At 66.7% G+C, this 54,910-nt stretch carries 54 protein-coding genes and 1 riboswitch; of the genes, 22 read left to right on the top strand and 32 right to left on the bottom strand.

Features of this window, described 5'->3' with window-relative positions:
* Positions 1 to 43 precede the first annotated feature (43 nt).
* The 4 genes from AC5592_RS32515 (at position 44) to AC5592_RS32500 (ending at position 2,810) form a co-directional block, all read left to right on the top strand.
* Positions 44 to 202, top strand: a complete 159-nt coding sequence (locus tag AC5592_RS32515) for a hypothetical protein (RefSeq protein ID WP_371507560.1) — start codon at positions 44 to 46, stop codon at positions 200 to 202.
* A 233-nt stretch (positions 203 to 435) separates the two neighbouring features.
* Positions 436 to 645, top strand: a complete 210-nt coding sequence (locus AC5592_RS32510; RefSeq protein WP_157122376.1) for a transposase — start codon at positions 436 to 438, stop codon at positions 643 to 645.
* A gap of 323 nt (positions 646 to 968) precedes the next feature.
* The gene (locus AC5592_RS32505; RefSeq protein ID WP_063066380.1) at positions 969 to 1,214 is read left to right on the top strand and encodes a hypothetical protein; all 246 of its coding nucleotides are present in this window, start codon (positions 969 to 971) and stop codon (positions 1,212 to 1,214) included.
* Positions 1,215 to 1,235: 21 nt separating this feature from the next.
* Positions 1,236 to 2,810, top strand: a complete 1,575-nt coding sequence (locus tag AC5592_RS32500) for a HEAT repeat domain-containing protein (RefSeq protein ID WP_157122374.1) — start codon at positions 1,236 to 1,238, stop codon at positions 2,808 to 2,810.
* On the opposite strand, the gene AC5592_RS32495 is transcribed toward AC5592_RS32500, so the two are convergent.
* The 12 genes from AC5592_RS32495 to AC5592_RS32440 form a co-directional block, all read right to left on the bottom strand.
* The gene (locus tag AC5592_RS32495) at positions 2,803 to 3,207 is read right to left on the bottom strand and encodes an NUDIX hydrolase (RefSeq protein WP_198163995.1); all 405 of its coding nucleotides are present in this window, start codon (positions 3,205 to 3,207) and stop codon (positions 2,803 to 2,805) included. The genes AC5592_RS32500 and AC5592_RS32495 overlap by 8 nt on opposite strands.
* The gene (uppS, locus tag AC5592_RS32490; RefSeq protein WP_157122372.1) at positions 3,197 to 3,901 is read right to left on the bottom strand and encodes a polyprenyl diphosphate synthase; all 705 of its coding nucleotides are present in this window, start codon (positions 3,899 to 3,901) and stop codon (positions 3,197 to 3,199) included. The genes AC5592_RS32495 and uppS overlap by 11 nt, the downstream gene beginning before the upstream one ends.
* Positions 3,902 to 4,212: 311 nt before the next feature.
* Positions 4,213 to 4,476: a hypothetical protein gene (locus AC5592_RS32485; protein WP_198163994.1), complete on the bottom strand. Its 264-nt coding sequence runs from the start codon at positions 4,474 to 4,476 to the stop codon at positions 4,213 to 4,215.
* 24 nt (positions 4,477 to 4,500) lie between these two features.
* Positions 4,501 to 4,791 carry a DUF4192 family protein gene (locus AC5592_RS32480; protein ID WP_371507559.1) on the bottom strand — a complete coding sequence of 97 codons (291 nt, stop codon included), beginning with the start codon at positions 4,789 to 4,791 and terminating at the stop codon, positions 4,501 to 4,503.
* A gap of 83 nt (positions 4,792 to 4,874) precedes the next feature.
* The gene (locus AC5592_RS32475) at positions 4,875 to 5,255 is read right to left on the bottom strand and encodes a DUF2786 domain-containing protein (protein ID WP_232329655.1); all 381 of its coding nucleotides are present in this window, start codon (positions 5,253 to 5,255) and stop codon (positions 4,875 to 4,877) included.
* Complete coding sequence (locus AC5592_RS32470) at positions 5,185 to 5,865, bottom strand: hypothetical protein (protein WP_063066375.1); 681 nt, start codon at positions 5,863 to 5,865, stop codon at positions 5,185 to 5,187. Before AC5592_RS32470 ends, AC5592_RS32475 begins: the two co-directional genes overlap by 71 nt.
* Before the next feature lie 125 nt (positions 5,866 to 5,990).
* Positions 5,991 to 6,287, bottom strand: a complete 297-nt coding sequence (locus AC5592_RS32465; RefSeq protein ID WP_063066374.1) for a hypothetical protein — start codon at positions 6,285 to 6,287, stop codon at positions 5,991 to 5,993.
* A 50-nt stretch (positions 6,288 to 6,337) separates the two neighbouring features.
* Positions 6,338 to 7,096: a class II glutamine amidotransferase domain-containing protein gene (locus AC5592_RS32460; protein WP_063066373.1), complete on the bottom strand. Its 759-nt coding sequence runs from the start codon at positions 7,094 to 7,096 to the stop codon at positions 6,338 to 6,340.
* Entirely contained in the window at positions 7,084 to 8,304 is a 1,221-nt protein-coding gene (locus AC5592_RS32455; RefSeq protein ID WP_063066372.1) for a hypothetical protein, read from the bottom strand. Before AC5592_RS32455 ends, AC5592_RS32460 begins: the two co-directional genes overlap by 13 nt.
* Positions 8,305 to 8,446: 142 nt before the next feature.
* Positions 8,447 to 9,196 (bottom strand): class II glutamine amidotransferase, encoded by a 750-nt coding sequence (locus AC5592_RS32450; RefSeq protein WP_063066371.1) that lies wholly within the window; start codon positions 9,194 to 9,196, stop codon positions 8,447 to 8,449.
* A complete protein-coding gene (locus tag AC5592_RS32445; protein ID WP_232329653.1) occupies positions 9,184 to 10,152 on the bottom strand; it encodes a hypothetical protein in 969 nt (322 codons plus the stop codon). The genes AC5592_RS32450 and AC5592_RS32445 overlap by 13 nt, the downstream gene beginning before the upstream one ends.
* 723 nt (positions 10,153 to 10,875) lie before the next feature.
* Complete coding sequence (locus AC5592_RS32440) at positions 10,876 to 11,049, bottom strand: hypothetical protein (RefSeq protein ID WP_157122370.1); 174 nt, start codon at positions 11,047 to 11,049, stop codon at positions 10,876 to 10,878.
* A 264-nt stretch (positions 11,050 to 11,313) separates the two neighbouring features.
* Here AC5592_RS32440 and AC5592_RS32435 point away from each other — a divergent pair, with 264 nt between their 5' ends.
* Positions 11,314 to 11,718, top strand: a complete 405-nt coding sequence (locus tag AC5592_RS32435; protein ID WP_157122368.1) for a hypothetical protein — start codon at positions 11,314 to 11,316, stop codon at positions 11,716 to 11,718.
* 108 nt (positions 11,719 to 11,826) lie between these two features.
* On the opposite strand, the gene AC5592_RS32430 is transcribed toward AC5592_RS32435, so the two are convergent.
* A complete protein-coding gene (locus AC5592_RS32430; RefSeq protein WP_157122366.1) occupies positions 11,827 to 12,438 on the bottom strand; it encodes a hypothetical protein in 612 nt (203 codons plus the stop codon).
* An 886-nt stretch (positions 12,439 to 13,324) separates the two neighbouring features.
* Between AC5592_RS32430 and AC5592_RS32425 the strand changes: the two genes are divergently transcribed.
* Complete coding sequence (locus tag AC5592_RS32425) at positions 13,325 to 13,513, top strand: helix-turn-helix transcriptional regulator (RefSeq protein ID WP_063066369.1); 189 nt, start codon at positions 13,325 to 13,327, stop codon at positions 13,511 to 13,513.
* A 140-nt stretch (positions 13,514 to 13,653) separates the two neighbouring features.
* Positions 13,654 to 14,856 carry a tyrosine-type recombinase/integrase gene (locus AC5592_RS32420; protein WP_063066368.1) on the top strand — a complete coding sequence of 401 codons (1,203 nt, stop codon included), beginning with the start codon at positions 13,654 to 13,656 and terminating at the stop codon, positions 14,854 to 14,856.
* 28 nt (positions 14,857 to 14,884) lie between these two features.
* Here AC5592_RS32420 and AC5592_RS32415 read toward each other — a convergent pair whose 3' ends face one another.
* Together AC5592_RS32415 and AC5592_RS32410 are read right to left on the bottom strand one after the other, a co-directional pair.
* On the bottom strand, positions 14,885 to 16,006 hold the full coding sequence (locus tag AC5592_RS32415) for an acyl-CoA dehydrogenase family protein (protein ID WP_036502137.1): 1,122 nt from the start codon (positions 16,004 to 16,006) through the stop codon (positions 14,885 to 14,887).
* Between the two features lie 124 nt (positions 16,007 to 16,130).
* Positions 16,131 to 17,135, bottom strand: coding sequence for an AraC family transcriptional regulator (locus AC5592_RS32410; RefSeq protein ID WP_063066367.1), 1,005 nt, complete (start codon positions 17,133 to 17,135; stop codon positions 16,131 to 16,133).
* A gap of 150 nt (positions 17,136 to 17,285) precedes the next feature.
* Between AC5592_RS32410 and AC5592_RS32405 the strand changes: the two genes are divergently transcribed.
* Both AC5592_RS32405 and AC5592_RS32400 read left to right on the top strand, forming a co-directional pair.
* Positions 17,286 to 18,293, top strand: a complete 1,008-nt coding sequence (locus tag AC5592_RS32405; protein WP_063066366.1) for a zinc-binding alcohol dehydrogenase family protein — start codon at positions 17,286 to 17,288, stop codon at positions 18,291 to 18,293.
* An 86-nt stretch (positions 18,294 to 18,379) separates the two neighbouring features.
* Complete coding sequence (locus AC5592_RS32400) at positions 18,380 to 19,300, top strand: alpha/beta fold hydrolase (RefSeq protein WP_084507543.1); 921 nt, start codon at positions 18,380 to 18,382, stop codon at positions 19,298 to 19,300.
* Between the two features lie 5 nt (positions 19,301 to 19,305).
* Here AC5592_RS32400 and AC5592_RS32395 read toward each other — a convergent pair whose 3' ends face one another.
* The 5 genes from AC5592_RS32395 to AC5592_RS32375 all read right to left on the bottom strand — a co-directional run bounded on the left by AC5592_RS32395 (position 19,306) and on the right by AC5592_RS32375 (position 25,692).
* The gene (locus tag AC5592_RS32395; protein WP_063066365.1) at positions 19,306 to 20,706 is read right to left on the bottom strand and encodes a WS/DGAT/MGAT family O-acyltransferase; all 1,401 of its coding nucleotides are present in this window, start codon (positions 20,704 to 20,706) and stop codon (positions 19,306 to 19,308) included.
* A 56-nt stretch (positions 20,707 to 20,762) separates the two neighbouring features.
* Complete coding sequence (locus tag AC5592_RS32390; RefSeq protein ID WP_063066364.1) at positions 20,763 to 21,479, bottom strand: polysaccharide deacetylase family protein; 717 nt, start codon at positions 21,477 to 21,479, stop codon at positions 20,763 to 20,765.
* A 46-nt stretch (positions 21,480 to 21,525) separates the two neighbouring features.
* Complete coding sequence (locus tag AC5592_RS32385) at positions 21,526 to 23,541, bottom strand: SDR family oxidoreductase (RefSeq protein WP_063066363.1); 2,016 nt, start codon at positions 23,539 to 23,541, stop codon at positions 21,526 to 21,528.
* A gap of 317 nt (positions 23,542 to 23,858) precedes the next feature.
* Positions 23,859 to 24,539 (bottom strand): biliverdin-producing heme oxygenase, encoded by a 681-nt coding sequence (locus AC5592_RS32380; protein ID WP_051024555.1) that lies wholly within the window; start codon positions 24,537 to 24,539, stop codon positions 23,859 to 23,861.
* A gap of 403 nt (positions 24,540 to 24,942) precedes the next feature.
* Complete coding sequence (locus tag AC5592_RS32375; protein ID WP_036500931.1) at positions 24,943 to 25,692, bottom strand: helix-turn-helix domain-containing protein; 750 nt, start codon at positions 25,690 to 25,692, stop codon at positions 24,943 to 24,945.
* Positions 25,693 to 26,521: 829 nt separating this feature from the next.
* On the opposite strand from AC5592_RS32375, the gene asnB reads away from it, so the two are divergent.
* The 3 genes from asnB (at position 26,522) to AC5592_RS32360 (ending at position 30,634) form a co-directional block, all read left to right on the top strand.
* Positions 26,522 to 28,366: an asparagine synthase (glutamine-hydrolyzing) gene (gene asnB / locus AC5592_RS32370; protein ID WP_063066362.1), complete on the top strand. Its 1,845-nt coding sequence runs from the start codon at positions 26,522 to 26,524 to the stop codon at positions 28,364 to 28,366.
* A gap of 186 nt (positions 28,367 to 28,552) precedes the next feature.
* Entirely contained in the window at positions 28,553 to 29,788 is a 1,236-nt protein-coding gene (locus AC5592_RS32365) for a cytochrome P450 (RefSeq protein ID WP_063066361.1), read from the top strand.
* A gap of 126 nt (positions 29,789 to 29,914) precedes the next feature.
* Positions 29,915 to 30,634: a TetR/AcrR family transcriptional regulator gene (locus AC5592_RS32360; protein ID WP_063013819.1), complete on the top strand. Its 720-nt coding sequence runs from the start codon at positions 29,915 to 29,917 to the stop codon at positions 30,632 to 30,634.
* A 52-nt stretch (positions 30,635 to 30,686) separates the two neighbouring features.
* Here the strand turns inward: AC5592_RS32360 and AC5592_RS32355 are convergent, their stop codons facing one another.
* Positions 30,687 to 32,069 carry a threonine/serine exporter family protein gene (locus AC5592_RS32355; protein WP_036500979.1) on the bottom strand — a complete coding sequence of 461 codons (1,383 nt, stop codon included), beginning with the start codon at positions 32,067 to 32,069 and terminating at the stop codon, positions 30,687 to 30,689.
* A 201-nt stretch (positions 32,070 to 32,270) separates the two neighbouring features.
* On the opposite strand from AC5592_RS32355, the gene AC5592_RS32350 reads away from it, so the two are divergent.
* Positions 32,271 to 34,307 (top strand): acyl-CoA dehydrogenase family protein, encoded by a 2,037-nt coding sequence (locus AC5592_RS32350; protein ID WP_084507531.1) that lies wholly within the window; start codon positions 32,271 to 32,273, stop codon positions 34,305 to 34,307.
* Between the two features lie 65 nt (positions 34,308 to 34,372).
* Positions 34,373 to 35,095, top strand: a complete 723-nt coding sequence (locus AC5592_RS32345; protein WP_063820359.1) for a phosphatase PAP2 family protein — start codon at positions 34,373 to 34,375, stop codon at positions 35,093 to 35,095.
* Positions 35,096 to 35,107: 12 nt separating this feature from the next.
* Here the strand turns inward: AC5592_RS32345 and AC5592_RS32340 are convergent, their stop codons facing one another.
* Together AC5592_RS32340 and AC5592_RS32335 are read right to left on the bottom strand one after the other, a co-directional pair.
* The gene (locus AC5592_RS32340; RefSeq protein WP_036500938.1) at positions 35,108 to 36,001 is read right to left on the bottom strand and encodes a nuclease-related domain-containing protein; all 894 of its coding nucleotides are present in this window, start codon (positions 35,999 to 36,001) and stop codon (positions 35,108 to 35,110) included.
* A 90-nt stretch (positions 36,002 to 36,091) separates the two neighbouring features.
* On the bottom strand, positions 36,092 to 37,786 hold the full coding sequence (locus AC5592_RS32335) for a GMC oxidoreductase (protein WP_036500940.1): 1,695 nt from the start codon (positions 37,784 to 37,786) through the stop codon (positions 36,092 to 36,094).
* 272 nt (positions 37,787 to 38,058) lie between these two features.
* Between AC5592_RS32335 and AC5592_RS32330 the strand changes: the two genes are divergently transcribed.
* The 7 genes from AC5592_RS32330 (at position 38,059) to gcvP (ending at position 45,209) form a co-directional block, all read left to right on the top strand.
* Positions 38,059 to 38,628, top strand: a complete 570-nt coding sequence (locus AC5592_RS32330; protein ID WP_036500985.1) for a CDP-alcohol phosphatidyltransferase family protein — start codon at positions 38,059 to 38,061, stop codon at positions 38,626 to 38,628.
* 101 nt (positions 38,629 to 38,729) lie between these two features.
* Positions 38,730 to 39,128 carry a glycine cleavage system protein GcvH gene (gcvH, locus tag AC5592_RS32325; protein WP_036500942.1) on the top strand — a complete coding sequence of 133 codons (399 nt, stop codon included), beginning with the start codon at positions 38,730 to 38,732 and terminating at the stop codon, positions 39,126 to 39,128.
* 220 nt (positions 39,129 to 39,348) lie between these two features.
* A complete protein-coding gene (gene odhI / locus AC5592_RS32320) occupies positions 39,349 to 39,819 on the top strand; it encodes an oxoglutarate dehydrogenase inhibitor Odhl (protein WP_036500944.1) in 471 nt (156 codons plus the stop codon).
* Between the two features lie 55 nt (positions 39,820 to 39,874).
* On the top strand, positions 39,875 to 40,648 hold the full coding sequence (gene ftsR / locus AC5592_RS32315) for a transcriptional regulator FtsR (RefSeq protein ID WP_104363541.1): 774 nt from the start codon (positions 39,875 to 39,877) through the stop codon (positions 40,646 to 40,648).
* A 79-nt stretch (positions 40,649 to 40,727) separates the two neighbouring features.
* The gene (locus AC5592_RS32310) at positions 40,728 to 41,201 is read left to right on the top strand and encodes a bifunctional nuclease family protein (RefSeq protein ID WP_030517724.1); all 474 of its coding nucleotides are present in this window, start codon (positions 40,728 to 40,730) and stop codon (positions 41,199 to 41,201) included.
* A gap of 279 nt (positions 41,202 to 41,480) precedes the next feature.
* A complete protein-coding gene (locus AC5592_RS32305) occupies positions 41,481 to 42,071 on the top strand; it encodes a MerR family transcriptional regulator (protein ID WP_051024556.1) in 591 nt (196 codons plus the stop codon).
* 92 nt (positions 42,072 to 42,163) lie between these two features.
* Positions 42,164 to 42,258, top strand: a riboswitch (glycine riboswitch).
* A 137-nt stretch (positions 42,259 to 42,395) separates the two neighbouring features.
* Positions 42,396 to 45,209, top strand: a complete 2,814-nt coding sequence (gcvP, locus tag AC5592_RS32300) for an aminomethyl-transferring glycine dehydrogenase (protein ID WP_036500949.1) — start codon at positions 42,396 to 42,398, stop codon at positions 45,207 to 45,209.
* Positions 45,210 to 45,230: 21 nt separating this feature from the next.
* Here the strand turns inward: gcvP and AC5592_RS32295 are convergent, their stop codons facing one another.
* The 8 genes from AC5592_RS32295 to AC5592_RS32260 form a co-directional block, all read right to left on the bottom strand.
* Positions 45,231 to 45,758 carry a winged helix-turn-helix transcriptional regulator gene (locus tag AC5592_RS32295; protein WP_232329651.1) on the bottom strand — a complete coding sequence of 176 codons (528 nt, stop codon included), beginning with the start codon at positions 45,756 to 45,758 and terminating at the stop codon, positions 45,231 to 45,233.
* A 94-nt stretch (positions 45,759 to 45,852) separates the two neighbouring features.
* Positions 45,853 to 47,526 (bottom strand): VWA domain-containing protein, encoded by a 1,674-nt coding sequence (locus AC5592_RS32290; protein ID WP_198163992.1) that lies wholly within the window; start codon positions 47,524 to 47,526, stop codon positions 45,853 to 45,855.
* Positions 47,527 to 47,631: 105 nt separating this feature from the next.
* A complete protein-coding gene (locus AC5592_RS32285) occupies positions 47,632 to 47,892 on the bottom strand; it encodes a WhiB family transcriptional regulator (RefSeq protein ID WP_036500951.1) in 261 nt (86 codons plus the stop codon).
* Between the two features lie 69 nt (positions 47,893 to 47,961).
* Entirely contained in the window at positions 47,962 to 48,510 is a 549-nt protein-coding gene (locus AC5592_RS32280) for an HNH endonuclease (protein ID WP_063066360.1), read from the bottom strand.
* Between the two features lie 52 nt (positions 48,511 to 48,562).
* Positions 48,563 to 48,694, bottom strand: a complete 132-nt coding sequence (locus AC5592_RS32275) for a hypothetical protein (protein ID WP_269750230.1) — start codon at positions 48,692 to 48,694, stop codon at positions 48,563 to 48,565.
* Positions 48,695 to 48,932: 238 nt separating this feature from the next.
* Complete coding sequence (locus tag AC5592_RS32270) at positions 48,933 to 49,688, bottom strand: NAD(P)H-dependent oxidoreductase (RefSeq protein WP_063066381.1); 756 nt, start codon at positions 49,686 to 49,688, stop codon at positions 48,933 to 48,935.
* 176 nt (positions 49,689 to 49,864) lie between these two features.
* Positions 49,865 to 52,048, bottom strand: a complete 2,184-nt coding sequence (locus AC5592_RS32265) for a malate synthase G (RefSeq protein WP_036500952.1) — start codon at positions 52,046 to 52,048, stop codon at positions 49,865 to 49,867.
* A 298-nt stretch (positions 52,049 to 52,346) separates the two neighbouring features.
* A complete protein-coding gene (locus AC5592_RS32260; protein ID WP_063066359.1) occupies positions 52,347 to 53,426 on the bottom strand; it encodes a hypothetical protein in 1,080 nt (359 codons plus the stop codon).
* 97 nt (positions 53,427 to 53,523) lie between these two features.
* Between AC5592_RS32260 and AC5592_RS32255 the strand changes: the two genes are divergently transcribed.
* Positions 53,524 to 54,120 carry a TetR/AcrR family transcriptional regulator gene (locus tag AC5592_RS32255; protein ID WP_063066358.1) on the top strand — a complete coding sequence of 199 codons (597 nt, stop codon included), beginning with the start codon at positions 53,524 to 53,526 and terminating at the stop codon, positions 54,118 to 54,120.
* Between the two features lie 27 nt (positions 54,121 to 54,147).
* Here AC5592_RS32255 and AC5592_RS32250 read toward each other — a convergent pair whose 3' ends face one another.
* Positions 54,148 to 54,861, bottom strand: coding sequence for a hypothetical protein (locus tag AC5592_RS32250; protein ID WP_036500956.1), 714 nt, complete (start codon positions 54,859 to 54,861; stop codon positions 54,148 to 54,150).
* Positions 54,862 to 54,910 lie beyond the last annotated feature (49 nt).

The raw sequence follows: 54,910 nt of genomic DNA, 5'->3' as shown, positions 1-54,910 counted from the left end.
AGTCGGGCTGATCGCTAGGCTGACGCGTCTGTCGAAATCCTATGTGCGGCAAGTGATCTATGACTTCAACGCCCATGGCCTCGGGGCACTCGACCCAAAATGGAGGGGCAGGCCGGCGAAGACCAATCGAGCGACCAGTGGTCGGATCACTCAGATAGCCCGGTGCTGCCCCCATGATCTGGGCACGCCGTTCAGTGTGTGAAGTCTGTCGAAACTGGTGGAAGTGTTGCGGCTCAACGGTATCGCCGACGTCCACCAGGAGACGCTGCGCCCGATCCTGAAGGCTGGCGGGGTGTCGTGGCAGTCCACAAAACGTGGAAGTCCAGGAACGACCCGGAATTTGTCGCCAAGTATCTGATCTGCGACAACTACTCGGTCCACAACTGAGCCGAGGTCCGGGCTTGGTGCGCGGACAACTACGTCGAGGTGGTGTTCTTGCCGACGTATTCCTCGTGGCTGAACCGCATCAAGTTCGCCCCGCTGCGGTACTTCGTGTTGAGCGGGACCGACCACCGCATCCACGCCGAGCAAGATGTAGCGATCGGTACCTACATTCGCTGGCGTAACCAGCATGCCGGACCTATCCGCAACTTCGCGGTCGGTTCGAAGATCCGGCGGCCGGATTACCTATCCGATGTTGCTTGATGCCGGCACTAACACCCTGGAACGTCACGGTGACACCGGAATTCGCCTGGCTCCGAGCACGCGTCCATCCCGCACGCCCGAGTGGATCAGCGCAGGCGCCGTGTCCTGTGGTGGCGATGCCGCATCGACTGAGTCGTCCGCAGCGACTCGAGGGGCCAGCGTACCGGGCTGATGGGGCCAGCATTCCTGCGTGCGCCGACGGTGTCCACGCACGAATGATCGGTGTGGGCGCAAGGGCCGCGAGACTTCTGGGGACTTGCCCGATAGAACAAAGGACGGCGATGAAGTCTTCGAGCGAGACCCCTGGGAACCGACGACGTGCCGTGGCGCTGGCGACGGCGAAATGGACTGCCCTTCCGGTCGCGGTGCTCGGCGTTATGCCGATGATGCCGGACTGGTTGATGGCGGCCAGCGTGATCACCTTGCTCGTCGCAACGGTGCTTTCAGCACCCGCAATCTCGAAAGTGCTCTCTATTCTTGTGGCAGTGTTCGGCGCCCGACGCCTGGGCCACGAAACCCTGCCGGATCAGATCAAACTGAAATTGCTGGAATTGCTGATCCGCGGCTGACCTCCGCCCGATACTGGATCGATGGCGACAGGCAGGATTCCAGGTCGGCCGCCGACGATCGCCGAAACGGGAAAAGCGGCCGGTCGGTTCGGTTGGATCTGCCGAATGCTCCGAGAGTACTCCGGTGAGCCCGATATTCAGCACACGCCCAGCTTTGCGCGGCGACTGGCCGCGCATCTTCCCAAGGAATTGACACCGGCGACGGTGAACCGCATGGAGACCGGAGCAGCCAAGTTCGACATCGGCCGCGTGATGGCATACGAGCAGGCACTCGGTTGTGTGCCGGGGGAATTGCTGGACGTTTTCGTGTACCTGTTCCGGCTGGAGGCCGCGCCCGGCGCACAGATATCGTGGGTCGATCACGGAGACGGCTGGTTCTACGACCTGTTGTACCGAATCTGCCACGACGAGCCGGTCAGTTCGTTGGATTGGCTGCAGTTTTCGATGGCAGCCCGACTCCCCGCGCGAGGCAAGATCTTCGACTCCGCTCGGTTCGCCGAGGGCGTGTTCGGCCGCCTGATAGAGGACTTCAGGTCGTCGTTCGAACGAGACGAGCGGTTGCTGCGGGAGGCCCTGATCAACCTGTCCCCCCATTCGATCCCCTACATCGCCGAGCGCGTCGATGAAGACCCGTTGGCGCTGTTCAATGTCGTAGAGTCGCTGGGATTCGTTCAGGACCGCCAAGCGTGGGCGCCCCTGCTACGCCTGTGCGCAAAGTTGGACGACGGCGTACAAGGGCAGACACTATTGGAAACGGTGCGGCGCTGGATTCCCAGAGATCCCGGGTCCTTCGACGACATACGACAAACCGCGCCATCGCTGATTCCATATTGTGAGCACATTATCGAAGATCCAACGGAGGCCTACACCGCGAGAGAGGAAGCGATCGCTTTCCTCTCCGCCGGGCGGGTGGCGATCTCACCACGGCTTCGCAAATACATGCAGGACAACCGCAGTGAGATCCGTCAGCTGCTCGTCGAGCCTGCTGCTGCAACAAAAACCGAGATCATCCGGGCCGTGCACTCCTACGTAGGCAAACACCTCGCCTCACACGGCCCTCACGGCAGGCACGGCGCAACCGGCGTTCCCGCCGGTCTTGGCGGCATGCTCACCGATGCGGTCTTCTCGAAATACCGGGTCCAACGTCTGGGCTTTGCGCTGGCTCTGGGGCCGCTGCAGATAGCGTCGGGTCTGGCGCACGGCGCCGGTCTCGCTCTGCTCCAGGACATTTCGAATGAGGACTACGGAACTCAACGCGCCGTTCTGCGCCTCATGACCAAGATCGACCACCCCGCGACGCATCCCTACTTTTCGCGCTTCGCCCACACCAAGATCCTCGACGAGGGTGTGCGGCTGACCGCGGCGTGGGCGTTGGGTACCGGCTCGGGGCTACACGATGAGATGTGTCTTCGAGCGCTGCTTCCCGGGGCGGCAGTAACCACTCGACGCGTGATCGTTTTGGCGGCCGAGCGCCGCAACTTCCCACAACTGCTGACAGAGCTCGCGACCGATCGCAACTCGGTAGTCAGCGTTGAGGCCGCCAGAGGCCTGCGGCGCCTGCCGAAGCCGGCCACTCCGCGACGGCACGCTACCTAGAGTTGGCCTCGAGTGCGGCCAGGAACAGGTCCAACGTCGAGTTCTGCGGTGTCAAACTCGAGACCGGAACCCAGGCCGCCTCGGCGGCGTCGTCTCCGGGGTGAATGCTGCCGGACAGGCCCTCGACTCTGTGGATCAGCACGATGAGGTGATGATCGGGGTCGATGTGCTGATGTGTCCCGATCATTGTCGCTCGGCGGCCGAACAGCCCGGTCTCCTCGGCCAGTTCACGTAGCACACCGACTTCTGCGCGCTCACCGAAGTGGAGCCGTCCGCCAGGCAGCGACCACGCGTTCGCCCGTGGTTGTCGGGTGCGTCGAATGACGAGCAGACGTTGGTTGGGGTCGATGCAGAGCCCGGCAGTGCAGACCACCGGCAGTCGTGACTCAACGGCCATAGCGCCGCTGTCGCTGCTGGAATTCGGCCACTGCCGAGCTGAAATGCAAGCCTCGGAAGTCGGGCCACAACGTGTCAGTGAACACCAACTCAGCATGTGCGACATGCCACAACATGAAATCGGACAGACGCTGCTCACCGCCCGGTCGGATGAGCAGGTCGATATCAGGAGTCTGTTTCGAGAACGAGTTGTATTCGCGGTGCGCGTTCGTCGGGTCGGCTGCGGTGGTCAGTCTGTCCAGTAGCTCGGCTCGCGAGCTGTAGTTCACCGCGAAACAGACGTCGATCTCTCCCTGCCCTTGCCGACCGTGCTCGACGACATGCAAGATGTCGTCGACGATGCGTCCATCGTGATACTCACCGATGACGTGAACGTTGGCGTCGGCTCTTTCCACCGCGTCCAGGACTTCTGACGTCCACAACCATCGCCGGAGTTTCACTAGGGAGTCGACCTCTTCAGTGCTGCGGTCCAGATTGCGCGCGGCGAGCGCGAAGAAGGTCACGTGGGAGACGTTGAGCCACCTGGCCTCTTCGATGCACGACACCAAAGCTGGTGCGCTCGACATGTGTGCGTCGACGGCCGATATCCCCCGGGCGGCGCCCCACCGCCGATTGCCGTCCATGATCAACGCTACATGGGCCGGCGCTCCACGGTCTTTGACTGCTCGACGTTCGGTCCATTCGATGATCCTCACGACGCCGCCCTAGATGAACCTGCCATCTTGCCTCCCACACCGATGTCAGCCTCCCCCCGGGCCTTTGAACGCTTGCAGACCCGAGAGTAGTGCGCCGGAGACGCCTACGGATCAGTAAACCCCAGGTGCGCTCTGGAACTGTGATCAGCGACAGTGAACTTCGCTGTCATGGGTCAACTATCGACCTATACATCACGAAGCAGCGGTCATCGTCGTCGCCGCGCGGGCCGATCTTCTCCACGATGCCAACAGTCTTCCTCGACGCCTGTCGGGCCCTTCAGCCATCGTGTCCGAACGTGCACATCGAGCAGTCACACGCCCACCGACATGCCAGCAACCCCCCGCAGAGACGGCGCGGTGGTCAAACCGGTAGTCGTCGTTCGCATCACTTGCCGCACATAGGATTCCGACAGCCGCATCAGCCTAGCGATCAGCCCCACCGGCCGATGTTGGGCCGAGGCCATCACCACTACGGCCCGCCGCACCCGGACCGGCACCTTGCTGCGCCGGGCGAACTGGGCGAGTTTGCGGCCTTCCTCCGGGGTGATCGCTCTGACGAACACATTGCGACCCACCGGCACCGCGTCCGTCAGACAGCATCACCGGTGACCGGCCACCGATAAACCCGCCGCCCGGGGCGGTGACCGCATCGACCTTTCCGGACGCGGCACTGGCAGCGCAGATGCTGGTTGCGCGGAGCCGTCGATGATGAGAACCAATACTGTCGCCGCGTTTTTGTCCGTGGCGACGTCGGCCAGTCGCGTCATGACGGCGGCGAGCCGGCTGTCGCTGATGTGGAGGTCCTGGCGTGCAACGACTTTGATGCAGACCTCGTCGGCGGGAGGGCAGCGTTCGAGTAACGCCACCACCAACGAATCGGCGGGATAAATACGAGCAGGGTCGGCACGGCGGCGAAGAATTCACCGGCGCAGCCATTGGGTGGTGTCTATGTCGGAGCCGAGCGGGAAAGCGATCATCCAGGTCGAGTTGTGGGCGGCGTCCAGGGCACGTTGTTGACATGGGCGATGGCCACGAACAACTGCACATACGTGGCCAGCCCCTTGGTTCCTTTCGCGCCGATCTCGATGCGCCGCATCCCCGGCATCGGTCGGGCACGGCCGCGGCCGGCAGCAGCGGCACGGGCCACGGCCAGGTCGATGGAATGCTGAGTGACCAATTGCTGGGCACGCAAGAGGAAAGCCTCCGCCTCGTGCGGATTGTCGGTGCGTCGGCCTGGCGCATCAACGCACCGATGCGGGTGAGTAGCCTGTCCGTGTCTGCCATCATTTACTGTCCCTGGTGAACAGGGTGCGGGTGGCGATGATCGCGGCCAGCAGGTCCAGCGGCTGATCACCGCTGTCGGTGGGTGCGGCGTCGCGGACCTTGCGGAGTTTGCGCAGCCGCGACGCGGGGCGCAGTTCGACACCGAACATCGCCCTGTTGTGTTCGCCGCCGGGGGTTCGGATCAGGGTGTAGTCCTCGATCGCGATCCATGCCTCGTACCACGCTTCGGCGGGCTGGCCTTCGCGTCGGCCCTCACCGGGCTCCGGATCGGGTGGCGCCCACAGTCGGCAGGTGCAGTCCGGGTCGCCGCACGCGCGGCGGCTGGGATGCCGGTTGTAGTGATCGGTCTGCCCGGTCAGCATCGGGCATGTCCGTTTCGAGTAGAGACCGCATTCGGGGTGCAGGGCGGGTTCTGGGCCGATGCCGCGCAGGTAGTCCCACGGTCGGATGTAGACCACGACCCAAGGGCCGTCGAGGCGCTGACCGCACACTTGACACAGGCTGCGTTGCCAGATCTGTTGCAGCCGTGCCGGGTTCACCGCGCCCCACACCGGCTTGCCGGGGTCGCGGTGAGTCATCGTGATGTACGGCACGACCATGCCCGCTGAGACCGGCGCCTCGGCCAGACGCTGCGGAACCGAGGCGGGCCTAGGGCCGGCGGCGCCGGAATTGTCGGGCATCGGGTACCTCCATCCAGATCGACAAGGGAAAGGCAGACGAGGAGCGGGGCGGCGTTGCGGTGAGCCGCGTCGGCCCGCCGTGAGCACCGTCGTTTTCTGGCGGTCCGCGTCCGCCGTCGTGACAGCTAGTGAGTGGGTTCAGGCACCGCCGCGGCGCGGTGATCACGCTGCTCAGCGCTCGCCGAGCCTGAAGAAGGATGCGCGCGTAGTGCGCGAGAGGCGGTGCGTACGAGTCGTTCCCGGGGCTGGTAGTCGGCGATGGCGTGGTTGAGCAGGTCCAGTGGCTCACCGCCGATGACGGTGGCCATCGTGTGCGCGACACCGAGGGCATGTCGCGTCGAGGCGATGTAGGGCTCGAGTGCGTCGAGTAACACGGTGACGGTCTCGTCGCGGCTCAACGGTTGTGCGGTGGAATTGCCCACGGGTACGGCTCCTTTCAGGATCGAGAGCACAGCGATCTGTGGCGGGCCGGTCAGTGAGTCAGCAGGCCGAACAGGTCGGCGTAGCGGTCGGCGCCGTCGAATTGCGGGCATGCGCAGCGGGGGAACGGGTGGGCGCAGTCGGCGCAGTATCCGCAGTATCCGCAGTGCGGGCCGAAGGGTTCGTCGTCGAATGCGCCGCAGTGTTCGCAGAATCCGATGTAGTCGGTGTCGGCGCTGGCCCATTCGCGTATCAGGTAGCTGTCGTTGGAGTACCAGGTGCCGCCGACCCAGTGCCCGTGGTGTTCGTTGAAAATGTAGGCGGGGTGCTTGTAGGCGGGATCGGCGGTCAAGATGACGACCTTGTTGCAGGCGAGCCAGTGCTCGAACCGCTCCCGCCCCGCCCAGCTGTCCAGCGACCCGAACGGGTTCGTCGGCAGAAAATCCTCGGCCGCGATCCTGGTATCCGAGCGCGTATCGCCCGCGGCAGGGTGCACGTGGTCGGGCAGGATACCGTTGTGGGCGAGCACGGTTCGCGGGTCGCCGCCGAGAATGAAGGGGTGGCAGTTGCTGGTGTCTCGGTCGCCGTGGGTGGCGTAGCGGGAGTGGAACAACGCCGGCCCGCCGGGATGTTCGGCGCGTTGTTCGGCGAATTCGGCGATGACCTGTTCGGCGTTCATGCCGTGTCCGACGAGGATGGCCTCGCCGTTGTGGATGGCGTAGCCGTGGCCGTGTGGGTTGGCCAGCGCTCCGCCGTGCAGGGCATCGAGGTCGGGGTCCTGGCCGGGTTTGTAGAAGGTCAGGATGCACACGCGAGGGCCTCCAATTCGTCGGTCAGGCAGCGGTATTCAGGGCGGCCGGCCAGCCACGCGGTGAACGCCGCCCATTCCCAGCCCCGGCGACGGGCGATATCGGCGGCCGAGAGGGCGCGGGTGTATTCGACCGAAGCGTCGGCGAACGCGAGCGCGGCTTGGACCTCCCGTGTGTTCAGAGAGCTGGCGAATACCCGTAGCTCGAAGGTGTCCTCGGGACACACATTGATCGCCTGGTATCGGAACGCGCCTCCGGTCTGGCCTTTGGCGTGGGCGGCGGCGCGAGCGCGGGCGCCGGGGTCGAACACTGCCCATTGCTCGGAGTCGCGGCGCGCCAGCACTTTGACGTGGGATTCGTTGCGGTAGACGAACTTCAACCACCGGTAGGTGTGCGCGGGGGAGGAAAATCCGGCGCGGGAGATGTGTACGTGGATGCCGATGCTGCTATCGGTGTATGCTCCCAGCATCCGCAACCGATGCAGCAGCAACCACGGAAACGCTTGGCGCGCATACTCATACGACATCGGGTGAGTGACGAGCTCGTATCCGCACGGCTGGATGCTTCCATCCTCCTTCAGGTATCCGATGTCACCGAGCCGGTCGAGGGCGAGCTCGGCTGCGTCGTCGAAAACATCTCGGGGCGTTTTGATTTCGAGTTCCAGCCCGAGGTACAACGGTCCGGTGCCGTGGAAGTCGGGTTCGGGTTTGTAGCCGTAGGAGTGGACGCCGCGGTGGTCGGGGCGTTGGTCGGCGCAGGTGTCGCAGTAGTCTTCCCAGCAGCGGATGAGGATGTCGCAGCCAGCGCAGCAGTGGTAGTCGGCGTCCTCGCAGCGCCCGCACACGTCCGCCCCGGATTCGGTCTCGTTGAGCCCGTCGGCGCGTGAGCCGCAGTCGTCGCACACCAGGTAGCCGTCGGCGCAGTCGTCACAGACCTCGCCATGGCCGATGACACGGACCAGGTCGCTGTCGAAGCGGTCGCAATCGCGGCACCGGCGCCAACCGATCGAGCAATCCGCGCACACGTCGGTGCCGCGCACGGTGGAGCGGCGCTCCCGTGCAGGTGTGGCGCAGTCGTCGCAGCAGGGGGCGAGCCGGTCGGCGCACGCCCGGCACAGATGATCACCCTCGACGGTGGTGACGGTCGTGTTGTCGTCGATCGGGTGCGAACAGTCCTCACACCGCCGATCGGTGAGCGTGGATGCGGGCATACGGATTCACGTCCTTCCAGAAAAGTTGGTGGACAGACGACGGCGCCCCGCTCCGGGCCGTTGAATCGGCGCGAAGCGGGGCGCGAGAGGAAAGCGGTGCCAAGCGGCTCGAGTCGAGCAGTCCTGGCGGGTCGGGTCGGGTCTAGGTGGACGCGGGGCCCGCGGGTGGAGCTGGCCGGTTCGGGGTGGGGAGGCAGGTGCAGTAGGAGAGGGCGGATTGGCAGCCGAAGCACCAGCCGCAGTCGCGGCAGTAGCGGCTGGTGCGTTCGAGATCACGGTCCAGGCAGTAGCCGCACACCGTCGTGCACCGGGCTGGCCACCGCAGTTCGGGCGGCAGGTAGGAGCGGTTGGAATACCAGATCCCGCCGACCCACTGACCCGCTCGTTCACCGAACACGTAGGCGGTGTGGGAGTACGCGCGGTCGACGGTCAAGATCACCAGTTTGCTCGACCCCAACCAGCCGGCCAGTCCGCGCGCTCCGGCGGCGGTGTCGATCGGCCCGAAAGGTTGAGTGGGCAGGTAGTCCTCTGCCGCGATCCGGGTATCCGAGCGCCGGTCGTAGGCGCGCGGATGCACCCGTTTGGGTAGAGTTCCGTTGTGCGCCAACACTGTTCGACGGTCGCCCCCGAGGCGGAAGGGATGGCAGTTGGAGAGTTCGATCGCGCCGCGGGTGGCGTAGCGGGAGTGGAACAACGCAGGCCCGTCGGGGTGTTCGGCGCGGGTGCGGGCGAAGGTGGCGATGACGGTGGGGGCGTTCATGCCGTGTCCGGTGATGATGCGGCCGCCGGCGACGATGGCGAAGCCGTGACCGTCCGGGTTCGCCTCGGCCCCGAACCGCAGCGCGCTTGTGTCGATCGCGGCGCCGGCGGGGTAGTAGGTCAGCAGGCACATTGCAGGTTCTCCATCTCCGTGGCCAGCGGCTGGTAGTCGGGGCGTGTGGTGACCCACGTGGCGAAGCGGGCCCAGTCCCAGGCGCCGGCGCGGATGTCGGCGACCCGCAGGCTGCGGGTGTAGTCGATGGAGGCGGCGGTGAACGCGAGCGCGGCCTGCACCTGCTGCACCTCCAGCGAGCTGGCGAACACCCGCACCTCCAAGGTGTTGCGCGGCAGGGGGTTGATCGCCTGGTACCGCTCCAACCCGAGCGCGTGCTGCGGACCTTTTGCGGTGTGCCGGGCGCGGGCGCGGGCGGCGCTGTCGAACTGGGCGTAATGCGTGCGCCGACGCGCCAGGCGGGTGACGGCATCCTCGTTGCGGTACAACAGTTTCAGCCACCGATATACATGCGCCGGGTTGTCGAACCCCGCCCGGCTCGCGTGTACGTGCAAGCCCACCGACGCGTCGGCCTCACACCCGAGCCGGTGCAGCTGTTCGAGCAGCGGCCACGGAAACTCGTCGATCGCATACCGATAGGACATGGGATGCGACACGAGTTCGAACCCGGACGGCCTGATGGACGAATCGCGTTTCAGGTACCCGAGGCCGCCGAGCTGGTCGGTGGCGAGACCGGCGCAGGTGTCGAAACGGTGTTCCGGAACGATGATTTCCAGTTCCAGCCCGAGGTAGAGGGGGCCGGTGCCGTGAAAGCGGGGGTCGGGCCGGTAGGTGTAGTTCCACACCTTCCCCCGCTGGGCGCAGCCCTCGCATCCGTGTCCGGGTTGGACGAGGGTGCCGCATTCCGGGCAGGCGTGGAAGCGGCTGGCGCAGCGGGGGCAGGCGCGGTGCCCGCCGGAGATGTAGCGGCTGTCGGCACTGAACCGCCCACAGCTGAAACACGCGGCGAACAACGCGCCTGCGCACCGCGCGCACACCGGGTGATCGGTGTCGGTACGCAAGTGCGGGCCGGTCAACCCCCGGCACGACACACACCCCGACCACCCGGACAAGCAGTGAGCACACAACTCGGATTCCTCAGCGGTGCGAGTCAAACGCAGTGACGGGGTCCGGCAGTAATCGCAGCGGGGCAGTTGCTGCCAACATGACTCACAGATAGCGGCATTCGCGATGCACAGCTCCGTTCCGGGTACCGCGCCGTCACATACCGCGCACGGCGGTCCGAGGATCGGATCGGTCATGAACGCACACACCCTCCACAACAGAAAAGAGCGCCGGCCGACAGAGGAGTCGACCGGCGCGGGACACGGACAGGAACAGGGGCAAGCAAGAACAATCGGCGAGCAGTCGATAGGGACTGCGGCCTTCGTTCAGGCGGCCAAGCTGGGTCGTGCGTACTCGCAGTCGTTGGCGGGTTGGCCGTGGTGGCGGCCCGGACAGTCGATAGACCGCAGGACGCGGTCGGTCACGGACAGGCGGGTGCGTGTCTCGGCTTCCAGATCGTCGATGCGCGACTTCGCGATGGCTTCGTAGTGTTCGTGTGAACTGGGTCCACATGCGTATGTAGAGGCCGAATGCGGCGGTGTTGAGCGGGGCTTTCTGGCTGGCGTGCATGACCGCGAGCGCGACCTCGGCTGCGGTCCCCGGCACCGGAGTCAGGCCCGCGGCGACGCGGTCGGGTGGTTCGCGGCAGTGCGACCGGAACACGAATTCCTGACGCATCCGCTCATGGGTCGGCATCAACAATGCGAACGAGTGGTAGAGGGTGTTGCGGTGGCGGGGTGGTGTCGTTGCGCGCGGGCGATTTCGTCTTCGGCCCAGTCGATCTGCTCGAATACCGGCTCGAGATCGGACAGACACCGAGACACCACCGACGCGACGTCAGCGACCTCGTCGAGCTGGCTTTCGGTCACAGGGACTCCTTTCGACAGCAGGGGCAGCGCAGAAGACAGAGACGAGGGGCAACGCGAGCTGACGGCTGACGTCGCCTCCGACCGCGTTGCTGCGGACGCGGCGGCGCCGGATGGCCGGGGTTGGGCGTATCGTTGAGGTGCGAGGCGCGGGTTGATCTCACCCAGAATTTGGGAGATCCCGAGATGAACGACCCCCGTACAAGCAGAAGCGCACGCGGGCAGGAAGCTGGGGAACTTGCTGCGCGGCTACATCATTCGCGGCAAGTGATGGATCGGCGCCGCGCGGTAGAACGTCAACGCGAACAGAATGTCAGCGACGCCGTGCGAGAGTATTGGTCAGCGTGGCAAGCGATTTCAACGATTGAACAACGCCGCGACCGCCGCATCCGAGCGTTGCATGACAAGATCGGTCACCTCGAACAGGCCGCCGCAACCGAAATCGCCGTGCACCACACCAGGCAGACTTCGGCCGTGGCGCGCATGAACGAGCACGGCTGCAGCACCGACGACATCGCCGAACTACTCGAAATTAGCGTCAAGAACGCGCGGCAACTACTTGCCGCCGGGCGGGCAGAGCCTGAGCCAGGCGTGCAGACGGCACACCCTGAGAGCGAGCCACCGCTCAACGAGCCGCAGCGGTCCGTGGAATCGGCAGAACAATCACCCTAACTGGGAACCTGGGAATGCCCTGCCGCCGGGATCGCCGACCAAACGGTGCGCAAGCGAGCCACGCCGGGCCTGCGGCAGTGAAGTCCTAAGAGCGTTGTTTACGGGCGATCACGCGTCGTTGAGGTAGCCCCCGGCGTTCCAGACGATCCCCTGGAAACCGCCTGGGGAAACCGGATGTCGCACCGGGATTCCAGCGGCGGGCGCGAAGGGCCAAAAGCACATGCCACATCGATGGCAGTACACCCCTGCGCGCCACACCGCATAAGCCGCAGGCGCGCCGCGGCGAATCCGGGCCGACCGTCGCAGTCTCCGGAACGCGAACCACAAAATCAGCAACGACGGCAGCGCGAGGAAAAGCGCAAAACCAAAAGCCCCAATCAAAATCGAAGCAGTCGAGACGTCCGGATGTGGACGGCTAATCAGCACGCCCGCAGCGGCGAAATACACGACCGCAGGCAAGCTCAGCACCACTGCGAGGGTTGTGAGGCGACCAGCACCCCGGAAGCCAGGCTCGGGCGCGAGTGATTGGGCCAGATAACTGGATTGCGTTCGCTCAACGAGCGAGGAGCCTATGACCGGCACCAGACCCGACGAACTCACACCGACACCGGAATGGTAGTCGGTTCCATGGACTGTCGAGGTCTCCGAAGCGCGGATCGCGTGAACGCTCTGCACGCAGTCGTCGTAGCCGCAAGAGGGACAAGAGATATCGACGCTCATGAGGTTTCGATCCCCTCCGACCGCCGCTGCGCCGGGAAGATCGCAGGTGCGCAACAACGTCTCTGCTTGTAGCCGGTGGCGAGGTGATAGCGTCCATCGAACACCCTCACCGAGAGCGTGTCGATAGGTAACGCGCACAGTTGTGTCATGCATGGGGCATGTACCTCCTCACCTGTGACAGGAATGTGGCACACGTCACGTAAACCGCGGTAGAAGGTGCCTTCTCGTCATCTGAACGACCCCCGCACATCCGAATCGCGTCCGGGTGTGTTCACCGACTACCTTGGCCGTCCCCGGAACTCATCCCAGTCGGCAGGCTGTACACCGCTGGGCGACCTGTGTCGGTAAGCGTGGCGTGGGGTCGGAAACCGCTGTGACGGAATGTTGTTGGTGGTGCGGCGGCGAGGATGTTCAGCCTGCGCAATCGCGGCAGGTGTGTGGCTCGGCCGCGCGGCGCCTACTGATACGAGGCGTGAAACGGGTGTCTAACAGCGTATTCGGCAAAAAGGTCGCGAAAGATGGAATCTGCGCATCCGGGCTCACTACTGGTTGAGAATGCTTCGCTCGGTGACGGGCAATTGTGCGGTACGAATAACAACTGCGTCTGGCGGCTGCCCGGAAGACCTGTCGAGTGTATGGTGGCCACTGCGAGGAACTGAACGGTCTCATGACATGTCGGGAGGCATGTTGTGTCCGCTCCCTGTCCATGCAGCGGGAAATTTGCACCCGCGCCGTCAACTCTGGGCTCAGAACATCCACGCCTTTGTGCTTGTCCGCCTGGCTGGTGGTTTCGCCGACACACTCGCATCTTTGCGCGACCCGAGCTCTCTACGCGCCTGGAGCGCGGGTTATCGACTTGGACTTCGGGGCTAGAGGTGATTCGCCGATGACAGCAGGCGACGTGTGGCTCACGACAGAAGAAGTGGCCGCGCGCTTGAAGATCCCGAAAAAGACTCTCGCCGTTTGGGCGTCGCTGGACCGCGGGCCTCGTTACGTACGGATGGGGAAGTATCGCCGTTACCGGCTTGCGGATCTCACCGCTTGGGAGCAAGAGCAACTGGGCGGCATTTCGTAAACAGGTGACGGCAGCTCCGTCACCCCAGTACAACAGCTATTTGTTGGCAAACATTCTGATCTTGAATTTGTACTTCGCTTCATATTGCCTTGTGCTGCCACGGTGGCAAGGCAATCTGCCAAGAACGGAAAGGGAAGACGATGGCGCACATCCAAAGACGCGTCTGGGGGCGAACTGTCAGCTATGTGGTTCGCTGGGTTGATCCTGACGGAAACGAGAAGTCGGAGTCCTTCGCCAAACGTGGCCGGTACGACCTACCCGGCACAGCCGAGCACTACAAGCATCAGTTGGAAACGCGGATGGCTCGGGGCATGTACGTGGATCCGGACCTGGCGAAGGTGCCTTTGCGGGTCGAGGTCGAGAAGTGGGTTCGGCGGGCGCGAACGGAAACGACGCGCTACCAGCGGCGGTACTTCGCCAACAATCTCGGTGACTTGGCCTCGATGGCGATCGGTGCAATCCGGCCCTCCGATATCCGAGACTGGCTGGACCATCTTCGCTTGGGCCGGCCTTGGTGTCAGGGGCGAGGATTGGGGGAGAACTCGGTCGCGTTGCAGTTTCAGTTCCTGTTCACGGTGTTGAACATCGCGACGGAAGACGGTGTGCTGGTGGCGAATCCGTGCCGCAAAGTGGAGAGGCCGAGCCGTCCGGAAGCCGAGAAGTCGCCTGGGGAACTGCTGACAGTCGAGCAGATCCGGTCGATGATTCGCCGTGCGAACAGGCAGACCGGATGCATGGTGCTGCTGACCGCGCAGACCGGCCTCCGTCCGAGCGAGGTTGCGGGACTGAGGGTCTGTGACATCGACTTTCTGCGAAGGAGGATCTTCGTGGTGCAGCAGGCGAACCACTTTCGCGGCCAGCCTCCCACGGCCCGATTGAAGACACCGCGGAGCAAGCGCACCGTGCCACTGCCGGAGGAAGCGCATCGCGAACTGAGCGCCTTCCTCGCTACGGTTGATCGGCGGCGGAACGATTTGCTGTTCTACACCAAGGCGGGCCGCCCGTGGTCTGCCGACGGGATGGGGCAACGGTTCCGTGAGATCGGTATAAAGGCCGGCGTGCCGCGAGGGTTCACCTGGCACGACTTGCGACACTTTTACGCCTCTGCGCTGATCGCCAAGGGCGCGTCGGTCAAGACGGTGCAGGCGAGGCTGGGCCACGCGAGCGCGAACGTGACCCTGCAGGTCTACACGCATCTGTGGCCCGACCACGACTCTCACACCGTTTCCGCCATCGATGACATCTTCGGCTCTAACGCCTACAACCCCCGGGGGGTACCCCAAGATTTCGACGACGATTTCGACGAGGGACGGGAGGAAGACGGGAGCGCTACCGCATCCTGACCCCGTAAACCGCCTCTCACCAGGCGTTCTACAAGCTACGCCCGATAATCAGTTTCATAATTTCGTTCGTCCCCCCGTAGATCTTCTGAATCCGAGCATCCGTGAACACCCGCGAGATCGGATATTCCGCCATATACCCGTACCCGCCGAACAGTTGCAGGCATTCGTCGGCGACGCGGCACTGCTGTTCGGTCAGCCACCATTTCGCCTTGGCGGCGGTGGGGATGTCGAGTTCGGCGCGGAGGTGTTTGGCGACGCAGTCGTCGAGGAAGGCCCAGGCGACCGAGGCGATGGTGTCGCATTCGGCGAGGGTGAACTGGGTGTTCTGGAAGTTGAAGATGGGTTTGCCGAAGGCCTGTCGTTCCTTGGTGTAGGCGACGGTCATTTCGACGGTCTTCTCGATCGCCGCTGCTGCGGCGACGGCCAGGATGAGACGTTCCTGGGGGAGTTGCTGCATGAGCTGAATGAAGCCGGTGCCTTCGGAGGCGCCGAGGAGGTTGGTCTTCGGGACGCGCACGCCGTCGAAGAACAGTTCGCAGGTGTCCTGGCCATGCTGGCCGACCTTCTCCAGGTTGCGGCCGCGCCGGAAGCCGTCGCGGTCGGTTTCGACAGCGATCAGCGAAACCGATTCCGCGCCTTTGCCTTCGGAGGTCTTGGCGGCGACGATCACCAGGTCGGCGAGCAGGCCGTTGGAGATGAAGGTCTTGGCGCCGTCGATGACGTAGTGGTCACCGTCGGCGACGGCCCTGGTGCGGATGCCCTGCAGGTCGGAGCCGGTGCCCGGTTCGGTCATGGCGATGGCGGCGACGATCTCGCCGGAGGCCATCTTCGGCAGCCACGCCTGTTTCTGTTCCTCGGTGCCGTAGGCGTTGATGTAGTGCGCGACGATCGTGGAGTGCACCGGGTTGCCGAGGCTGGGCGCCATCGCGCGGGTCTGCTCGATCGCGATCACGGCTTCGTGGGCGAAGGTGCCGCCGCCACCGCCGTACTCCTCGGGGATGGAGATGCACAGCAGGCCCAATTCGCCTGCGCGATTCCAGATTTCGCGGTCGACGTGGTGCTGGCGACCCCAGCGATCCTCGTTCGGTGCGCATTCCTTCTCGAAGAATCGGCGCGCCAAATCGGTGAGCGCGTCGAGATCTTCGTCCATCCACGGGGACCGATGCACCGGCACGGGGGAACTCCTCTGGTCGAATACAGTGTTCGTTCGCCAAGGTAGGAGCGCGTCGCGCGGCAGCCAATGACCGCAGCGCTCGATCTTGTGACCGGATCGCTCAGGGTGCGGCGCGGTAGGAGCCGGGGGAGCTGCCGGTCCAGCGTCGGAACGCGCGGGAGAAGGCGCTGGGTTCGGAGAAGCCGAGCCGGCGCGATACCGCCGTCACCGTCTCGCCGCGCACCAGGGCCGCGATCGCGGCGTCGCGCAGGATCTGTTCGCGGATGCGACTGGGTGAGGTGTGTTCGTCGCTCAGTTTGCGGCGCAGTGTCGCGGGACTGACGGCCAGTTCGGCGGCGATCTGCTCGACGCCGGGCCAGTGCCGTGGTCCGCCGCGTTCCAGGATCCGGCGTACCTGCGCCGCGGTGGACACCGAGTCGTCCCCGCGGCCGATCACGGCCTCGGGTGCGTTGCGCAGGAAGCGCAGCAGATCGTCCTCGTCGCGTACGAGCGGCGCCGTGAGGAAGGCGGCATCGAAGATCAGGGCCGGATCAGGTGCCGAAAAGCGTACCGGCGCACCGAAGATCAGGTCGTAGTCGTCGAGATCGTTGGGCGGATAGGGGACTTCGACGCGCAGCAGTCGCAGCGAGCCGCCGACCGACCAGTCCAGGAAGCGGTAGACGACCATCAGCATGGTGTCGATGATCAGGCCGTGCGGATGGCGGATATCGCTGAGGTCGAACGCGATTCGCGCTTCGCCGGCGTCGGTGCTCAATCGCAGCGGCGGGAAGCCGGGCAGGGCCTTCTGGAACATCCGGAACCGGTGCAGCGCGGCGGCGATATCGCGGGAACCGAGCAGGGCGAAGCACACCAGACGGAAGGTGCCGCGCGGCATCGGATGGCCGCCCAGTCCGAGTAGTTCGTCGTCGGTGCTGCGCCACAGTTGCTGCACCAGGTGCACGGCTTGTCCGACGGTGACGCGGGCGCGTCCTTGATCCAGCAGTTGCGGCGCGATCCCGGCTTCGGCGAGCAGTTCCCCGGTGTCCCAGCCGCGCCGGCGCGCGAGGTCGACGATCGCGTGCACCCGCCCGATGGGCAGGGTGAAGGCGGTTGACGGCGCGGGCACGCAGCGACGCTATCAACGCCGCGTTCCGATGGTGGTGACCGCCTCGGCGGCCGGATACGCCGGGTTCGTCGGTGGGCGCGACTACCATCGATCTTCCCGCCGTGGCGCGGGCGTTCCGGTGTCGGAAGGAGTGCGATGAATCCTGCGACGATGGCCTCCTGGCAGGTGGTGCGGCCAGGCCCGATCGACGAATCCCCGCCGGTCCGCACCCGGATCCCGATTCCGGAGCCGGCCGCGGGCGAGGTGCTGGTGCGGGTGCTGGCCTGCGGGGTGTGCCGCACCGATCTGCATGTCGCGGAGGGGGATCTGACGGTGCATCGGCAGCGGGTGGTGCTCGGCCACGAGGTCGTCGGGGAAGTGGTCGCGGTGGGTGAGGGAGCGACGGCCGTCGCGCCCGGTGACCGGATCGGTATCGCGTGGTTGCGCAGCACGTGCGGGGTGTGTGCGTACTGCCGTCGCGGCGCGGAGAATCTGTGCCCCAATTCGCAGTACACCGGATGGGACGCCGACGGTGGTTATGCCGAATATGCCACGGCGCCTGTCGATTACGTGTATCCGCTGCCTTCCGGGTACGCCGATGCGGAGTTGGCGCCCTTGCTGTGCGCGGGCATCATCGGCTATCGGGCGCTGCGGCGGGCGTCGTTGCCGAAAGGGGGACGGCTCGGCATCTACGGCTTCGGCGGGAGCGCGCATCTGGCCGCTCAGGTCGCTCTGGCTCAGGGCGCCGAGGTGCACGTGATGACCCGTGACGCGGCCGCGCGGGAGCTGGCCCTGGGGCTGGGCGCGGCGTCGGCGCAGGGTGCGGCCGATCCGCCACCGGTGCCGCTGGATTCGGCCATCCTGTTCGCGCCGGTCGGTGATCTCGTGCTGCCCGCGCTGGAGGGGCTGGATCGCGGCGGGGTGCTGTCGATCGCAGGCATCCACCTCACCGACATTCCGGCGCTGAACTATCAGCGCCATCTGTTCCAGGAGCGCGAGATCCGTTCGGTCACCGCCAATACCCGCGCGGACGGACGCGAATTCCTGGAGTTCTGCGCCCAGCACCGGATGCAGGTTCGCATCAACCCCTATCCGCTCGAATCCGCCGACCGCGCGCTGGCCGACCTCGCACACGGCCGGTTCGCCGGGGCGGCTGTGCTGCTGCCCGGAGCCCGCTGACGGCCCCGGGGGCCGCACGGCACCCGGTACCATCGAATTGGAACGTGTTCTAATTCATGACCGGGCCGGCGATGCGGGAGGATGCGATGGCGGCAGAGCGGCAGACGGCGGGCAATGGTCGCGGGGCGGCCGGCGGGCGATTCGGCACCCGCGTATCGCGCACGAACTCGGTGCCGGCGGGCCGGATGGTGGATCTGCCCGGGCGCGGGCGGACCTATCTGGTCGATATTCCCGGGCCCGAGGGCGCGCCAACGGTGATCCTGTTGCACGGCCTGGTGACCACCGCGATGCTGAACTGGTTCCCGGCTCTGGCGGAGTTGTCCGAACACTATCGGGTGGTGCTGTTCGACCAGCGCTGGCACGGGCACGGAATCCGTTCGCCGCGTTTCGATCTGAACGATCTCGCCGACGACGTCGTCGCGGTGGCGGAGCTGACCGGCGTGGAGCGGCCGATCCTGGCGGGGTACTCCATGGGCGGTATCGTCGCCCAATCGGTGGCGCACCGGCGGCCGGACCTCGTCGGCGGCCTGGTGCTGTGCGCGACGACCTACCGGTTCCGGGAGAAATGGCGTGAGCGGCTGTTCCACGGCGGTATGGCGCTGGTGGCCGGGGTGATGACCGAGACGGCCGGGCGCCGAGTGGCGGAGGCGGCGAACAGGCTGCCGCATATGCCCGAAATATCCTGGGAGACAGGGCGAATGGATCGGTGGGCGCTGGCCGAGCTGCGCACCACCAGCGGGTGGGCGATGACTCAGGCGATCGCCGAACTGGGGCGCTTCGATTCCTCGCCGTGGCTGTCGAGCCTGGATGTGCCCACGGGCGTGGTGATCACGACACACGACCACGCGCTGCCGGTCTACCGGCAGCTGGAAATGGCGAAAATGATTGCCGGAGCGGAGATTTTCCTCGTCCCGGCCGGACATGCGGCCTGTGTACTCGAGGCGGACGCCTTTGTCCCTGTACTCCTCGAGGCCTGCGCGGCGGTGGCCGCTCGGCGGGCGAGCTGACGCGCTCAGCGCTGGGCGTTTGCCGCCTTCAGGAGCGCTGAGATGCTGTCGTGGACGGCGTCGGCCATCCGGTCCGGATCGGGGACCAGTTCACGGCAGGCGATGAAGCCGAAATCGAGGTCGCCGTTGGCCGACAGCACCGTGACGTTGAGGCCCGCGCCGTGGAACACCGGGCCGAACGGGAACAGTGAGTCGATGCGGTGGCCGAGGAAGTACAGCGGCTGCTGGGGTCCGGGCACATTGGAGATCACCAGGTTGTGCACCACCGGATGGCGTTCGGCGAGTTTGAACGACGAATAGGCGCGCACCGCGATCCGGAAGGTGTTCGGCGGGGCGTATTCGGCCCAATCCTGCAGGAAGTCCGCACCCAGGACTTCGTGTTCCTCCTTCGCGCCGACGTTGCCCTCCGCGATGAGCCGCAGTCGTTCCACCGGATCCTCGACGTCGGTGTAGAGCTGAGCGAACAGGGTCGACACCTTGTTGACGCCGCGTTCGTGCCGTGAGGTCTCGTGGGTGGAAACGGGTACCGAGGCGATCAGCGAGGTCTCCGGCAGTTCGTCGTGTTCGCTCAGATATTGCCGAAGCGCCCCCGCGATGACGGTCAGGACCACGTCGTTGATCTTCACATCGAACGCCGCCCGGATCTCCTTGATGTCGGCGAGCGGGGCGGTGGTGAAGGCGACGCTGCGATGGCGTGTGATGGTTCGGTTGAACGGCGTGCGGGGCGCGGTGAACGGCAAGGCCATGCCCTGTTTGTCGGCACGCCGGCGCTGCACCATCCCGCCCAGCTTGCCCAGTGTCTTCGGCACCATGCCGACCACGCCGAGTTTCGCCGGCATCCGCACCAGCCCCTCGGCGGCGAGGGCGAGATCGTTGGGCTCGCCGGACTCCGTGTGGTTCTCGGTCGGCGGATCGGGGTAGCGCACACCCGGTTCGGCGTCGCACAGATACGCCATCATGTTGGCGCCGGTGACGCCGTCGACGGCGGCGTGATGGTATTTCGAGACCACGGCGACCTTGCCGTCGGCCAGGCCCTCGATCACCCACATCTCCCACAGCGGCCGGTCGCGGTCCATCGGTTGCGCGGCGATGTCGCCGACGAGTTCGGCCAATTCCTTCGGCCCGCCGGGGGAGGGCAGCCCGAGGCGGCGGACGTGCCGGTCGAGGTCGAAGCCGGTATCGGTGACCCAGACCGGGTGGTCGAGGTCGAACGGGACCCGATGGACGCGGCGGCGCATGGAGGGGATCAGGTGCAGGCGGCGCCCCAGTTCCTCCTTCAGCGCGGTGAATTCGTAGTTCGTCCCGTCGGCGGGCGGGTCGAGAATCAGCAGCGCGCACACGTGCAGCAGTTGGGTGTCGGTCTCCAGGTACAGAAAGCTGGCATCCAGCCCGGTCAATCGCTCCATACCTCTAGACTATTAGAACACGTTCTAGTTTTGGCCGAAACGGCCGGGGAGTTCGGTCACATTCCGGTGGGTTTCGTGCCAGCGATCAGTTGCGAGACGGTCACGAAACCGTAACCGCGCGAACGGAGTTCCGCGACGATGCGCGGAATCGCCGCCGCGGCGGCCGGTTGGTACATCGCATGCAACAAGATGATCGATCCCGGCCGGGCGCGGTTCACCGTGTCCGAGACTATGGCATCGGTGCTCGCGCCACCGGTGGAATCGGATTCGACATCCCACATCACGGTGGTGCGATCGTGGTGGGACAGATACCAGGGCAGCGCGACCAGCTTCTTGCCGTACGGCGGGCGGAAGGTCACCGGCCCGTGGTATCCGGTGCGCTCGATTTCGGCATCGGTGCGCTCGACCTCGCCGCGGACCGTCGCGGGAGTGACGAATACGAGCCGTCGATGGGTGTAGCTGTGATTACCGAGCTCGTGCCCGGCCGCCGCGATCTGCGCACCGTAGTCGCGATGGGCGGCCAGGTCACGGCCGACGAGATAGAAGGTGGCCGGAATGTGTTCGGCGGCAAGTGTTTCCAGGATCGCCGGGGTGCGGTCGGTGGGGCCGTCGTCGATGGTCAGCGCGACGACCTTTCCGGCAGTGTCGACGCGGTGGACCACGCGACCGGCGACCTGGAAGGTCCGCGAATTCATCAGGACGTAGGTGCCGGCCGACAGCACCGCCGCGAGGACGACGACGAGCGCGCCGCCGAGCAGAAGCCTGCGTTTCACCGGCGAAACCTACCACCGGACACCGGGTCCGGTGGTAGGTGCGGATTCACCAGTGCAGGCCGGGCAGCCGGTTGATGATCCGAGCCGCGGGGGTGGGCAAGCCCATCAGTGGCTGCACCACCGGTGCGAGCGCCAGCAGGGGGCTGCGGCCGCCGGTCTCGGTCGTATCGCTCGATGCGGTGCGGCCGTGCCGGGCCGCCGCGGATTCGCCGGTCCGCCGGAAGCCCTGGTGCAGAATGGCTTTCTTCACCGAGGGCATCACCGTGTCGATGACCTGGGCGAAGGTGCCGATCGGTGTGTCGATGCGCGCGGGGCGCTCCTCGAGGGCGCGCACCACGATCGCCGCCGCCTGTTCGGGGCTGTGCACCGGCAGTGATCGGTACATCTCGGTCGGTGCGATCATCGGGGTGCGCACCAGCGGCATCCGCACCGAGGTGAAGGTGATGCCGGCGTCGGCGTTCTCGACCGCCGCGATCTCGCTGAAGGTGTCCAGCGCCGATTTGCTCGCCACGTAGGCGGCGAAACGCGGCTGTTTGGTCTGCACCGCGATCGAGGAGATGTTGACGACGTGGCCGAAGCGGCGTTCCCGCATGGCCGGCAGCAGGGCCAGGATCAGCCGCACCGCGCCGAAGTAGTTGACGGCCATCGTCCGCTCGAAATCGTGCATGCGATCGGTGGAGTTCAGCACGGAGCGACGGATGGAACGTCCGGCGTTGTTCACCACGTAGTCGACGTGGTGATGGTCGGCGAGCACCTGCTTGACCAGCAGCTCGACCGCCTTCTCGTCGGTGATGTCGCACGAATAGCTGTAGGCGTCGCCGCCCTGTTCGCGCACCTGGGCCGCCGCCGCCTCGAGTTCGTCGATCCCGCGCGCCACCATCAGCACCGTCGCACCGCGGCGCGCCACCGCATGCGCGGTCGCCAGGCCGATACCGGAGGAGGCGCCGGTGATGAGCACGATCCGGCCGCGCAGCCGGTCGCCGCCGCCGTGCCGGCGTGCCCGGTCGGGATCCAGATGTGCGCGCCAGTACCGCCACAGATTTTCGGCGTAGGTGTCGAAGGCGGGGACCTCGAGGTCGATGCGGCGCAGCAGCGCCCGGGTGGAATCGGAGACGAATTCCGACGCGAACGACGTGTGCGGGGCGACCTCGGCGGGAATACCGAACTGGCTCAACAGGAAATCACGCGCCGCGGTGACACCGGGCAGGCGGTTCAGCGTCGCCAGTGCGGTGTGACTGCCCGGAACCGGGCCCACGCCACCGGATGCGCCGGCGGCTCGCGAGAGCGCGCTGTAGATCTCGGTGAACGGCTGCGGACGCGGATTGACCAGGTGGAAGGTGCGCTTGTTCAGACCCGGTCGGCCGATCAGTTCGACCATCGCCTGGGCGACGTAGTCGACCGGGACGATATTGGTCGCGCCCAGATCCGGCAGCGGCAGCGGCAGCCCGCCCGGCAGTGCGGCCAGCCGCGCGATGGCGGGGAAGAAGTAGTACGGACCGTCGATCTTGTCCATCTCACCGGTGCGCGAATCGCCGACGACGATCGCCGGGCGATACACCCGCCAGCGCAGTCCCGTGCTCTCGCGCACCAATCGCTCGGCAGCGAATTTCGTTCGGTGATAAGGAGATTCGAGGTTCTGGCCGAGATCGAAATCGTCTTCGAAGAATTTTCCGCGATGGTCACCGGCCACCGCCACCGACGAGACGTGGTGCAGCATCGCACCCAGTTCGGTGGCGAGCGCGATCACCGCGCGGGTGCCGTTCACGTTCGCCGCGTAGGCGGATTCCTCATCGGCGGTCATGTCGTAGACCGCGCCCAGATGTACCACGTGCTGCGCGGCCGGCGGTTCGTCCACCAGCCCCAAACCCTGGGCCGTCAGGTCTCCGACCAGCGGAAACACTCGGTCCGTGGCATTCCATCGGGTCGCGAGCTCGGCCAGTTTGGCCGCCGAGGCCTCACGCACGAGCACGTGCACCACGGCGTCGGTATCGGCGGAGAGGAGTCCTTCCACCACGCGCCGTCCCAGAAAACCCGTCCCACCGGTCACGATATAGGTAGCCATTACCCCTCCTTGCATGTCGAACATGTTGTCGCACAACGTTGTTCGTCCGACATGCGTCGGTGGATGCGGACTGAACGAAGCGGCCTCTATCAGAATCGAGGGCGCTGTAGGAACCCCTGCGTGCCTAACTGGTGAGTAACTTTAGCTGGCGGCGACTTGTGCCCGCAACCAAACGGCGCCCCCTGCGGTGTGGGACTGGTCACCACGTGGGAGCGCCGATCGGTATGTGTAACAACGATTTTGATGTAACTCAGAGACGCATCTGGCTATTGACTAGCAACCTTCCGGTCGGCTGTCCAAGAACGCCGGAGGAGGGTTCAGCCCTCGCGGCGGACCGGGAATTCGCTTGCCAGATCGGCGAATACGGCAGTATTCAGATCGAAGGCGCGCCGGCACTCGCCGAGCACCCGCTGCTTCTCCAGATCGTCAACGGCCAGTTCGTCGAGCAGGGTGCGGTAGCCGCGCTTGAAGGCGGCCGGATTCGCGATCTGATCGAAGACGTAGAAGCGCACACCGTCGCCCCGCTTGGGCAGCTGCCACAGCTTCGCCGCGGTGCCGCGAATGACCTGACCGCCCGACAGATCGCCCAGATAGCGGGTGTAGTGGTGGGCCACGTACCCCGCGGGCCAGTGCAGCGCACACTCGGTGATCCGGGCGGCGTACTCGGCGGTGGCGGGCAGGGCGGTGATGTCGTCGCGCCACTGTGGCCCGCCCAGATGTGCGAGATCGTCCTCGAGATGGGCCAGGCGCGCGAGTTCGGGCCGGATGAACGGACCGGCGACCGGATCGTCGGCGAGCACGTCCCAATGCGCCTCGAGTGCCTGATAGATGTGCCAGAGCTGGCCGGTATAGCGATAGAACGCGCTGACGTCCAATGCGCCGCCCAGCATGTCGCTCATGAAGGTGGAATTCTCGGCGCGCTCGTGCTGTTCGGCGGTGGCGGAGCGGATCTGCGCGGAGAACGGCACGGGCTGCTCGGTAGAGGTGGCGTCCGGCATGATCGGAGATTTCCTCGCTTCGTAGGACGACAAGTCTTCGTAGGACGACAAGTATGGATAACCTAACTTCGCCTCCGACGATACCGGCCCGAGAGCGCGCCGGAATCAAACTTTCGGACGAGAAACCCACGCGCGGCCGTGCAGGCGGCGACCAGCGGCTGCCGGTGAACTGCCGTTTCGTCGCCAGCGGCGGACGGGTGAACAAATCGTGCAAACCTCATCGTCTTTGCGAGTTTTCCGCCATTTTCGCGGAGGTTTGCACGAAAAGTTCAGCACGACCGCCTCCGGCCGTGTCCGTGTCGATCGGCGCACCGTCCCGGCGGTGGACACGGATCGTTCGTGAGTGCGGTCTTCCCGCTCGAGCAGGGCGCCCATGCGATTCCGGCGGCAGAACCCTTGCGGATCAATCGCTTTGGGGCGGGCGATCGTATTTCTCGATCGTGGCTTTCGACGTCGATCGGTCCTGCAGGACCAGCTCCCACGGCCCCACGTTCACGTCGAAGTTCTTGCCGAAGCCCACCCACTTGCCCGCCAACCGGGTGGCGGTGAGCTCCGACAGCAGCTGGATCGCCCCGAAATAACGTGCCCCTTTGTAGTAGCCGCTGGGGGCCGTGGTTTCCGACCAGGTGCCCGTCGCGATATGCCCGTCGAGGGTGAGGTCGAGTTCGAGTGTGCCCGCCGCCGACTTCGGCAGGCTGCGGACGGTGAGCCTCTGTTCGTGCTGGAGCACGACCACGTAATGCGACGACGTGAAGGTCTGTTCGCGGCCGGAGGAGTAGAACTCATAGCGGGACAACCAGATTCCGGAGTACGTGCCGGCATTGGGCTGCGGTGCGGCCTGGCCGGGATGGCGCTCCCGGGGGACGTCGCCGATGGCCGAGTGGACTTCATGGCCGGCCGTGTCGTCGCCGGACAGGCTGCGTCCGGCCATCACCGCGCCGAATCCGAGGCTTTCGATGGGCAGGCGCATCACCTGTTCCAAGGCCCGCGCATGTGACGGGCGGGGATGGGCGGTCGCGCCGGATTCCCATCGCTGGACGAGTCGTTTCGTCGCGCTGACGCATCCGGCCTCGCGCAACATGCGGGCGAGATCGTCCTGGCTCAGTAGCCGTGCCGTGCGGGCGGCGCGCAAGGCGACGTTCGGCGTTCCCATGCGCCCACCGTAAAGCAAATGACGCCTGAATGTCGCCCCATTTGTGTACCGATTGACGCCGCTTTCGTCGTCGCCCGAAGGCGGCGGTCCGCGCGAATCTGGACGCGGCCGCGGTGGCGAGGGCTTCGGTTTCTGGCGCTGCGGCATTCCGAACCGGACAGCGAGGGGTGTGTGCGATGTGGATGTTGTTCCTGCTCACCGTGGGATTGCTCGTGTTGACTGTCGCGCTGGTACGAGTTCCGCTGCGTGGCGAGGTGCGTCGCCGGGATCGGCGGTCGTGAGAGATGGACTCCCGGTCGCGCTGGGGTGGGTGCATCCGGAGTCGCCGTGTCTCGACTGGGATATCGCTCAGGTGCGGCGGCTGGCGGAGCGGCTGGCTATCGGCTGGTGTGGGTGCCGGAGGCGAGTCGGATACCGCTCGCCGATCAGGTCCGCGCGGCCGGTGCCGAAGTCGTAATCGCACCGTCGGCAGAGCATTTCGACTTCCTTGCGCTGAATTCGGTGATGGCGGTCGCCGACGTCGAGACCGTGAACCCGCGACTCTCGTTCTCGCGATGGGCTACCGGATGGCAACCCGGCCGGGAGCCGAAGTAGGGGCGGGGTGACGATAGGAGTTGCGGCGCGTTCCGTCGGCGCGGGTCCGGTGTGGCGGAACCGGTGATTTCCGGGCGTCCGCCCGCCGCGGGCGAAGAGAACTATTCGGGCGAAAGCGGCGAGTTCGGACAAGCTCGGACAAGTCGGGCGCAGGGTGGCGCGTCCGAGAGGCCTTGTGTTACAACGGTTTTACGCATCGTTCACTAAGCTAACTAAATTTTGGAGAGGCGGCGGAATGTGCGGAATCGCGGGCTGGGTGGCGTTCTCGGACGACCTCACCCGGCAGCAGGGGGTTATCGATGCGATGACCGAAACCATGGCCTGTCGCGGGCCGGACGGGCGAGGCACCTTCGTTCGTGAACACGCGGCACTGGGGCACCGGCGACTGGCCATCATCGACCTGCCCGGCGGCGCGCAGCCGATGACCGTGCCGACCCCGGCGGGCGACGTCGGCATGGTGTACTCGGGTGAGGCCTACAACTTCCGGGAATTGCGCGACGAACTGCGTGCTCTCGGGCACGCCTTCGACACCGACAGCGACACCGAAGTGGTGCTGCACGGCTACCTGCAGTGGGGTGAGTCGGTCGTCGACCATCTCAACGGCATGTACGCCTTCGCGATCTGGGACGAGCGCCATCAGAAGCTGGTCATGGTGCGCGATCGGATGGGGATCAAACCGTTTTACTACTACCCGACTCCCGACGGCGTGCTGTTCGGCTCCGAGCCCAAGGCCATCCTCGCCAACCCGCTCGCGGCCAAGGCGGTCGACCTCGACGGCCTGCGCGAGCTGTTCGCCATGACCAAACAGCCCGGCTGGTCGCTGTGGAAGGGTATGGCGGAGGTGCTGCCCGGCACGCTGGTCACGGTGGACCGCAACGGAATTCGCACTCGTACCTACTGGCGGCTGCATGCCGTCGAGCACACCGACAGCCAGGAGCGGACCGTCGCACGGGTGCGTGAATTGCTGACCGATATCGTCGATCGCCAGCTGATCTCCGATGTGCCACGCTGTGTGCTGCTGTCGGGCGGGCTGGACTCGAGCGCGATCACCGGACTGGCCGCGGCACGGCTCGCCCGCGACGGCGAGCAGTTGCGCACCTTCTCGGTGGATTTCGCCAACCAGGAGCAGAACTTCGTTCCCGACGAGATGCGCGACACCCCGGATTCACCATTCGTGCGGGAGGTGGCGGCGCTGGTGCGCTCGGCCCATCGCGACGTGATGCTGAATCCGGCCGATCTGGCCGATCCGGCGGCGCGGCGCGCGGTGGTCACCGCCCGCGACATCCCGGTCGGTTTCGGCGATATGGACACCTCGCTCTATCTGCTGTTCGCGGCCATCCGGCAGCAGTCGACCGTGGCACTGTCGGGGGAGTCGGCCGATGAGGTGTTCGGCGGGTATCGCTGGTTCCACGACGAGGTGGCGCTGAAGGCGGACAACTTTCCGTGGCTCGCGTTCAACAGCGCCCTGACCGGCGACGCACGCTGGCAGATCCTGAACCCGGCCCTGCGTGAACGGCTGCGGCTCGAGGAGTTCGTCGCCGACCAGTACAGCGCCGCGGTGGCCGAAGTCGAGCACCTCGACGGCGAATCCGAGGTCGAACACCGGATGCGGACCGTCTGCCACCTGCACCTGACCCGATTCGTGCGCACGTTGCTCGACCGCAAGGACCGCGCGTCGATGGCGGTCGGCCTCGAAGTGCGGGTCCCGTTCTGCGACCACCGCCTGGTCGAATACGTCTACAACACCCCGTGGTCGCTGAAGACCTTCGATGGCCGGGAGAAGAGCCTGCTGCGGCATGCGGCCGAGCATGTGCTGCCGGAATCGGTCGTGCAGCGGGTCAAGAGCCCGTACCCGTCGACGCAGGATCCGGGCTACGCGGCGGTGCTGCAGCAGCAGGCGAAACACGTTCTCGCCGAGAGTGATCCACGGCTGTTCGAGCTCATCGACCGGCAGTGGCTGCAGCGGGCGGTCGCCCTCGACCCGGCGGGCCTCGACAGCGCCGTGCGCGCCGGATTGGACCGCATCATCGATCTGCACACCTGGCTGGAGCTGTATTCTCCGCAACTGCGGCTGGATTGAGCGCTCCCTCGGGCCGGCTCCGACCACGCGTCGAGGCCGGCCCGGACGCTGTCCGCGCTGTTCAGAGGTGGTGCCGGAGATTTGCTGGGGTACCGGAACAAGCTCGTGAACATTATTTACTAATAGGTGTTCACAAAACGGGTGTGGTGTGGTTCACTCCTAGGAACGTGTTCCAAAGGAGGTACCGTGTCCGCGCCGTCTCTGCCGTCCATCAGTCACGATTTCGATTTCACCGACCCCGATCTGCTCTCGCAGCGCCTGCCCGTGGCCGAATGGGCCGAACTGCGCCGCACCGCCCCGGTGTGGTGGGTCGACCAGCCCAACGGAGTGAGTGGCTTCGACGACGGCGGCTACTGGGTGGTGAGCCGGCTCGACGACATCAAGGAGATCTCGAAGAATTCCGAGGTCTTCTCCACGCAGGAGAACACCGCGGTGATCCGCTTCAACGGCGAGATCACCCGCGAGGAGATCGAGATCCAGCGGGCCATGCTGGTCAACACCGATCCGCCGGCGCACGACAAGCTGCGCCGCATCATCTCGCGCGGCTTCACCCCGCGTGCGGTGGAGAGCCTGCGGGCCGCGCTGCGCGAGCGCGCCGAGCGGATCGTGCACGAGGCGAAGAAGACCGGCGGCGGCGACTTCGTCCAGCAGGTGGCCTGTGAGCTGCCGCTCCAGGCGATCGCCGAACTGCTCGGGGTGCCGCAGGAGGATCGCGGCAAGCTGTTCGAGTGGTCCAACCAGATGATGGGCTACGACGACCCCGAGTACGCCGACAGCTACAAGATGGCCAACGCCCAGGTCATGGGCTACGCGTGGAACCTCGCCGAGGAAAAGCGCAAATGCCCGGCCGACGACATCGTCTCCCAGCTGCTCAACGCCGACATCGAGGGCGAGGCGCTGGGCTCGGAGGAGTTCGCGTGGTTTGTCATCCTGCTGGCCGTGGCCGGTAACGAGACCACCCGCAACGCCACGACCCACGGCATGAAGGCGTTCGTGGACAATCCGGCGCAGTGGGAGCTCTACAAGGCCGAGCGGCCGCGCACCGCGCCCGACGAGATCGTACGCTGGGCGACCCCGGTCATCGCGTTCCAGCGAACCGCGTTGTCGGACACCGAAATCGGCGGCCAGCCGATCAAGAAGGGCCAGCGGGTCGGCCTGTTCTACTCCTCGGCGAACTTCGACGAGGAACGTTTCGACAAGCCGTTCGAATTCGATATCATGCGAAACCCGAACCCGCACGTGGGTTTCGGCGGCACCGGCACCCACTACTGCGTCGGCGCCAACCTGGCCCGGCTGCAGCTGGATCTGATCTTCAACGCCATCGCCGACGTGATGCCCAACCTGCGTGAGGTGTCCGAGCCGGCCCGGCTACGCTCGGGCTGGTTGAACGGAATCAAGAGCTGGCAGGTCGCCTACGAGTGAGCGCCGCGGCCGCCGGGGCAGCGCCCTCGGCGTTCCCGGTCTCCGGCGGCCCAGGACACAGTGTGCGCACCGGCCTCGACGTACCCGTGACGTCGGGGCCGGTGCGCATGCGACGAAGGACGACGCATGACAGCCGCACGACGGGGCCGGATGCCCGCGGTCAGCGACGCCGATATCCGGCGCGTGGCCCGCACGCTCCTGGTGGAGCAGGGACCCGAGGCGGTGACCCTGCGCGCCATCGCGCGTGAGCTGGGTATCACCGCACCCGCGTTGTATCGGTACTACGCCTCCCGCGACGATCTGGTGGGTGCGCTGCGCAGCGATATCTGCGCCGACCTGGCCCAGGAGCTCGCCGAACAGGTGGCTGAGCTGCCCGAGGACGGCATGGTCCAGCTGTTCGCCATCTGCAAGGGTTTCCGGCAGTGGGCTTTGGCCCATGCCCACGAGTTCACGCTCGTGTTCGCCTCGCCGGCCGGTGGTTCGGCCAGCGCCATGCGGCAATTCGACGAACCGTTCGGCCGCATCTTCCTGGAGGCCGCGGGCCGGCTGCTGACCACCTACGACATCGTCACCCCGCCGACCGACGTGATTCCGCACGCGCTGCGCGAAGACCTCGTCGGATTCCAGACCGAACTGCTCGCCGTGCTCGCCGAATCGGGGCAGAAGTTCCCGGCCGAGAAGCTGGACCTGGGCGTCACCTATCTGATGATCCAGTTCTGGGCGCGGCTGTACGGTCACGTCACGCTCGAAGTGTTCGGTAACTACCCGATGCCGGTGGGTAATCCGGACGCCCTGTTCGATGCGACGCTGGCGGATCTGGCCCGCTCCATCGGATTCGCGGCCTGAGGAATCTCGGGCGAAATCGATCCTCCGGCTCGGGGCCGCGGACCCGGCGGTCTCAGGTGAAGTCGTCGGGTCGCACCCCGGTGACCCGCCGCAGGATCCGCGGGCGGCGCAGCCACCGGGCGAACCACTCACCGAGCGTGATACCGCCGCCGAGGGCGCAGCCGACCACCAGCGCGGCGAACATCTGATTCAGCCCGACCAGCAGATCGTCGTTGATCAGCGCGAACAGGCCCCGGTAGACCTTGAGACCGGGAAGCAGCGGAGTGATGCCCGCGATGGCGACGACCAGCGGAGGCGTCACCGCACGGCGGGCGAGCAGACCACCGGCGAGACCGATCGCGGTGGCCGAAACCGCCGCGGCGATCACCGGACCGAAACCGGCGTGCTGCACGAACAGATAGCACACGGTGATCCCGGCACCACTGAGGGCGGCGACGGTGAGGGCCCGGCGCTCGGCATAACAGGCGAGGGCGAAGGCCGCCGCCGCCACCGCACCGGCGGTGATCTTCAACGGCAGATTGGTGATGTCGTAGGACGGCGACATGTCGATCGGCGGCACCTGCGCGCCGAAGGCCTGGGCTCCGCGCAGCGCCAAACCGACGCCGCCGATGATCGCACCGGTCATGACCAGTACTTCCAACATGCGGGCCGCGGCGGTGATCGGTGCGCCGGTGATCGCGTCCTCGACCGCGCCGACCAGCTGTAAACCACTGAGCAGCACGGTGATTCCGGCCGCGACGATCAGGCTGGGATTGGTTTCCAAACCCTCGGCGAAGGTTTGCAGCAGGATCGCCGGCAGGGTGGCGATGATGCCGCCCATCATGTTCTGGAAGAAGAAGGGCAGGCCGCGCTTGTTCAGTTCGCGGTTACAGCGGTCGATCAGCAACGTCGTGGCGAAACTCACGACCGCGACCAGCGCGCCACCGCCCAGCAACAGCGCGATCGACGCCGCCAGCAGCGACCAGCCGAAAGTGGCGATCCACCGGTTGTAGGGGTGCGGCGCGGTGGTGATCGCGTCGAGCGCGGCGTGCGCCTCCTGGGGTGGCACCACCTCGCGGCGGATCCGCCGGGTGAGACGGTCGACGGCCGTCAGGCGAGTGAAGTCCAGCGAGCGGTACTGCACCACCCGCATGGTGCTGGCGGGTGGCAGCGACGGACCCCGGTCGGCGGAGATGCGAATCGAGTTGTAGGTCACGTCGATATCGCATTGCGCCAAACCGTATGTCGCGGCGATGAATTCGACCTGTGTGCTGGTGTCGGTCACGGCGGTGCCCGAGGCGAGCACCACCTCGCCGACCCGTTCGGCCAGGTCGAGTACCTCGGTTACCGCGGCGTCGTCGGTGAGATCGATCGGCTTCAGCGGGGCCGGTGCCTCGACCACCGAGTCCACCGTGGCGCGCCGCTGCGCGACCAGCCGATCGGTTACCGCTCCCATCGCCCGATGCCACAACGAACTGGGCTGGGTCTCCGGCCCCGTGCGGACGAGTTCGGGCTCCAACTCATCTGTCACACGACACACGGTAGTCGGCGCCGATAGGCGGTCGCGGATCAGCTCCCTCTCCCCGGCGGGAGTGGCGAGCTGGGCAATTCACTGGTTATCCCCGGCGTTTCCGCACTCCCGCTACAGTCGATAACCATGGGCACCGATACGGCTACGGGTACCGAAGCAGCAGATTCCGTGAGATCGAACTCCGCGCAGCCGGAGGCCGGGACATCGAACACGGGGACATCGAACACCGGACCATCGAAGACCGGGAAGTCGACCGCCGACCATTTGCGGGCCGCGCTCGACGGCCCGTGGCGTGAGGTCAGGGAGCAGGCGCGCCGGCAGCTGGTCGACGACCGGTTGTTCGGCGATCCCTATCTCGACTACCGCCAGGCCCGTGCGCGGGTGCTGGAACAGATGCGCCTCATCGCCGAATTCGGTTATGCGGAAAAAGGTTTCAGCCTGGAACACGGGGGAACCGGCGATCCCGGCGGTGCTGTCACCGGCCTGGAAATGCTCGCCTACACCGATCTGTCGCTGTGGGTGAAGGCCGGTGTGCAGTGGGGGCTGTTCGGCGGCGCGGTGGAAAATCTCGGCACCGACCGCCACACCGACGTCGTCAAACGACTGCTGTCGCTGGATCTGCTCGGCTGTTTCGCGATGACCGAATCCGGGCACGGCAGCGATGTGGCGAATCTGGAGACCACCGCCACCTACGACCCGGCGACCGGCGAATTCGTGGTGCACAGTCCTACCGCCTCCGCTCGCAAGGACTACATCGGCGGCGCCGCCGAACACGCCCGGATGGCGGCGGTCTTCGCCCAGCTGATCACCGGCGGCGAAAGCAAGGGCGTGCACTGCTTCCTCGTGCCCATCCGCGACGAGGAGGGCAACGACCTGCCCGGCGTGACCACCTCGGATTGCGGTCTCAAGGGCGGTCTGCCCGGCGTCGACAACGGCCGCATCGAATTCGATCACGTCCGGATTCCGCGGGAGAACCTGCTCAACCGCTACGCCGACGTCGACGCCGACGGGACCTACCGCTCCGATATCGAGAACCCGAGCCGCCGGTTCTTCACCACCCTGGGCACGCTGGTGCGCGGGCGGGTCAGTGTCGGTGGTGCGGCCGCCGCCGGTGCGCGGGTGGCGTTGAGTATCGCGCTGCGCTACGGCGACAAGCGCCGCCAGTTCTCCGATCCGGACGACGGCAGCGAAACGCTGCTGCTGGACTATCGCAGCCATCAGCGCCGGCTTTTTCCGCATGTGGCGCGCGCGTTCGCGCTGTCGTTCGCTCAGAACGATCTGGTGCGGCGCATGCACCTGGTGCAGACCGGGCAGAATCTGGACCCGGAAGCGCAGCGCGCGCTGGAGAAGCGGGCCGCCGGCCTGAAGGTCGCGCAGACCCGCCACGCCACCCGATCCATCCAGGAATGCCGTGAATGCTGCGGCGGCGCAGGCTATCTCACCGAGAACCGGCTGGTCACCCTGAAGGCCGACACCGACGTGTTCACCACCTTCGAAGGTGACAACGTGGTGTTGACCCAGCTGGTGGCCAAGGAGCTGCTCACCGCCTACTCCGACGAGGTGCGTGATCTCGACGCTCTGGGCTGGGTGAAGTTCGCGGCCACCATGGCGCGCGATGTGGTGCGCGAGACCTCGGGTGTGCGCCAGCTCATCCAGCGTCTGCGTGACCGTTCCGACGACGGCGTCGACGAGGGCGATCTGGCCCGGCGTTCGGTGCAGCTGCAGCTGTTCGCCGACCGCGAGGACTATCTGACCCGTACCGCCGCGCACCGGCTGCGCGCGCGGGCCGAGGAGACCGGCCCGTTCGAGGCGTTCAACAACGCGCAGGACCATATCCTCGCCGCCGGTGAGGCGCATATCGACCGGCTGGTGCTGGAGGCGTTCATCGAGGGCATCGCCGATATCGAGGATCCGGAGGCGCGAGCGCTGGCCGACACGGTCTGCGATCTGTTCGTGTACTCCACCATCGAACAGAATCAGGCCTGGTACATCATGCACCGCTTCATGTCGGTGGATCGGGCCAAGTCGGTGCGCCGCGGTGTCAACGAACTCGTGGACCGGTTGCGCCCGGAGTCGGCCACCCTGGTCGAGGCGCTCGGCGTGCCCGAGGCCATGTTGCGCGCGGCGATGCTCGACGACGCGAGCGTGCACCAGGGCGCGTGAAGCCGTGCTCGATATCGGCGGCCGGTGAGGGTGGGGCAGTAGCCGGACGCGGCTATGGTCGACAGGTGTCCGCTCCACCGCCGGTCGCTCGATATCGAGCGCGTCTCGTTGCCGCCGCCGTCACCCTGATCGGCCTGTTGATCACCGTGACGGTCCCCCTGAGCTTTCCCGCCGGCGGGGGACCGACCACGTTCGACAGCGCGATCGGTGACGAGGTGCACGAGGGCCTGGACGCGCATCGGGGTGTCTACGACGCGCTGGTGGTGCCGAGCAACGCCTATATCGTGTTGCCGCTGTTGCTGATCGGCGTGCTCTACTGTGTCCGGCGGCGCGACTGGTGGGGTGCCGGATTTCTGGTGGTCGTCCCCGAGCTGGTGGTCGCGATCAACACCTGGGCGCTGAAACCGCTGTGGGACAGGCATTTACACCACTACCTCGCCTATCCGAGCGGGCACACCGTCCAATTCGTCGCCATCGCGACCGGTGTGCTGCTCGTCGCCGCCACCGTGCGTTGGCGCATCGTCATCGGCGTGCTCGCCGCGCTCGCGCTGGCGGCCGTGGCGGTGGGCATGGTCGGGCGCGGCTATCACTATCCGACCGATGTCGTCGGCGGCACCGCCTTCGCGATCGCGGCGGTAACCGCGTGCTGGACGGTGACGACGACACTGCGCCTGCGGTACGAGAACCGGCGGCTTCGGGCAGAGGACGCCGACGAGACCGGAACCGGTGGACAGGCGGAATCGGGTCGCGGGGACACCGATCGCACGGCGGGCACGCCCGCGGCCTGAGCCGGGTGCGGCTCAGCCGGGCCCGAAGTTCAGGACCAGCGTGATCACGAACCACACCACCCAGGCAGCCCCGACGAGCATGCCGATCGCGAGCAGGATACGCAGCACCGCCCGGCCGGGATCGATCCGGTCGGCCTCCTTCGGATACAGGTTCCACGGGCTGTACCAGGGCATCGTGATCGCGGCCGGGAGCCCGTAGGGCTGATCGGCGTGGGCCTGTTCCTCCATGAACGCTTCGGCCTGTGCCTGCTGCGGTCCGCCGTACCACAGCGTGGTGTCCACCGGTCCGCCGAATCCCTCGGCGACGAGATCCTGCGGGGCGGGCAGATACGGCAGGATGCCCAATCCGCGGAAGGTGAGTGCGACGTCGTTCACCGTCCACTGCGCCCGGCCCTGCGAGGTGAGCGCGGTCAGGCAGTCGGCCAGCCGCTTGGGGTCGTCGCCGAGCACCACCTGGAAGCCGGGATCGTTCCACAGTTGACGGATCGTCGGGTTCGCGCCGTGCGGCGGCACCACCACGACCACACCCTGCACGACGCGCTGGCCCAGTCCGCGTTCGGCCAGCCAGTTCTGCAGCGCGTGGGTGTGCTCGCGGGAGCGGTCCAGCGGTGTGCCGCGCTCGCTGCCGTCGAAACTCACCACGTGCCCGCCGACCCGCCACGGCCCGTTCAGCGGGACCTCGAGGTCGCCGCTCACCCGCTCGACCAGGGCCTCGGCCTCGATCACCACGCAGGTGGTCGGCGTCCAAATCACCGCGTCGAACTGATGCAACCGGTCCGCGTAGAACAGACCGCAGTTGACCGTCGCGACGCCCTGCGGGTCGTCCGGCCCCTTCCAGGTGCGCAGCCAGTCGATGAGGACCCGCTCGGCCAGGGTTCCGGCCGCGTTCTGCACTCGCACGAGCATTGGCGACCGCCCTTCCGTCGACACTCGATACCGGAAAGCATAAGGGGCACTACGGGTCCGGGGGAGACTTCGACGCGCCGGTGTCGGCGGTCAGCGTTCGGCGGGCGCGGGATCGATCGGCGCGATGGGCAGTCGCAGCGCGCCGGGCGCGCTGTCCGGCACGGTGGCGTAGTACGGGGCGACCGGGTCGATACGACGGTAGGCCGCGCCGAGTTCCGGGCGCGGGTCGGCCTCACCCTTGTTGGGCCAGAACGCCATCGCGCGTTCGGCCTGCGCGGTGATCGTCAGCGACGGGTTCACCCCGAGGTTCGCGGTGACCGCGGATCCGTCGGCGATATGCAGTCCGGGGTGGCCGAAGACCCGCTGGTACGGGTCCACCACACCGCTCTCGGGCCCTTCGCCGATCACGCAGCCGCCGATGTAGTGCGCGGTGGCGGGGATGTCGAACACATCCATGACGAGGCCGTGTACGTCGCCGTCGACCTTCTCGCCGAATCGGCGGCCGACCTCGTGCGCGAGCGGAATCCAGGTCGGATTCGGTTGTCCGGTGCCCTGCCTGGTCTTCAGCTGCCCCCAGCGGCGGAACGAGGTCAGCGAATTGTCCAGTGACTGCATCACCAGCAGGATCACCGACTTCTCCGAGGCATGGCGGGCGTTGAGACTGCGCGCGAACACCAGCGGGTGCAGCACGATGGCCAGCAGGAAGCGCAGGAATCGGAACGCGCCGCCGTCGACGATCGGCACCGACATCGGGAACAGCGCGTTCTGTCCCTTGCCGTAGTGGCAGACCTCGATGTGGGTGTCGGGCTCGGGGTGGATCGAGGAGGTGATGGCGATGCCCTCGGCGAAGTCGCGCCGCTGCCGGCTGACCACATTGAGGATGGCCTCGGAATTGCTGCGGGTGAGCTCACCCAGCCGGGGCGAGAGATTCGGCAGCACCTTGTCGTCGCGCATCTTGTGCAACAGCTTCTGGGTGCCCAGCGCCGCGGCGGCGAAGACGACCTGTTCGGCGGTGAAGGTCTTGCGGCCCTTGCGAACCCAGCGGTCCGCACGCTGCGTCTCGATCGCGTAGCCGCCGCCCACCATCGGCCGGACGCGGGTCACGGTGGTCAGCTCGAAGACCTTGGCGCCGGCCTGTTCGGCGAGGTAGAGGTAGTTGGTGGGGGTGGTGTTCTTGGCGTTGTGCGGGCAGCCGGTGAAGCAGCGCGCGCAGTGGATGCAGCCGCTGCGGCGCGGGCCGGCGCCGCCGAAGTACGGGTCGTCGACCTCGACACCGGGTTGCTCCTCGTTGAAGAACACGCCGACATTGGTGGGGTGATAGGTATCACCCACGCCGAGATCGTCTGCGATGGAACGGATCACCTCGTCGGCGGGCGTCACACGCGGATTGGGCGCCACGCCCAGCATCCGCTTGGCCTGGTCGTAATAGGGCGCCAGTTCGCTGCGCCAGTCGGCGATATGAGCCCACTGTTTGTCGGTGTAGAAGTTCGGCAGCGGTTCGTAGAGGGTGTTGCCGTAGATCAGCGAGCCGCCGCCGACGCCCGCGGCGGAGAACACCGCGCACTTGCCGAGCAGGCTGATCCGCTGCGGGCCGGTCAGGCCCAGGCGCGGCGCCCAGATCGACTTGCGCACATTCCAATTCGACTTCGGAATGGACTCCGCGGGCCAGCGCCGTCCGGATTCCAGCACGGCCACCCGATAGCCCTTCTCGGTGAGACGCAGCGCACTGACGCTGCCGCCGAAACCGGAGCCGATCACTACCACGTCGTAGTCGAAGTCGGGCATGTCTTCCTCTCGTCACCGCATCCACAATGAAACGATTTAGGACTCATTGTGTCACGTGCTGGTGTGCCACCCTGCCGGATGCGACTGATAAACCTATCGTGCCGCCGCACCCGTCGCGGCGTGCCCGAATGGCGCGGCGCGATCGGTTCGGGTAAGCAACAGGCGTGAGCAACCGACCGGCCGGCGGGTCCGGCCCCGACCATCAGGCCTCCGAGCATTCGGAGCCCGCGCGCGAACCCGCGGACGTCGCGGCCGGCGCGGAGACCGACCGCATTCTCACCGTGCCGAACGTGCTGAGTGTGTTGCGGCTGATCGGCGTGCCGGTCTTCCTGTGGCTGTTGCTGGTCCTGCATGCCGACGGCTGGGCGTTCGCGCTGCTGGTCGCCAGCGGTGTCACCGACTACCTCGACGGCAAACTTGCCCGGCTGCTCGACCAGTACTCGCGGCTGGGCGCCCTGCTGGACCCGTTGGTGGACCGGTTGTATCTCATCGCCACCGTGCTCGGTCTGCTGGTGCGCGGAATCCTGCCGTGGCCGTTCGTGGTCGTACTGATCGGGCGCGACCTGATCCTGAGCGCGACGCTGCCGATCTATCGCCGCCGCAACCTCGATCCGCCGGAGGTCATCTACCTCGGCAAGGCCGCCACTTTCGCGCTGATGTCGGCGCTGCCGTGGTTGCTGGCCGGCCAGATGGATTGGGCGGCCGCCGGTTTCGGCCGGGCGTTCGGCTGGGCGCTGCTGTGGTGGGGAACCGCGGTCTACGTGTGGACGGGTCTGCTGTATCTGCGCAAGGCCTTCGCGGTCGCTCGAACCATACCTGTTGCGCCGCGAGCAACTTCGTAGCGGGTGTGGCGATCCGCCGTGTCGGTCCGGGTCGATAGAGTTGTGCCGAACGCCGGTTGGCCGACGCCCGTGAAAGGACGCCCCGTGAGAGGAATCAGCCTGTGACCAACCTTCCCGAGGACCTTCGCTACACCGAGGAACACGAATGGGTGCAGCGGATCGCGCCGAACCGTGTCCGGGTCGGTATCACCGACTACGCCCAGTCGCAGCTCGGTGATGTGGTGTTCGTGCAGCTGCCGGCGGTCGACACCGTGGTGTCCGCCGGCGAGGCGATCGCCGAGGTCGAATCGACCAAGAGCGTCTCGGAGATCTACGCCCCGCTGAACGCGAAAGTCGTTGCGGCGAACGAGGATCTCGACTCCGAGCCGGAGTCGTTGAATACCGACCCCTACGGTGACGGCTGGATGTTCGAGCTGCAGATCGACGACGCCGAGGCACTCGAAACCGCCCTCGGCGCATTGCTCGATGCCGCAGGTTACCAAGGAGTTATCGAGGGCTGAGTCAGCCTTCCCAGTTCTACCTGCACGGGTGCGGCCCAGCAGGGTACGGTCAATGCCAACAGATGTGCCGGCGGCCGGTGCCGGGAACTCTGCCGGAACTTGCCGGTGACACCTGACAGCGCGACAGCCGGTCGCGATGGGTGGCGCGGGTCGAGGGCAGTGCGCTCGGAATTGGCGCCGGATACCGGTACGGAAAATCGGTTCGAGGAGGAGAGCAAGGGTGAGCGAGAACAAAGACCCGGGATACGGGGAGAGCGCGGCCGAAACGACTTCGGTGTTCCGCGCTGACTTCCTCAACGAGGTCGACGCGTCGCGCTCCGGTGAGCAGACCGGCGAGCAGCCGGTGCAAGGGGTCGAGGGGCTGCCCGCGGGTGCCGCCCTGCTGGTGGTCAAGCGCGGTCCCAACGCGGGGTCGCGGTTCCTGTTGGATCAGCCCACCACGTCGGCGGGCCGTCACCCCGACAGCGACATCTTTCTCGACGATGTCACCGTGTCCCGTCGGCACGCGGAGTTCCGGCAGGACGAGGACACCTTCCAGGTCGTCGACGTGGGCAGCCTGAACGGCACCTACGTCAACCGCGAGCCGGTGGATTCCTCGGAGCTGCAGAACGGTGACGAGGTGCAGATCGGCAAGTTCCGGCTGGTCTTCCTGACCGGACCGCGGCCGCAGGTCAACGAGCCGAGCGCATAAACGGCCGAGGCGGATTCCACTGATGACTGGCGCAGCGCAATGGACACGCGGAGGAATGTCGATCGGCTCCGTGCTGGACCTGCTGCGTCCGGATTTTCCGGACATCACCATTTCCAAGATCCGCTTCCTCGAATCCGAGGGGCTGATCCGCCCGGAGCGCACGCCTTCGGGATATCGCAGATTCTCGGTCGCCGATGTCGAGCGGCTGAAGTTCGTGCTGACCGCGCAGCGGGATCAGTATCTGCCGCTCAAGGTGATCAAGGAGCAACTCGAAGCGATCGACCGCGGCGCGGCGACCCTGGGTGTGCGCGAAGCGCGGGCCCGGGCCGACGGCGCCGGTGTGGACGGCTCGGGGCGTGCGCCCGAGTCCACCCGCACGGTGGGCGCACCCGCGGCGCCCCGGCGGCTGGGCGTGGTGCCCGGTGAGGTGTCGCCGGACGAATTGCGCCTCGATCACGAAATGCGCGTCACGCGTGCCGATCTGCTGGAGCAGGCCGGGATAGATGAGAAATTTCTCACCGAACTGATTCGCGCCGGGCTCATCACGCCCGGCGCTGCCGGATTCTTCGACGCCGAGGCCGTCACCTTGGCTCGCACCGCGCAGGCGATGAGCGAATTCGGTTTGGAGGCACGGCATCTGCGGGCGTTCAAGCTGGCAGCGGACCGGGAGGCGGCGATGATCGCTCAGATCGCCGCGCCGATAGCCAAGAGTCGCGACGCCGATGCCCGGGCCCGCGCGGAGGAGACGGTACGCGAGTTGGCGGCGCTGTCGCTGACGCTGCATACCAGCTTGGTGAAGACGTCGGTGCGGGCTTCCCTCGGCGGCTGAATTCTTCGCCTAGACTCGGTGATACGGCCTGCCCAGCTGGGCTCGTGCGGGCGGCCGGCGAGTATGGGAGGCCAGTGCGATGAGTGAAATGCGTGTGATCGGCATCCGGGTCGAGCAGCCCCAGAACCAGCCCGTGTTGCTGCTGCGTGAAGAGTCGGGCGACCGTTATCTGCCCATTTGGATCGGTCAGGCCGAGGCGACCGCCATCGTGCTCGAGCAGGAGGGGGTGACCCCTATCCGGCCCCTGACCCACGACCTGATCAAGATCTTGATCCACGACCTCGGCCACACCTTGAAAGAGGTGCGAATCGTGGATTTGCAGGAGGGCACCTTCTACGCCGACCTCGTCTTCGACAACGACGTGCGGATCTCCGCACGTCCGTCGGATTCGATAGCTATCGCCTTGCGGGTCGGTTGCCCGATCTACGCGGAGGAACCGGTCCTCGAGGAAGCCGGGCTGGTGATGCCCGACGAACGCGAGGACGAGGTGGAGAAGTTCAAGGAGTTCCTCGAGTCGGTGTCACCGGACGATTTCAAGGCCACCGACAGCTGAGCTGTCTCGAGGGCACCGACAGCTGAGCTGTTTCGAGGGCACCGACAGCTGAGCTGTTTCGAGGCCACCGACAGCTGAGCTGTTCGGAAGTCTGGCTTGATCATCGGACCGCGCGCGGCGGTGAGATGATCTTGGATTGTGTTCTATACCTCACGTAGAGGGTGAGAAACACGCCGCACGCGGAGTTTGGCTCCATGCCCGTGCTGCCGAGACAATCGACAGAGTAGCCTCGACAGTTAGGCCGTTGTTCTTCTTCGGCGATGCAGTGAGGGAGTAGCAGTGGGAGACCGACCGCAGCAACCAGCACCCGACCCGCGGCCCACCGCGGTCGTGCAGCCAGGGCTGTTCCCTGACGACACGGTGCCCGACGAGCTGGTCGGTTACCGCGTCCCCAGCGCATGCCAGGTGGCCGGTATCACCTACCGGCAGCTCGACTACTGGGCCCGCACCGGGCTCGTCGTCCCCTCGATCCGCAGCGCCACCGGTTCAGGCAGCCAGCGTCTGTACTCCTTCAAGGACATCCTGGTCCTCAAGATCGTGAAGCGGCTGCTCGACGCCGGTATCTCACTGCAGAACATCCGCATCGCCGTCGATCATCTGCGCAGCCGCGGGGTCGAGGATCTGGCCGGGATCACGCTGTTCTCCGACGGCACCACCGTCTACGAATGTTCCTCGCCGGAAGAGGTCGTCGATTTACTGCAGGGCGGGCAGGGCGTCTTCGGCATCGCCGTCAGCGGAGCCATGCGCGAGCTGACCGGCGCGATCGCCAACTTCCCGGCTGAACGCGCCGAAACCCACGAGGCGAGTGACCGGCCCGAGGACGAACTGGCCTACCGCCGCAAGGCCCGCGAGAACCGCAAGACCGGATAATCGTCCCGCGCCGAATGTGACGGAGCCGACTGCGCGCTGAGCTGGGTCGGCAACATGGCGTTTACCGCGCACCGCTTAGACTGAGGGTGCGTCGCCGCCGTGCGGGAGAGTTCCGGGTACGTCCTGGACGCCGAAGGAGCAGCACCTCCCCGTCAATCTCTCAGGCATCAGGGACCGTACGGAGTTCGACGCCTCTGGAAAGCGGCGGCCGCACACAATGCGGGCCGCCCGCCCATGGGGAAAGGGATCGCGCGCGACCCCGAATCTCTCAGGCGCCACGACAGAGGGGGAGGGCCGACGACCCGCCCGAGCCTTGGAGCTGCCGTGACCCGTAGTTTCGCCGACCGCCACATCGGACCCGACACCACCGAACTCGATCGGATCCTCGATACCGTCGGCGTCGGGTCGATGGACGAACTCGCCGCACGTGCCGTTCCCGCGAGCATTCTGGATGCCGCCGGCGAGACCGGGCTGGACGTGCTGCCGCCCGCGGTTTCCGAACACGACGCTCTGACCGAGCTTGCGGCGCTGGCACATTCGAACACCGTCGCCACGTCGATGATAGGCCTCGGTTATTACGACACCCTGACCCCGCCGGTGCTGGTCCGCAATCTGCTGGAAAACCCTGCCTGGTACACCGCCTACACGCCGTATCAGCCCGAGATCAGCCAGGGCCGGCTCGAGGCGCTGCTGAACTTCCAGACCATGGTCTCCGATCTGACCGGGATGGAGGTGGCCAACGCCTCCATGCTGGACGAGGCGACCGCCGCCGCCGAGGCGATGACGCTGCTGCAGCGCGCCAACCGCAAGAGCACCTCCCAGCGACTGCTCGTCGACGCCGACCTCTTCCCGCAGACCCGCACCGTGCTGACCACCCGGGCCGAGCCGCTCGGCATCACGCTGGTCGAGGCGGATCTGAGTTCCGGCGAGCTGCCCGAGGGCGACTTCTTCGGCGTCGTCCTGCAGACGCCGGGCGCGTCCGGCCGCATCACGGATCCGGCCGCGGTGATCGCCGCGGCGCACGATCGGGGTGCGCTGGTCGCGGTCGGCGCCGATCTGCTGGCGCTGACGCTGATCACCCCGCCCGGGGAGCAGGGCGCCGACGTCTGCTTCGGCACCACGCAGCGATTCGGTGTCCCGCTCGGCTTCGGCGGACCGCACGCCGGATATCTCGCGGTGCGCACAGCGCACGCGCGGCAACTGCCCGGCCGCCTGGTCGGCGTCTCGGTGGACGCCGACGGCGACCGCGCCTACCGGCTCGCGCTGCAGACCCGCGAACAGCACATTCGCCGTGAGAAGGCGACCTCGAACATCTGCACCGCGCAGGTGCTGCTGGCGATCGTGGCCGCGATGTATGCCTCCTATCACGGCGCCGATGGACTGCGCGCGATCGCGCGGCGGGTGCACGGCCATGCCGAGCGGCTCGCCACCGGCCTCGGCGACGCGGTCGTGCACGAACGCTTCTTCGACACCGTGCTGGTCTCGGTGCCCGGCGGAGCCGAGGCCGTGGTCGCCAAGGCGAAGGGACGCGGGATCAATCTGCGCCTGGTCGACGCCGATCACGTCTCGGTGGCCTGCGACGAGGCGACCACCGATGCCCAGGTCGCGATCGTGCTGGAGTGCTTCGGCGCCGACGGAATGCCGGAGACGGCCGCGCTGCCCTCGATCGAGACCCGGACCTCGGCCTATCTGACCCATCCGGCGTTCACCCGTTATCACACCGAAACCGCGATGTTGCGGTATCTGCGGCAGCTGTCGGACAAGGATATCGCCTTGGACCGCAGCATGATTCCGCTCGGTTCCTGCACCATGAAGCTCAACGCCACCGCCGAGATGGAGCCCATCACCTGGCCCGGTTTCGCGCGGCTGCATCCGTACGCGCCGGTGGAGGACACCCCCGGGATGCTGCGCGTGATCGAGGATCTGGAGCACTGGCTGGCCGCGGTGACCGGTTACGACCGGGTGAGTCTGCAGCCCAACGCCGGCAGTCAGGGTGAGTACGCGGGATTGCTCGCGATCCGCCGCTATCACCTCGACCGTGGCGACACCCACCGCGACACCTGCCTGATTCCCTCCAGCGCGCACGGCACCAACGCCGCCTCGGCGGCCATGGCCGGACTGCGGGTGGAGGTCGTGAAATGCCGGGACAACGGCGACGTCGATCTGGACGATCTGCGCGCCAAGATCGCCGATCACGCCGACCGGCTGGCCTGCATCATGATCACCTATCCGTCCACCCACGGCGTGTACGAGCACGAGGTGGCCGAGTTGTGCGCGCTCGTGCACGATGCGGGCGGGCAGGTGTACGTCGACGGCGCGAATCTGAACGCCCTTGTGGGACTTGCCCGTCCGGGACGCTTCGGCGGAGACGTCTCGCATCTGAACCTGCACAAGACCTTCTGCATCCCGCACGGCGGCGGCGGCCCCGGTGTCGGTCCGGTCGCGGTGCGCGAACATCTGGCGCCGTATCTGCCGGGCGATCCGCTGCAGCCGGATTCGCACGCGGTGTCCGCGGCGCGGTACGGGTCGGCCTCGATCCTGCCGATCACGTGGGCCTATATCCGGATGATGGGCGCCGACGGCCTGCGCCGGGCCACGCTGACCGCGATCGCCTCGGCCAATTACCTTGCGCGACGGCTGGATCCGCATTTCCCCGTGCTCTACACCGGCGAGAACGGCATGGTCGCCCACGAGTGCATCCTGGATCTGCGCGAGATCACCAAGCGCACCGGCGTGACCGTCGACGATGTGGCGAAACGCTTGGCCGACTACGGATTCCACGCCCCGACCATGAGCTTCCCGGTCGCCGGCACGCTCATGGTCGAGCCGACCGAGAGCGAAAACCTCGACGAGCTCGACGCTTTCGCCGACGCGATGATCGCGATCAAGGGCGAGATCGACGAGGTCGCCGCCGGAACCTGGCCGGTCGAGCAGAGCCCGCTGCGCGGCGCTCCGCATACCGCCGCCGCCCTCGTCGGTGACTGGAACTATCCGTACAGCCGGGAAACCGCCGTCTACCCGTTGGGTGTGCATTCCGGCCGCGCCAAGGTGTGGCCCGCGGTCCGGCGCATCGACGGAGCGTTCGGTGACCGCAACCTGGTGTGCTCGTGCCCGCCGCTCGAGGCCTACACCGACTGAGTACGGGCCCAGCGCAGGCGGTCACTGTTCGGCGGCGACCGCCTGCGCGTAGGCCTCGGCGAGGCGTTCGGTGGCGGTCGGCCGGCCGGTGTCCGGGCGTGCGATGCCGAGATGGCGTTCGCGCAGTTCGTCCATGAATTCCGCCCACAGCTGCGGGCCGCCCGCCTCGAGCAGTTCCGCGCGGACCCGCAGTTCGTGGGTTGTCGGACGGTGTCGCAGCCCCCAGGAGCCCAGGGCGACCAGTACCGGAACGAGCTGGATGGCGGGTTCGGTGAGGCTGTAGGTGGCTCGCTGGCCGCGGCGGACCTCGTCGCGGGTCAGCAGTCCGGCATCGACGAGGGTTTTGAGCCGGTCGGCGAGGATGTTGGAGGCGATGCCTTCTTCCGACTGTGATTGCAGCTGCCGGAAATGGCGGCGGTCGCCGAACATGATGTCGCGCAGGACCAGCATCGTCCAGCGATCGCCGACCACCTCGATGGCGGCGTTGATCGGGCAGCCCGACCGCTGTTGCGCCGGCAGCTGTTCCCCCGGCCGCTGTTCCTCGGACACCGCACCTCCTCCATCAACTGCTTGCATCCTACTAGCACTAGCGGCTGGTGCCGCCGAGCGCTAGTGAATAGCAAGCACTCAACGCGCCGGAGCGCTACGGCGTGGTCAGCGCATGGTTGACGGCGGTGCCGAAGGTCATGTCGTCGGAGGTGCTGACCTTGGTGTAGGTGCCGCCGGTCTTCTGCGCCAGATTCTGCAGGGTCTGCGCGCCCTGGCCGCCGATCACGATCACGTCCACCCGCACCGGATGCGCGGCGTCGGTGGCGCCGGTGATATCGGAGATCAGCTGATCCCCGGTCACCGAGGAATTGTCGTTGGGGCCGCCGGTGATGAGCAGAATCGAGTTCGTCTTCCCCGAGGAGTAGTTCTTCACCGCACTGCGATAGGCGGCCTCCAGCGAGGGATAGGTGCGGTCGGTACTGGAACCGGCGAGCGTGACATTGCCCAGGGCCGTGGACAATTCGCTGCGATGCTGCGGGGTGAGTGCCTGGGTGGGCGCGACCATGCGGTAGGGGTTGCCGTCGGTCAATTGGTTGGCGTAGATCCAGGCGCCGGCGCCGAAATCCGGCGGCATGGTGTCGAGGGTCGACTGCACCGCGGCGAGAGCGTTGTTCAATCGCGACATGGAACCGTCGTTGGCGGCCATCGACGCCGAGGTGTCGATGAGGATCGTGGCTTGCACGCCCAGCACCGGGTGGGCGAGGACCGATTGCACGCGATCGAGAACCGATTTCGCCGGCACCGCGACCGGTGCGGCGGCCGCGGCGCCGAAACCGTTGTCGGTGAACAGCTTCTGTTGGTCGGGCGCGCGCAGGAAGTCGGCGAACACGCCGGCGACGAGGTTCTGGGTCTTGTCCACCCAGCTTCCGGTGAGCATCGCCGCGGGGTGATCGGCGACCGGCGCGGCGCCGGTCGGATGGAACAGCGCGACGTTCGGGCGCGTCTTGGCTTGCTGCTCGGTAACTGCTACGGCGTGGATGGGGGAGTTGGGGCCTTGTGCGGGATCGGCGACCGCGGCCAGCGCGGAGGCGGTGTCGCCGGATTCCGGTGCGTCGGCGGCCAATCCGGAGATGGCCGCGACGACCTGCCCGGACGCGGCGGCCTCATCGGTCAGCGGATCGGAGCCCGAGACGGCCGATCCGACCGCCACCGCGGCGGCCAGCGAATCGTCACCCGGAGGCATCGCCATCCGCAGCGGCCCCCAGCTGCCGAGGCCGATATCGCCGAGCGCCCCGCGCTGCAGACGCGCCAGATCCGACCAGCTGAGGTCGGCCTTCTCCATCGCCTGGGCCAGCGGACCGGGAGCGGCCACCGCGATCGGGCTGACGGCGATCGACGCCGGCGTGCCCTGGACCAGTCCCGGCACCCGCATCTGCTCGACCGCGCGCGACGAACTCGGAATCCAGAGACCGGGTTGCGGGCCCAGCTTGGCGTCCCAGTTCGGGGCGGTGAGCCCGGACACCATCGCGGCGCTGGTGCGTTCGGTGACCGACACCTTCGCGCAGTGGTCGCGCACCTGGGGGTGCGTGGCGTTGTAGCGGTCGGCGGCGGCGCGCACCGGAGCGGCGATATCGGGATCGACGGTGACGGCGAGGGTGACCGGACCCTCGATGCACTGACCGGCGGCGCTGCGGTTCTCCGATGCCGAGCGATTGCTGAGCCAGAACCAACCGGCGACCGCCGCGATCAGCAGCAGGACCGCTACCACGGTGATAACCAAACCTTTGCTGACGCCCCGTGATCCGTCCGCGCTGCGATGTGTGCCCACGATTTTCCAGTGTATGGTCACGCGAAAACCGGCGCTCGACCAGGATCGGTCGGGCGCCGGCTCGCAATGGGGGGAGTGGCGTGGACCACTCGCGCGGTGTCGGTGTCAGTCGCGAATCAGCTTGCCGCGGTCGAATTCGTGACCGCCCCACACACCGGACTGGCCGGTGGTGGCCGCGAATTCCGCGCACTGCCGGCGGATGGGGCAGCCGGCGCAGATTCCGCGCGCGTAGTCGAAGTCCTGCGACGGGTACGGGAACCACGCATCGTGGTTCGGGTCACCCTTGCAGGCCGCCTGCTCCCAGCTCTGCGTATCCGAGACCGGGAGCAGATCCACCAGTGTGAGTGCCGGAGTCGTAGTTGTCATATCGGATCCCTCCTTTCTCGGGATATGGGGGTGTTCACTGTGCGGCTGTTCACTGTGTGCCGGTGGCTGTCACTGTGCGCCCGCGGCGACGAGGTCCTTCCAGATCCGTCGCTGCCGCCGCTGCATGTCGGTGGGCGCCTTGGGTTCCCAGAGCAACCGCATCCCGGCCTCGTCCGGGGTGCGATCGGCCTTACGGGTGTTGCACGGTCCGCACGCCGCGATCAGGTTGTTCCAGGTGTTGGGTCCGCCCCGGCTGCGCGGGCGGATGTGGTCGACGGTGCGCGCCCAGCCGGCGCAGTATCCGCACCGGTGGTCGTCGCGCCGCAGCACGCCCGCGAGGGTGGCTCGGCTCTCGTCGTGTACGAGCACGCTGTGCTCGAGGTAGACGTAGCGCAGCAGCCGAATCGTCTGCGGCAGAGCGATTTGCAGATGCTTGGAACGAATCGGGAAATGAGGTTGCCGCTCGGCCACGGTCTCGGCGGTCCCGCTGATCACCAGCACCACCGCGCGGTCGGCGCCGATGTCGGTCAGCGCCTCGTAGGAGGCGTTGAGGACCAGCACCTGGGCGTGTATCCAGTTGTCGGGAGTGAGGGGTCTTTCGGCGTGACGAGACAGCATGGGAGTCACCATGTTTCGTGAAAGGCGGAACGAGAAGGAAGGCGGGAGCCGGTCAGGCGTGCTGGAAGAGGGGGCCGGATTCCCGGTCGGCATGCCGCAGCATGGGCTGCGACTGCTCGATGCCGGTCGAAAGTCGCTGCCCGGCAACACTGTTCATCTCGTCGCGCATACTCTTCGGATACATCGGCCACCTCCTCCTTCCCGTTACTCGTCGAGTGGTCCCACTGTGCCGGCGGGACCGGTTGATCATCGTTGTCATGGTGACACAGCGTTACCGCCGTTGTCGGCTCATTTTTTCGCCGCCGCAGGCGATCCGGCGGCGCGTCAACCCCCTGGTGCGGTGATTACAGCACCGGCGGTATGCGAACTATTCCCGATCTCGCGACCTGCGAGTGTGCGCTCAGCCACGCCGGCGTCCCGAATCAGCCGGCGCGATGCAGCCCGAACCCGATCGCGCGGTGGCCCAGACCGTCGCGCAGTCGCAGGCTGCGGTCGTAGTCGCCACCGGCCTGGGTGCGGTAGGGAATCGGTTCGATCGTCTCGATCCGGCTCAGCCGTTCGCGCAGGTCGGCGGCGATATCCGCGAACCGTTCGGAGTCGACCCGGATGGTGCCGTGGACCAGGAACGGCGGCAGCACATCCATGCCGGGGTAGTAGAGGATGCCGTGGTGGATGGGAAAGAGCAGGTCGTCGATGTGACCGTTGATGCCGCGCTCGGAATAGGCCGGCTCACGTCCGCCGATGGATACCACCAGCATGGCTCGACGCCCGCTCAGCGCGCCCGCGCCGTATCGGGGCAGCGCGGTGCTGCCCGAACCGTAGGCGAAGCCGTTGGTGAACACCCGGTCCACCCAGCCCTTGAGGATGGCCGGCATCGAGTACCACCACAGCGGAAAGTGCATCAGCACCACCTCCGCCCAGCGGAGTTTGTCCTGTTCGGCCGTGATATCGGCGGTCAGCGTGCCGTTGCTGTACGCCTCGCCGGAGGCCTGCATGAAGGTGTCCGCACCGGTCTCGCCGAAATCGGCGGCATCGGCCTGCGCCTTCCACCCCATCGCATACAGATCACTGACCACCACCTCGTGACCGCTAGCGCGGAGGTGGTGTACCGCAACATCTTTGAGAGCGCCGGTGAGCGAATCGGGTTCGGGATGCGCGTACACGATCAGAATTCGCATATGTGCCGACAACGGTTCGATGCCGCCACGCATTCCCGAGCCGGAGCGCTCGGCGGCAGCGAGGACCGACCTCGACACGTCGATCCCGGAGACGGCGCAACCCCGGTCGCCGACGACGACCGGGGTTGCGATGTCGGGCGAGTTCGCCGCGACAGCGTCGCGCGACGAGTCTCGGATCAGCCCTTCGCGGCGAGCGCCTTCGCCTCACGGCGGCGGCGGTGCAGGATGGGCTCGGTGTAGCCGTTGGGCTGGCAAGCGCCCTCGAGGATCAGTTCCTTGGCGGCCTGGAAGGCGATGCTGCCGGAGAAGTCGGGGGCCATCGGCTTGTAGGCCGGGTCGCCCGCGTTCTGCCGGTCGACGACGGGCGCCATCCGCTCCAGGCTCTCGACGATCTGCTCTTCGGTGACGATGCCGTGGCGCAGCCAGTTCGCCATCAGCTGGCTCGAAATACGCAGGGTCGCACGGTCTTCCATGAGTGCGACGTCGTTGATGTCGGGCACCTTGGAGCAGCCGACGCCGTGATCGATCCAGCGGACCACGTAGCCCAGGATGGACTGCGAGTTGTTGTCCAGCTCGTTGCGGATCTCCTCGGCCGACCAGTTGGTGTCGGTGGCGAGGGGGATCTCCAGGATCTGGTCGACGGTGGCGCGGGGGCCGCCCTTGGCGATCTCGGCCTGCCGCTTGAACACGTCCACCAGGTGGTAGTGGGTGGCGTGCAGGGTGGCGGCGGTCGGGGAGGGGACCCACGCGGTGGTGGCGCCGGCGCGCGGGTGGCCGATCTTCTGCTCGAGCATGTCGTGCATCAGATCCGGCATGGCCCACATGCCCTTGCCGATCTGCGCCTTGTGCTGCAGTCCGTCGGCCAGGCCGTTGTCGACGTTCCAGTCCTCGTAGGCGAGGATCCACTGCTGCTTCTTCATCTCGGCCTTGCGGATCATCGCGCCGGCCTCCATGGAGGTGTGGATCTCGTCGCCGGTGCGGTCCAGGAAGCCGGTGTTGATGAAGACCACGCGGTCCTTCGCGGCCGCGATGCAGGCCGCGAGGTTGACCGTGGTGCGGCGCTCCTCGTCCATGATGCCGACCTTGAGGGTGTTGCGGGCCAGGCCCAGTACATCCTCGACACGGCCGAACAGCTCGTTCGCGAAGGCGACCTCGTCCGGGCCGTGCATCTTCGGCTTCACGATGTAGACCGAGCCGGTCCGCGAGTTGCTGACCTTGGCGTTGCCGTTGAGCGAGTGCACCGCGATCAGCGAGGTGATCAGGCCGTCGAGAATGCCCTCGGGCACCTCGTTGCCCTCGGCGTCGAGGATCGCGTCGGAGGTCATCAGGTGGCCCACGTTGCGCACGAACAGCAGCGAGCGGCCGTGCAGCGTCACGTCGTTGCCGTCGAGGCCGGTGTAGACACGGTCGGGGTTCATGGTGCGGGTGAAGGTCTTGCCGCCCTTGCTGACCTCTTCGGCCAGGTCACCCTTCATCAGGCCCAGCCAGTTGTGGTAGCAGAGCACCTTGTCCTCGGCGTCGACCGCGGCGACCGAGTCCTCGAAGTCCATGATGGTGGTGACCGCGGACTCGAGCACGACGTCCTTGACGCCGGCGTCGTCGGTCTTGCCGATCGGCGATTCCGGGTCGATCTGGATGTCGATGTGCAAACCGTTGTGGCGCAGCAGGATCGAGCTCGGCGCGGACGGATCGCCCAGGTAGCCCACCAGGGCCGAGGAATCGGCCAGGCCGATGTCGGTGCCGTCCTCGAGGGTGACCTCGAGTTCGCCGTCGACGATCTTGTAGGCCTTGGAGCCGACGTGCGAACCGGTGATCAGCGGCACGGCGTCGTCGAGGAAGTTGCGCGCCCACTCGATGACCTTGTCGCCGCGGACCTTGTTGTAGCCGGTGCCCTTCTCCGCGCCGTTGGCTTCGGAGATGGCGTCGGTGCCGTACAGCGCGTCGTAGAGCGAGCCCCAGCGCGCGTTGGCGGCGTTGATGGCGAAACGCGCGTTGCTCACCGGCACGACCAGCTGCGGGCCGGCGGTGGTGGCGATCTCGTCGTCGACGTTCTGGGTGTCGATGGCGAAGGGGGCGGGCTGCTCGCGCAGGTAGCCGATCTCGGTGAGGAACTGCTTGTATGCGGCCTTGTCGTAGCCGGCGCCGGGGTTCTCGGCGTGCCAGGCGTCCAACTTGCCCTGGATCTCGTCGCGTTCGGCCAGCAGGGCGCGGTTGCGGGGAGCGAGGTCGTTGATGACGCTCTCCGCACCGGTCCAGAACGCGGCGGAATCTACGCCGGAGCCGGGGAGCGCCTCGTTCTCCACGAAATCGTGAAGAACCTTGGCCACCTGGAGCCCGCCGACCTGAATCCGCTCTGTCATCTACTGCCTCATTTCGAGAAAGCCGGATGGAAAAAGTACGCCTGTCATGTTACCCGTGGGTAGTTGCACGGTCGCGGTCGGCATCGATTGAGCAGGCCCGATTGTATCCTGGGCCACAACTGCGGTCGGGTGCCCCGGGTCGGCATCCGGCCCGGAAATTCGGCAGGCCCGCGAGGCGTCGACAACCGGCGATCCGGGATGTCGGTAGCTGTGCGGCGGGTTCGTCGCGCTGCGGGGCACTGCGAAGGCGCCCGACAAGCAACCGATGGCCACGGGCCGGGTTGGCGAGCGGGGTCCATCACGTCGTCCGGGCGAGCTGCGTGGGTGCGGCGTCGAGCGCCTGCTCAGGAAGGTGGCGGGTGCGCCGGGGTAGAGTCGCCAGCAACAGTCCACCCACAGTCCAGCAGCTCAGCACCGCCAGCGCCGCTGCCGAGCCCGAGCCGCCGAAATAGGCGGTCGAGCGCAGGGCGGTGGCGGCCGCGCCGGGCGGAAGCAGGGTTCCCAGGGTGCCCCAGCCGGTCGGCAGCAGTTCCGGCGCGGACATGGCGCCGGAGAGTGGAATGCCCAGTGCGACAAAGGTTGCCGCACCCAACCCGAGCCCTGGGAGGCCGAGCGCGGCGCGCAGGCCGAGAAGTGTCAGGGAGGTCGCGCCGATTGCCAGGGCAACCACTCCGGCGTTGGCGAGATAATTCCCGGTCAGCACGTCGAGCCAGGTGTGCAGTACAGCGGTGACCGCGAATCCGGCGATGAGTGCGACGGCCACGGCCGCGCCGATCCGGGCGGTGCGGCCCAGGGGCAGTAGCGACAGTGCGGCGCCGGTCAGCAGACCGCCGATGACCATGGGGACCAAGGTGAGGCCGAAGACCGCGCCGTGCGGGTCGGCGGGAGGCGTCGCGACCACATCGGTGACCACCGGAGCCGGCGACAGTTGCTGCGACGTAGTCGAGGGTTGGCCCGCGGCAGGACTGGGCTGTCGCGACTGCCCGGAATTCAGCTGTGGCGCGGGGGTTTGCCGCTGTTGGCTCATGCTCCGGGCGGCCTCGCTCAGGGCCTGGGCGACCGCAGGACCGGCTGCGGAGGCCGTCAGCACCTCCGGCCCGTTCGCGCCCATCACGATGGCGCCGTAGATGTCGCGATCCTCGATGGCCCGAACGGCGGCGGAGCGGTCGGGATATGGCGTGGCGTCGATCGCCGAATCGCCGAGGGCGCCGAGGCCCTGGCGTACCTGTTCGACGGCGGGCGCCGGGCCGGCCACGCCGACCGGGAGATGGCGTGGGGCCAGGTTGCTGGTCGGCCAGGCGAAGGCGGTGACCAGCACGGTGATGAGGGCGGACAGGGCAAGAACCGGTCCGAGAACGGTGGCGGGCGACGGTCGCATCGCAACTCCAAAGAGAAGGAACGTTCTTTTTGTGTTTCGAGCATGCGCCGGACGCGCCGAGATTGTCAAGAACGAACGTTCTTTTTATGATGCGGTGATGCCGCGACTGACCGAAGAGCGTCGTAACGCTAGGCGCGACCAGCTCATCGCCGCCGCCGTGCGGTGTGTGGCCCGCGAGGGATTCCACAAGACGACGATGTCCGCGGTCATCGCCGAATCGGGGATGTCGGCCGGGGCGGTCTACGGCTACTTCGCATCCAAGAACGACATCATCCGCGCGATCGCCGATTCCGTGCTCGGCCGGATGACCGCGAATCTGGCGCGGCTCACCGAAGGGGAAACGCCGGTGGCGCCGATCGACGCGCTGGAGTCGGTTCTCGGGCAGATAGCGGATCTGGCGCGCGGCGGTGATATTCCGCGCGTCGCGGTGCAGGCGTGGGCGGAGGCCGGGCGGGACGAGGCGGTTGCCGGGATCGTCCGCGAACGGCTGACGCAAGTCCGGGCAGCGTGGCGGGAGCTGCTCCTGCGCGCCCGCGAGGCTGGATTACTCTCCGCGGCAACCGATCTCGATGCGCTGGCCCAGATCATGCTCGGCGCGATGATGGGGTTCCTGCAGCAGTACCTGCTCATGGGTGACGTCCGCCCGGATTCCTACGCTGCCGCCTACCGCAGTCTGGCGGGCGCCCGAGAGTAGGCGAACGACCGGGAGACGGAAGCAACGCTACTGCCGGGGCTCGATCCACAGCGCTTCGGCCAGGACGCGCAGATCGCCTTTCGGCGTGGAAATGGCCACGCCGACAGTGTGTTTGCGTCCGGAGGTGGCGATCGGCCAGGACCACACGAGGTATTTCTCCCCGGCGCGCACCGGCCCGATGCGACGGGTGGTGAGGGCGGCCGTGACGCCCCCGGGCGACATGCCGGACAGTTCGATGGCGGCCCAGCCGCCGGGGCAGTCGACGGCCGACCAGATGTTCTCCGTGGTCAGATGTCCACCGGGCCCGGCCAATTCGGCATCGGGAATCCAGGCGGCCGCGACGAGGTCCTGGTCGCGCAGCCGCCACGGATACAGCCGCAGGCCCCGGCCCGGTGTGTTCGTGGTGCCACAGCCGTAGCAGTCGGGAATGGCACGCCCCGCGGCGAACGAATCCCGTGACGCGACGACCGCGTCCTCCCACGTGGGTGGCGGCGTGACGGCCAATTCCACCGAGCCCGGACTCGCCTCGGCGAGGACCGTGCCGTCGGAATCGGTGAGGACGCTGCCCGATTCGGTATCGGTGATCTGCACCGGCGTCCGCACCGGAACACCGCGCCGGAAGTCGACGCGCACCTCACCACCGACACGATCGGCGAGCAGGCCCGCCACATACCCGCCGAACGCCAGATCCGGATAACCGTGGATATGCGTGGGAATGGTGATCGCCGTACCGACAGTCATTCGCGTCCGAACCTCTCGATTGTGTGCCGCCCCAGCGACCATAGCGGCA

It is taken from the genome of Nocardia violaceofusca NBRC 14427 (genome assembly GCF_963869435.1).
Classification (GTDB): domain Bacteria; phylum Actinomycetota; class Actinomycetes; order Mycobacteriales; family Mycobacteriaceae; genus Nocardia; species Nocardia aobensis.
The sequence above is the reverse complement of the archived record's forward strand: the minus strand, read 5'-3'. Positions and strand labels throughout refer to the sequence as shown.

Excerpts from the sequence above, each read along its gene's own strand:
- AC5592_RS32385 (WP_063066363.1), bottom strand. The coding sequence starts at position 23,541 with ATGGCTACCTATATCGTGACCGGTGGGACGGGTTTTCTGGGACGGCGC.
- AC5592_RS32310 (WP_030517724.1), top strand. The coding sequence starts at position 40,728 with ATGAGTGAAATGCGTGTGATCGGCATCCGGGTCGAGCAGCCCCAGAAC.
- AC5592_RS32395 (WP_063066365.1), bottom strand. The coding sequence starts at position 20,706 with ATGGAGCGATTGACCGGGCTGGATGCCAGCTTTCTGTACCTGGAGACC.
- AC5592_RS32375 (WP_036500931.1), bottom strand. The coding sequence starts at position 25,692 with ATGGGAACGCCGAACGTCGCCTTGCGCGCCGCCCGCACGGCACGGCTA.
- AC5592_RS32470 (WP_063066375.1), bottom strand. The coding sequence starts at position 5,865 with ATGCCCGACAATTCCGGCGCCGCCGGCCCTAGGCCCGCCTCGGTTCCG.
- AC5592_RS32415 (WP_036502137.1), bottom strand. The coding sequence starts at position 16,006 with ATGGACGAAGATCTCGACGCGCTCACCGATTTGGCGCGCCGATTCTTC.
- AC5592_RS32335 (WP_036500940.1), bottom strand. The coding sequence starts at position 37,786 with ATGCCCGACTTCGACTACGACGTGGTAGTGATCGGCTCCGGTTTCGGC.
- AC5592_RS32400 (WP_084507543.1), top strand. The coding sequence starts at position 18,380 with ATGGCGGCAGAGCGGCAGACGGCGGGCAATGGTCGCGGGGCGGCCGGC.
- AC5592_RS32500 (WP_157122374.1), top strand. The coding sequence starts at position 1,236 with ATGGCGACAGGCAGGATTCCAGGTCGGCCGCCGACGATCGCCGAAACG.
- AC5592_RS32360 (WP_063013819.1), top strand. The coding sequence starts at position 29,915 with ATGACAGCCGCACGACGGGGCCGGATGCCCGCGGTCAGCGACGCCGAT.
- AC5592_RS32275 (WP_269750230.1), bottom strand. The coding sequence starts at position 48,694 with ATGTATCCGAAGAGTATGCGCGACGAGATGAACAGTGTTGCCGGGCAG.
- AC5592_RS32495 (WP_198163995.1), bottom strand. The coding sequence starts at position 3,207 with ATGGCCGTTGAGTCACGACTGCCGGTGGTCTGCACTGCCGGGCTCTGC.
- ftsR (WP_104363541.1), top strand. The coding sequence starts at position 39,875 with ATGTCGATCGGCTCCGTGCTGGACCTGCTGCGTCCGGATTTTCCGGAC.
- AC5592_RS32250 (WP_036500956.1), bottom strand. The coding sequence starts at position 54,861 with ATGACTGTCGGTACGGCGATCACCATTCCCACGCATATCCACGGTTAT.
- AC5592_RS32280 (WP_063066360.1), bottom strand. The coding sequence starts at position 48,510 with ATGCTGTCTCGTCACGCCGAAAGACCCCTCACTCCCGACAACTGGATA.
- AC5592_RS32425 (WP_063066369.1), top strand. The coding sequence starts at position 13,325 with ATGACAGCAGGCGACGTGTGGCTCACGACAGAAGAAGTGGCCGCGCGC.
- AC5592_RS32350 (WP_084507531.1), top strand. The coding sequence starts at position 32,271 with ATGGGCACCGATACGGCTACGGGTACCGAAGCAGCAGATTCCGTGAGA.
- AC5592_RS32430 (WP_157122366.1), bottom strand. The coding sequence starts at position 12,438 with ATGAGCGTCGATATCTCTTGTCCCTCTTGCGGCTACGACGACTGCGTG.
- AC5592_RS32420 (WP_063066368.1), top strand. The coding sequence starts at position 13,654 with ATGGCGCACATCCAAAGACGCGTCTGGGGGCGAACTGTCAGCTATGTG.
- AC5592_RS32265 (WP_036500952.1), bottom strand. The coding sequence starts at position 52,048 with ATGACAGAGCGGATTCAGGTCGGCGGGCTCCAGGTGGCCAAGGTTCTT.
- AC5592_RS32255 (WP_063066358.1), top strand. The coding sequence starts at position 53,524 with ATGCCGCGACTGACCGAAGAGCGTCGTAACGCTAGGCGCGACCAGCTC.
- AC5592_RS32380 (WP_051024555.1), bottom strand. The coding sequence starts at position 24,539 with ATGCCGGACGCCACCTCTACCGAGCAGCCCGTGCCGTTCTCCGCGCAG.
- AC5592_RS32450 (WP_063066371.1), bottom strand. The coding sequence starts at position 9,196 with ATGTGCCTGCTGACCTACTACCCCGCCGGCGCCGCGATCGACACAAGC.
- asnB (WP_063066362.1), top strand. The coding sequence starts at position 26,522 with ATGTGCGGAATCGCGGGCTGGGTGGCGTTCTCGGACGACCTCACCCGG.
- AC5592_RS32260 (WP_063066359.1), bottom strand. The coding sequence starts at position 53,426 with ATGCGACCGTCGCCCGCCACCGTTCTCGGACCGGTTCTTGCCCTGTCC.
- AC5592_RS32405 (WP_063066366.1), top strand. The coding sequence starts at position 17,286 with ATGGCCTCCTGGCAGGTGGTGCGGCCAGGCCCGATCGACGAATCCCCG.
- AC5592_RS32340 (WP_036500938.1), bottom strand. The coding sequence starts at position 36,001 with ATGCTCGTGCGAGTGCAGAACGCGGCCGGAACCCTGGCCGAGCGGGTC.
- AC5592_RS32270 (WP_063066381.1), bottom strand. The coding sequence starts at position 49,688 with ATGCGAATTCTGATCGTGTACGCGCATCCCGAACCCGATTCGCTCACC.
- AC5592_RS32455 (WP_063066372.1), bottom strand. The coding sequence starts at position 8,304 with ATGCCCGCATCCACGCTCACCGATCGGCGGTGTGAGGACTGTTCGCAC.
- AC5592_RS32285 (WP_036500951.1), bottom strand. The coding sequence starts at position 47,892 with ATGACAACTACGACTCCGGCACTCACACTGGTGGATCTGCTCCCGGTC.
- AC5592_RS32355 (WP_036500979.1), bottom strand. The coding sequence starts at position 32,069 with ATGGGAGCGGTAACCGATCGGCTGGTCGCGCAGCGGCGCGCCACGGTG.